The sequence below is a fragment of the Micromonospora sp. CPM1 genome (assembly GCF_023896895.1).
In the GTDB taxonomy this organism is placed as follows: domain Bacteria; phylum Actinomycetota; class Actinomycetes; order Mycobacteriales; family Micromonosporaceae; genus Micromonospora; species Micromonospora tulbaghiae.
The window spans coordinates 1-54,570 of sequence record NZ_JAMHIU010000022.1 but is presented as its reverse complement, the minus strand read 5'-3'; the positions used below and the strand labels follow the sequence as shown (position 1 = coordinate 54,570).

60 protein-coding genes and 1 riboswitch (1 of these 61 only partly in view) are annotated in these 54,570 nt (G+C 73.3%); of the genes, 26 read left to right on the top strand and 34 right to left on the bottom strand.

Annotated features, from left to right (window positions below):
* A protein-coding gene (locus M8C11_RS24090; protein WP_252453359.1) for a globin domain-containing protein crosses the window boundary here: on the top strand, positions 1–171 show its 3' portion. 1,005 nt of this gene lie to the left of the window's left edge; only the last 171 of its 1,176 coding nucleotides appear in the window; its start codon lies off the left edge, out of view; its stop codon occupies positions 169–171.
* Entirely contained in the window at positions 168–845 is a 678-nt protein-coding gene (locus M8C11_RS24085) for a DivIVA domain-containing protein (protein ID WP_091426887.1), read from the top strand. The genes M8C11_RS24090 and M8C11_RS24085 overlap by 4 nt, the downstream gene beginning before the upstream one ends.
* A 50-nt stretch (positions 846–895) precedes the next feature.
* On the opposite strand, the gene M8C11_RS24080 is transcribed toward M8C11_RS24085, so the two are convergent.
* Positions 896–1,552, bottom strand: a complete 657-nt coding sequence (locus M8C11_RS24080; protein ID WP_252453357.1) for an NAD(P)H-binding protein — start codon at positions 1,550–1,552, stop codon at positions 896–898.
* A 166-nt stretch (positions 1,553–1,718) separates the two neighbouring features.
* On the opposite strand from M8C11_RS24080, the gene M8C11_RS24075 reads away from it, so the two are divergent.
* Both M8C11_RS24075 and gcvP read left to right on the top strand, forming a co-directional pair.
* Positions 1,719–2,561 carry an NAD-dependent protein deacetylase gene (locus tag M8C11_RS24075; protein ID WP_252453355.1) on the top strand — a complete coding sequence of 281 codons (843 nt, stop codon included), beginning with the start codon at positions 1,719–1,721 and terminating at the stop codon, positions 2,559–2,561.
* Positions 2,562–2,618: 57 nt separating this feature from the next.
* A riboswitch (glycine riboswitch) is annotated at positions 2,619–2,709 on the top strand.
* Positions 2,710–2,782: 73 nt separating this feature from the next.
* Positions 2,783–5,605: an aminomethyl-transferring glycine dehydrogenase gene (gcvP, locus tag M8C11_RS24070; protein WP_252453353.1), complete on the top strand. Its 2,823-nt coding sequence runs from the start codon at positions 2,783–2,785 to the stop codon at positions 5,603–5,605.
* Positions 5,606–5,699: 94 nt separating this feature from the next.
* Here the strand turns inward: gcvP and M8C11_RS24065 are convergent, their stop codons facing one another.
* Entirely contained in the window at positions 5,700–5,900 is a 201-nt protein-coding gene (locus tag M8C11_RS24065; RefSeq protein WP_013286363.1) for a DUF5999 family protein, read from the bottom strand.
* A 123-nt stretch (positions 5,901–6,023) separates the two neighbouring features.
* Between M8C11_RS24065 and M8C11_RS24060 the strand changes: the two genes are divergently transcribed.
* Positions 6,024–7,217, top strand: coding sequence for a chorismate-binding protein (locus tag M8C11_RS24060; protein WP_252453351.1), 1,194 nt, complete (start codon positions 6,024–6,026; stop codon positions 7,215–7,217).
* 43 nt (positions 7,218–7,260) lie between these two features.
* On the opposite strand, the gene pip is transcribed toward M8C11_RS24060, so the two are convergent.
* Positions 7,261–8,226, bottom strand: a complete 966-nt coding sequence (gene pip, locus M8C11_RS24055) for a prolyl aminopeptidase (RefSeq protein WP_252453349.1) — start codon at positions 8,224–8,226, stop codon at positions 7,261–7,263.
* A 48-nt stretch (positions 8,227–8,274) separates the two neighbouring features.
* On the opposite strand from pip, the gene M8C11_RS24050 reads away from it, so the two are divergent.
* Positions 8,275–8,772 (top strand): MarR family winged helix-turn-helix transcriptional regulator, encoded by a 498-nt coding sequence (locus M8C11_RS24050; RefSeq protein WP_121684247.1) that lies wholly within the window; start codon positions 8,275–8,277, stop codon positions 8,770–8,772.
* Positions 8,773–8,793: 21 nt separating this feature from the next.
* Positions 8,794–9,303 (top strand): peptide deformylase, encoded by a 510-nt coding sequence (gene def / locus M8C11_RS24045; RefSeq protein WP_120569871.1) that lies wholly within the window; start codon positions 8,794–8,796, stop codon positions 9,301–9,303.
* Here def and M8C11_RS24040 read toward each other — a convergent pair.
* Both M8C11_RS24040 and M8C11_RS24035 read right to left on the bottom strand, forming a co-directional pair.
* Positions 9,283–10,086, bottom strand: coding sequence for a GNAT family N-acetyltransferase (locus M8C11_RS24040; RefSeq protein ID WP_252453346.1), 804 nt, complete (start codon positions 10,084–10,086; stop codon positions 9,283–9,285). The genes def and M8C11_RS24040 overlap by 21 nt on opposite strands.
* Positions 10,071–10,844 (bottom strand): TSUP family transporter, encoded by a 774-nt coding sequence (locus tag M8C11_RS24035; RefSeq protein ID WP_308212782.1) that lies wholly within the window; start codon positions 10,842–10,844, stop codon positions 10,071–10,073. The genes M8C11_RS24040 and M8C11_RS24035 overlap by 16 nt, the downstream gene beginning before the upstream one ends.
* 174 nt (positions 10,845–11,018) lie before the next feature.
* Between M8C11_RS24035 and M8C11_RS24030 the strand changes: the two genes are divergently transcribed.
* The gene (locus tag M8C11_RS24030) at positions 11,019–11,798 is read left to right on the top strand and encodes an endonuclease/exonuclease/phosphatase family protein (RefSeq protein WP_120569873.1); all 780 of its coding nucleotides are present in this window, start codon (positions 11,019–11,021) and stop codon (positions 11,796–11,798) included.
* A gap of 3 nt (positions 11,799–11,801) precedes the next feature.
* On the opposite strand, the gene M8C11_RS24025 is transcribed toward M8C11_RS24030, so the two are convergent.
* The 7 genes from M8C11_RS24025 to lanKC all read right to left on the bottom strand — a co-directional run bounded on the left by M8C11_RS24025 (position 11,802) and on the right by lanKC (position 20,475).
* On the bottom strand, positions 11,802–12,668 hold the full coding sequence (locus tag M8C11_RS24025; protein WP_120569874.1) for a bifunctional 5,10-methylenetetrahydrofolate dehydrogenase/5,10-methenyltetrahydrofolate cyclohydrolase: 867 nt from the start codon (positions 12,666–12,668) through the stop codon (positions 11,802–11,804).
* A 93-nt stretch (positions 12,669–12,761) separates the two neighbouring features.
* A complete protein-coding gene (locus M8C11_RS24020) occupies positions 12,762–13,682 on the bottom strand; it encodes a hypothetical protein (protein WP_252453431.1) in 921 nt (306 codons plus the stop codon).
* Positions 13,683–13,821: 139 nt separating this feature from the next.
* Entirely contained in the window at positions 13,822–14,820 is a 999-nt protein-coding gene (locus M8C11_RS24015; RefSeq protein WP_252453343.1) for a tyrosine-type recombinase/integrase, read from the bottom strand.
* Between the two features lie 8 nt (positions 14,821–14,828).
* Positions 14,829–14,981 (bottom strand): hypothetical protein, encoded by a 153-nt coding sequence (locus tag M8C11_RS24010; protein ID WP_252453340.1) that lies wholly within the window; start codon positions 14,979–14,981, stop codon positions 14,829–14,831.
* Positions 14,982–15,323: 342 nt separating this feature from the next.
* Positions 15,324–16,052, bottom strand: coding sequence for a hypothetical protein (locus M8C11_RS24005; protein WP_252453337.1), 729 nt, complete (start codon positions 16,050–16,052; stop codon positions 15,324–15,326).
* Between the two features lie 155 nt (positions 16,053–16,207).
* A complete protein-coding gene (locus M8C11_RS24000; protein WP_252453334.1) occupies positions 16,208–17,476 on the bottom strand; it encodes an MFS transporter in 1,269 nt (422 codons plus the stop codon).
* 353 nt (positions 17,477–17,829) lie between these two features.
* Positions 17,830–20,475, bottom strand: a complete 2,646-nt coding sequence (lanKC, locus tag M8C11_RS23995) for a class III lanthionine synthetase LanKC (RefSeq protein ID WP_252453331.1) — start codon at positions 20,473–20,475, stop codon at positions 17,830–17,832.
* A 441-nt stretch (positions 20,476–20,916) separates the two neighbouring features.
* On the opposite strand from lanKC, the gene M8C11_RS23990 reads away from it, so the two are divergent.
* The 3 genes from M8C11_RS23990 (at position 20,917) to M8C11_RS23980 (ending at position 23,408) form a co-directional block, all read left to right on the top strand.
* Positions 20,917–21,333 (top strand): hypothetical protein, encoded by a 417-nt coding sequence (locus M8C11_RS23990; RefSeq protein ID WP_252453328.1) that lies wholly within the window; start codon positions 20,917–20,919, stop codon positions 21,331–21,333.
* A gap of 6 nt (positions 21,334–21,339) precedes the next feature.
* The gene (locus M8C11_RS23985; RefSeq protein WP_252453325.1) at positions 21,340–22,602 is read left to right on the top strand and encodes a sensor histidine kinase; all 1,263 of its coding nucleotides are present in this window, start codon (positions 21,340–21,342) and stop codon (positions 22,600–22,602) included.
* 98 nt (positions 22,603–22,700) lie between these two features.
* A complete protein-coding gene (locus M8C11_RS23980; protein WP_252453322.1) occupies positions 22,701–23,408 on the top strand; it encodes a response regulator transcription factor in 708 nt (235 codons plus the stop codon).
* Positions 23,409–23,448: 40 nt separating this feature from the next.
* Here M8C11_RS23980 and M8C11_RS23975 read toward each other — a convergent pair whose 3' ends face one another.
* From M8C11_RS23975 to pdxY, 5 genes are all read right to left on the bottom strand, one after another.
* Entirely contained in the window at positions 23,449–25,824 is a 2,376-nt protein-coding gene (locus tag M8C11_RS23975) for an excinuclease ABC subunit UvrA (protein WP_252453319.1), read from the bottom strand.
* 26 nt (positions 25,825–25,850) lie between these two features.
* A complete protein-coding gene (locus M8C11_RS30435; protein WP_305884561.1) occupies positions 25,851–26,300 on the bottom strand; it encodes a pyridoxamine 5'-phosphate oxidase family protein in 450 nt (149 codons plus the stop codon).
* A gap of 8 nt (positions 26,301–26,308) precedes the next feature.
* A complete protein-coding gene (locus M8C11_RS23965) occupies positions 26,309–26,719 on the bottom strand; it encodes a VOC family protein (RefSeq protein WP_252453316.1) in 411 nt (136 codons plus the stop codon).
* A 5-nt stretch (positions 26,720–26,724) separates the two neighbouring features.
* Entirely contained in the window at positions 26,725–27,189 is a 465-nt protein-coding gene (locus tag M8C11_RS23960) for a helix-turn-helix transcriptional regulator (RefSeq protein ID WP_252453313.1), read from the bottom strand.
* Between the two features lie 97 nt (positions 27,190–27,286).
* Positions 27,287–28,138 carry a pyridoxal kinase PdxY gene (pdxY, locus tag M8C11_RS23955; protein ID WP_252453310.1) on the bottom strand — a complete coding sequence of 284 codons (852 nt, stop codon included), beginning with the start codon at positions 28,136–28,138 and terminating at the stop codon, positions 27,287–27,289.
* Between the two features lie 179 nt (positions 28,139–28,317).
* Here pdxY and M8C11_RS23950 point away from each other — a divergent pair, with 179 nt between their 5' ends.
* Together M8C11_RS23950 and M8C11_RS30330 are read left to right on the top strand one after the other, a co-directional pair.
* Positions 28,318–29,736, top strand: a complete 1,419-nt coding sequence (locus M8C11_RS23950; protein ID WP_252453307.1) for an OFA family MFS transporter — start codon at positions 28,318–28,320, stop codon at positions 29,734–29,736.
* Entirely contained in the window at positions 29,733–29,858 is a 126-nt protein-coding gene (locus M8C11_RS30330) for a hypothetical protein (RefSeq protein WP_255419521.1), read from the top strand. The genes M8C11_RS23950 and M8C11_RS30330 overlap by 4 nt, the downstream gene beginning before the upstream one ends.
* A 50-nt stretch (positions 29,859–29,908) precedes the next feature.
* On the opposite strand, the gene M8C11_RS23945 is transcribed toward M8C11_RS30330, so the two are convergent.
* Positions 29,909–30,637, bottom strand: a complete 729-nt coding sequence (locus M8C11_RS23945; protein ID WP_252453304.1) for an SDR family NAD(P)-dependent oxidoreductase — start codon at positions 30,635–30,637, stop codon at positions 29,909–29,911.
* Positions 30,638–30,709: 72 nt separating this feature from the next.
* Between M8C11_RS23945 and M8C11_RS23940 the strand changes: the two genes are divergently transcribed.
* On the top strand, positions 30,710–31,543 hold the full coding sequence (locus M8C11_RS23940; protein ID WP_252453301.1) for a patatin-like phospholipase family protein: 834 nt from the start codon (positions 30,710–30,712) through the stop codon (positions 31,541–31,543).
* A gap of 18 nt (positions 31,544–31,561) precedes the next feature.
* Here M8C11_RS23940 and M8C11_RS23935 read toward each other — a convergent pair whose 3' ends face one another.
* The gene (locus tag M8C11_RS23935; protein ID WP_252453298.1) at positions 31,562–32,782 is read right to left on the bottom strand and encodes an RNA polymerase sigma factor; all 1,221 of its coding nucleotides are present in this window, start codon (positions 32,780–32,782) and stop codon (positions 31,562–31,564) included.
* Between the two features lie 19 nt (positions 32,783–32,801).
* On the bottom strand, positions 32,802–33,194 hold the full coding sequence (locus M8C11_RS23930; RefSeq protein ID WP_128136883.1) for a YciI family protein: 393 nt from the start codon (positions 33,192–33,194) through the stop codon (positions 32,802–32,804).
* Between the two features lie 90 nt (positions 33,195–33,284).
* Here M8C11_RS23930 and M8C11_RS23925 point away from each other — a divergent pair, with 90 nt between their 5' ends.
* Positions 33,285–33,749, top strand: a complete 465-nt coding sequence (locus tag M8C11_RS23925; protein ID WP_256487405.1) for a peroxiredoxin — start codon at positions 33,285–33,287, stop codon at positions 33,747–33,749.
* Positions 33,750–33,814: 65 nt separating this feature from the next.
* Positions 33,815–34,504 (top strand): hypothetical protein, encoded by a 690-nt coding sequence (locus M8C11_RS23920; protein ID WP_120569893.1) that lies wholly within the window; start codon positions 33,815–33,817, stop codon positions 34,502–34,504.
* Between the two features lie 71 nt (positions 34,505–34,575).
* Here the strand turns inward: M8C11_RS23920 and cydB are convergent, their stop codons facing one another.
* The gene (gene cydB / locus M8C11_RS23915) at positions 34,576–35,574 is read right to left on the bottom strand and encodes a cytochrome d ubiquinol oxidase subunit II (protein ID WP_121684271.1); all 999 of its coding nucleotides are present in this window, start codon (positions 35,572–35,574) and stop codon (positions 34,576–34,578) included.
* Between the two features lie 17 nt (positions 35,575–35,591).
* On the bottom strand, positions 35,592–37,004 hold the full coding sequence (locus tag M8C11_RS23910) for a cytochrome ubiquinol oxidase subunit I (protein ID WP_252453295.1): 1,413 nt from the start codon (positions 37,002–37,004) through the stop codon (positions 35,592–35,594).
* A 175-nt stretch (positions 37,005–37,179) separates the two neighbouring features.
* On the opposite strand from M8C11_RS23910, the gene M8C11_RS23905 reads away from it, so the two are divergent.
* On the top strand, positions 37,180–37,947 hold the full coding sequence (locus M8C11_RS23905) for a 1-acyl-sn-glycerol-3-phosphate acyltransferase (RefSeq protein WP_252453292.1): 768 nt from the start codon (positions 37,180–37,182) through the stop codon (positions 37,945–37,947).
* Positions 37,948–38,009: 62 nt separating this feature from the next.
* Positions 38,010–38,660: a flavodoxin family protein gene (locus M8C11_RS23900; RefSeq protein ID WP_121684273.1), complete on the top strand. Its 651-nt coding sequence runs from the start codon at positions 38,010–38,012 to the stop codon at positions 38,658–38,660.
* A 158-nt stretch (positions 38,661–38,818) separates the two neighbouring features.
* Here M8C11_RS23900 and M8C11_RS23895 read toward each other — a convergent pair whose 3' ends face one another.
* Positions 38,819–39,187 carry a DUF4180 domain-containing protein gene (locus M8C11_RS23895; RefSeq protein ID WP_252453289.1) on the bottom strand — a complete coding sequence of 123 codons (369 nt, stop codon included), beginning with the start codon at positions 39,185–39,187 and terminating at the stop codon, positions 38,819–38,821.
* Entirely contained in the window at positions 39,180–39,626 is a 447-nt protein-coding gene (locus M8C11_RS23890) for a helix-turn-helix domain-containing protein (protein ID WP_252453287.1), read from the bottom strand. The genes M8C11_RS23895 and M8C11_RS23890 overlap by 8 nt, the downstream gene beginning before the upstream one ends.
* An 88-nt stretch (positions 39,627–39,714) precedes the next feature.
* On the opposite strand from M8C11_RS23890, the gene M8C11_RS23885 reads away from it, so the two are divergent.
* From M8C11_RS23885 to M8C11_RS23875, 3 genes are all read left to right on the top strand, one after another.
* On the top strand, positions 39,715–40,482 hold the full coding sequence (locus tag M8C11_RS23885; protein ID WP_252453284.1) for a glycerophosphodiester phosphodiesterase family protein: 768 nt from the start codon (positions 39,715–39,717) through the stop codon (positions 40,480–40,482).
* 20 nt (positions 40,483–40,502) lie between these two features.
* On the top strand, positions 40,503–41,894 hold the full coding sequence (locus M8C11_RS23880) for an MFS transporter (RefSeq protein ID WP_120569901.1): 1,392 nt from the start codon (positions 40,503–40,505) through the stop codon (positions 41,892–41,894).
* Positions 41,895–41,991: 97 nt separating this feature from the next.
* Positions 41,992–42,678 (top strand): thymidine kinase, encoded by a 687-nt coding sequence (locus M8C11_RS23875; protein WP_374669042.1) that lies wholly within the window; start codon positions 41,992–41,994, stop codon positions 42,676–42,678.
* Positions 42,679–42,681: 3 nt separating this feature from the next.
* On the opposite strand, the gene M8C11_RS23870 is transcribed toward M8C11_RS23875, so the two are convergent.
* Positions 42,682–43,140, bottom strand: a complete 459-nt coding sequence (locus tag M8C11_RS23870) for a hypothetical protein (RefSeq protein ID WP_120569903.1) — start codon at positions 43,138–43,140, stop codon at positions 42,682–42,684.
* Between the two features lie 99 nt (positions 43,141–43,239).
* Here M8C11_RS23870 and M8C11_RS23865 point away from each other — a divergent pair, with 99 nt between their 5' ends.
* Complete coding sequence (locus tag M8C11_RS23865) at positions 43,240–43,611, top strand: VOC family protein (protein WP_120569904.1); 372 nt, start codon at positions 43,240–43,242, stop codon at positions 43,609–43,611.
* Between the two features lie 4 nt (positions 43,612–43,615).
* On the opposite strand, the gene M8C11_RS23860 is transcribed toward M8C11_RS23865, so the two are convergent.
* The 7 genes from M8C11_RS23860 to M8C11_RS23830 form a co-directional block, all read right to left on the bottom strand.
* Positions 43,616–44,461 (bottom strand): LLM class flavin-dependent oxidoreductase, encoded by an 846-nt coding sequence (locus M8C11_RS23860; RefSeq protein ID WP_252453282.1) that lies wholly within the window; start codon positions 44,459–44,461, stop codon positions 43,616–43,618.
* A gap of 30 nt (positions 44,462–44,491) precedes the next feature.
* Positions 44,492–45,481, bottom strand: a complete 990-nt coding sequence (locus M8C11_RS23855; RefSeq protein ID WP_252453280.1) for a tyrosine-type recombinase/integrase — start codon at positions 45,479–45,481, stop codon at positions 44,492–44,494.
* Between the two features lie 116 nt (positions 45,482–45,597).
* Entirely contained in the window at positions 45,598–46,032 is a 435-nt protein-coding gene (locus M8C11_RS23850) for an Hsp20/alpha crystallin family protein (RefSeq protein WP_121683763.1), read from the bottom strand.
* 74 nt (positions 46,033–46,106) lie between these two features.
* Positions 46,107–46,616 carry a GNAT family N-acetyltransferase gene (locus tag M8C11_RS23845; protein WP_252453278.1) on the bottom strand — a complete coding sequence of 170 codons (510 nt, stop codon included), beginning with the start codon at positions 46,614–46,616 and terminating at the stop codon, positions 46,107–46,109.
* Positions 46,613–47,140 carry a DUF2087 domain-containing protein gene (locus tag M8C11_RS23840; RefSeq protein ID WP_252453276.1) on the bottom strand — a complete coding sequence of 176 codons (528 nt, stop codon included), beginning with the start codon at positions 47,138–47,140 and terminating at the stop codon, positions 46,613–46,615. Before M8C11_RS23840 ends, M8C11_RS23845 begins: the two co-directional genes overlap by 4 nt.
* Before the next feature lie 150 nt (positions 47,141–47,290).
* The gene (locus M8C11_RS23835; protein ID WP_252453274.1) at positions 47,291–47,845 is read right to left on the bottom strand and encodes an isochorismatase family protein; all 555 of its coding nucleotides are present in this window, start codon (positions 47,843–47,845) and stop codon (positions 47,291–47,293) included.
* Positions 47,846–47,912: 67 nt separating this feature from the next.
* The gene (locus M8C11_RS23830) at positions 47,913–48,401 is read right to left on the bottom strand and encodes a GNAT family N-acetyltransferase (protein WP_252453272.1); all 489 of its coding nucleotides are present in this window, start codon (positions 48,399–48,401) and stop codon (positions 47,913–47,915) included.
* A gap of 108 nt (positions 48,402–48,509) precedes the next feature.
* Between M8C11_RS23830 and M8C11_RS23825 the strand changes: the two genes are divergently transcribed.
* From M8C11_RS23825 to M8C11_RS23815, 3 genes are all read left to right on the top strand, one after another.
* Positions 48,510–50,051 (top strand): glycosyltransferase family 39 protein, encoded by a 1,542-nt coding sequence (locus M8C11_RS23825; RefSeq protein ID WP_252453270.1) that lies wholly within the window; start codon positions 48,510–48,512, stop codon positions 50,049–50,051.
* Positions 50,052–50,064: 13 nt separating this feature from the next.
* Positions 50,065–50,883 (top strand): TIGR04222 domain-containing membrane protein, encoded by an 819-nt coding sequence (locus M8C11_RS23820; RefSeq protein ID WP_252453268.1) that lies wholly within the window; start codon positions 50,065–50,067, stop codon positions 50,881–50,883.
* Positions 50,884–51,029: 146 nt separating this feature from the next.
* Positions 51,030–51,338, top strand: a complete 309-nt coding sequence (locus M8C11_RS23815) for a hypothetical protein (RefSeq protein WP_252453266.1) — start codon at positions 51,030–51,032, stop codon at positions 51,336–51,338.
* 64 nt (positions 51,339–51,402) lie between these two features.
* Here M8C11_RS23815 and M8C11_RS23810 read toward each other — a convergent pair whose 3' ends face one another.
* Complete coding sequence (locus M8C11_RS23810; RefSeq protein ID WP_252453264.1) at positions 51,403–52,971, bottom strand: MDR family MFS transporter; 1,569 nt, start codon at positions 52,969–52,971, stop codon at positions 51,403–51,405.
* A gap of 69 nt (positions 52,972–53,040) precedes the next feature.
* Complete coding sequence (locus M8C11_RS23805) at positions 53,041–53,649, bottom strand: TetR family transcriptional regulator (protein WP_252453262.1); 609 nt, start codon at positions 53,647–53,649, stop codon at positions 53,041–53,043.
* A gap of 329 nt (positions 53,650–53,978) precedes the next feature.
* Between M8C11_RS23805 and M8C11_RS23800 the strand changes: the two genes are divergently transcribed.
* The gene (locus tag M8C11_RS23800; protein WP_252453260.1) at positions 53,979–54,515 is read left to right on the top strand and encodes a DUF1062 domain-containing protein; all 537 of its coding nucleotides are present in this window, start codon (positions 53,979–53,981) and stop codon (positions 54,513–54,515) included.
* Positions 54,516–54,570: the final 55 nt, after the last annotated feature.

Genomic DNA, 54,570 nt, shown 5'->3' with positions numbered 1-54,570 from the left:
TACGTGTGCGGCTCCGACGAGATGGTGGGTCAGTCGGTGGCGGCGTTGACCGGTGCCGGTTACCAGCCGGGTCAGGTGCATCACGAGGGTTACGGCAAGCACTGGTACGGCCCGGCGTGGCGGACGATGACCGGCGCGGACGGGTCGGCAACAACGGAGGTGAGCCGGTGAGCGCGGGTCCGATCAGCAGTTACGACGCGCAGCAGGTGTCCGGTCCGGTGCAGGTGCGGTTGACCTCGGACCGGGTCCGGCGGTGGGAGTTCGGGTCGGCGGCGTTCACCCGGCGCGGCTACGACCAGACCGATGTGGACCGGTTCCGGTTGCAGGTGGCCGACGAGCTGGATCTGCTGGCGGCGCAGGTGGCGAACCTGCGGGCGGAGAACGAGCGGCTCAACGACCATCTGGAGCTGCACCGGCACGGGGTGATCCCGAGTACCGAGGCGGTGACGCCGGCGGCGAAGGAGGTCAACCTGTTGTCGGCGGCGCAGCGGGAGGCCGAGCAGATCATCGCGCAGGCCCACGACTACGCGCGCCGGGTCGCCGAGTACGCCCGTACCCAGTACGAGAGTTACATGCGGGCGGCGGCGGAGGAGGCGAAGCGGGAGGCCGAGCGGGCGGTGACGGAGTACCGCAGCGCGGCCGGGAGCGGCTTCGACGACTCGGTGGCCACGCGCGAGGCGTTGCGGATCTTCGGCGAGATGATGATCTCGCACATGCAGGCGGCGGCCCGGCACCTCGACGACGGCAGTGAGCAGTTGTCGCGCACGATGGAGCGGATCGCCCGGGAGCTGCCGCAGGGCGGCGGTGGCTCGCCGCAGCCGGCGTTGTCCCGCCACCAGCGTTGACCGGCGTCCCGGTCCGCCGCGGCGGGGCGGGCCGGGACGTGCACGGTGGGTCAGGCGGTGACGGCGTCGATCGCCTCGGCGATGGGGCTGTCTCCGCCGACGAGTTCCAGGGTGTGCCCGGCGGTGGCCGGGGCGTACAGCAGGGCGAGCAGGACCCGGGCCACGTCGGCGCGGCTGATCGCGCCGGGTTCGGCGTGCCGGGCCAGGGTGATCCGGCCTTCGGGTTCGTCGTCGGTGAGGCGGCCGGGCCGCAGCACCGTCACGTCGAGGTCCCGTGCGGCGACGTCGTCCTCGGCGGCCTTCTTGGCCCGCAGGTACGCCGCCCACATGTCGTCGGTGCCGTCGGCGGGCGCGGCGTCCACGCCCATGGAGGAGACCAGCAGGTAGCGGCGTACGCCGGCCTGGACGGCGGCGTCGGCGAGGAGCACGGCGGCGCCCCGGTCGACGGTGTCCTTGCGGGCGGCGCCGCTGCCGGGTCCGGCGCCGGCGGCGAACACGACCGCGTCGGCGCCGGCGAGGTGGGCGGCGAGGGTGTCGACGTCGGTGTGTTCCAGGTCGCACACGACGGGTTCGGCGCCGGCGGCGCGCAGGGCGGCGGCGTGGTCGGGGTTGCGGATCAGTCCGAGCGCGGTGTCTCCGCGTCCGGCCAGTTCCCGCTCCAGCAGTTTGGCGATCTTTCCGTGCCCTCCGGCGATGACGACGCGCATGCGCTCAACCTAGCCCGCCACACCGCCCGCCGCCGGGCGACCAGCCTCGTCGATCATGAGGTTGGCGGCCCGGCACGCCGGTCCGGACCACCGCCAACCTCATGATCAACCGGGTGAGGCGGGTGGGGGAGGGGCGGCGGGCGGCGCGGCGAGGGACGATGGACGGGTGAGTGAGGCGTTCGAGGAACTGGCGCGGCTGGTGGCCGCCGGGGACGTGGTGGTGCTCAGCGGCGCGGGCCTGTCCACCGAGTCGGGCATTCCGGACTACCGGGGGCCCAGCGGCGCGGCGCGCCGGCACACCCCGATGACGTACCAGGAGTTCACCCGGGATCCGCTGGCGCGGCGGCGGTACTGGGCGCGCAGCCATCTGGGCTGGCAGATGATTGCCCGGGCGGCGCCCAACGACGGGCACCGGGCGGTGGCCCGGTTGCAGGACGCCGGGCTGCTCGGCGGGATCATCACCCAGAACGTCGACGGGCTGCACACCGCCGCCGGCGCCACCGGCGTGATCGAGCTGCACGGCCGCCTCGACGAGGTGACGTGCCTGGACTGCGGCAATGCCACCGGCCGTGAGGAGCTGCATCTGCGCCTGTCGGAGGCGAATCCGGGCTTCGACGCGCGGGTGGCGCGCGTCAACCCCGACGGCGACGTGGACCTGCCCGACGAGGCGGTGACCGGGTTCCGCACCGTCGACTGCGGGGTCTGCGGCGCCGGCATGCTGAAACCGGACGTGGTGTTCTTCGGTGAGACGGTCCCCGCCCCGCGGGTCGCGGACTGTTTCGCGCTCGTCGAGCGGGCCCGGGCGCTGCTGGTGCTCGGGTCGTCGTTGACGGTGATGTCGGGGCGGCGGTTCGTGCTGCGGGCGGCCCGCCACGGCATCCCGGTGGCGATCGTCAACCAGGGCGTCACCCGCGGTGACACCTACGCGGCGCTGCGGCTGGACGCCCCGCTGGGCGCCACCCTGTGCGCGCTGGCCGACCGGGTGGCGGCGGCGCCGGCGCCGGTGTGATCAACCCCCGGGACATGAGCCGGAAACACGCCCGCTGGTAGCGTTGGGGGTGCCGGTACCACCCACGTGGGAGAGACCGTCTACCCGACGGCGCCGAAGGGGCAGATTCTCCCCGGAACCTCTCAGGCAAAAGGACCACGTGGGCAGGCGCTGTGGAGCGCGTCAGCGCGACTCAGGGGGAGGCCGACCCGTCGACCTCGCCCCACCAAGGAGCGCAGCGCATGACCGCAGAGCAGTTCGCCGACCGGCACATCGGTCCCGGCCGCGACGACGAGCGCCGGATGCTGGACACCGTCGGTTACAGCTCCGTCGACGAGCTGATGGACGCCGCGATCCCCGAGGTGATCCGCTGGCACGGCACCCTGGACCTGCCCGCCCCGGCGAGCGAGCGGGAGGCGATCGCCGAGCTGCGCGCCCTGGCGTCGCGTAACACAGTCGCCGTGTCCATGATCGGCCTGGGTTACCACGGAACGCACACCCCGGCGGTGATCCGCCGCAACGTGCTGGAGAACCCGGCCTGGTACACCGCGTACACGCCGTACCAGCCGGAGATCAGCCAGGGCCGGCTGGAGGCGCTGCTGAACTTCCAGACCATGGTCACCGACCTGACCGGTCTGGCCACCGCGAACGCCTCGATGCTCGACGAGGGCACCGCCGCGGCCGAGGCGATGACGCTCGCCCGCCGCGCGTCCAAGAGCAAGAGCCCGGTGTACGTGGTGGACGCCGACGCGCTGCCGCAGACCGTCGCGGTGATCGCCAGCCGCGCCGAGCCGCTCGGCATCGAGGTGCGCGTGGTCGACGTCGAGCGCGACGAGCTGCCGGCGGAGTTCTTCGGCCTGCACCTGCAGTACCCGGGCGCCTCCGGCGCGGTCCGGGACCACCGCGCCCTGGTCGAGGCGGCGCACGGGGTGGGCGCGCTGGTGACGGTGGCGGCGGACCTGCTGGCGTTGACGCTGCTGCGCCCGCCGGGCGAGATCGGCGCCGACATCGCCGCGGGCACCACCCAGCGCTTCGGCGTGCCGATGGGCTTCGGCGGGCCGCACGCCGGTTACCTGGCGGTGCGTTCGGGCCTGGAGCGGATGCTGCCGGGCCGGCTGGTCGGGGTGTCCCGCGACGCCGACGGCAACCCGGCGTACCGGCTGGCGTTGCAGACCCGCGAGCAGCACATCCGGCGGGAGAAGGCGACCAGCAACATCTGCACCGCGCAGGTGCTCCTCGCGGTGATGGCCGGCATGTACGCCGTCTACCACGGCCCGGACGGCCTGCGGGCCATCGCCCGGCGTACCCACGAGGCGGCGGCGCGGCTCGCGGCCGGGCTGCGCGCCGGCGGCGTCGAGGTCGCGGACGTCGCGTTCTTCGACACCGTCACCGCGATCGTGCCGGGCCGCGCCGCCGACGTGGTGGCCGCGGCGGCGGCGCGCAACGTGAACCTGCGGCTGGTCGACGCCGACCGGGTCGGCGTCTCCTGCGACGAGACCACCACGCCCGCGCACCTCGCCGCGGTGTGGGCGGCGTTCGGCGTCGACGGGTTCGACGGCGACGCCGACGCGGCGCTGCCGGACGGGCTGGCCCGCACGTCGGGGTTCCTCACCCACCCGGTGTTCCACAGCCACCACTCGGAGACGGCGATGCTGCGGTACCTGCGCCGCCTGGCCGACTTCGACTACGCGCTGGACCGGGGCATGATCCCGCTGGGGTCGTGCACCATGAAGCTCAACGCCACCACCGAGATGGAGCCGATCACCTGGCCGGAGTTCGCGCATCTGCACCCGTTCGCGCCGGACGAGCAGACCGCCGGGTACCGGGAGCTGATCGCGCAGCTGGAGGGCTGGCTGGCCGAGGTGACCGGCTACGACGCGGTCAGCGTGCAGCCCAACGCCGGGTCGCAGGGTGAGCTGGCCGGGCTGCTGGCGATCCGCGCCTACCACCGGGAGCGCGGCGAGGGTCACCGTGACGTGTGCCTGATCCCGTCGTCGGCGCACGGCACCAACGCCGCGTCGGCGGTGATGGCCGGCATGCGGGTGGTGGTGGTCGGCTGCGACGCCGACGGCAACGTCGACCTGGTCGACCTCGACGCGAAGATCGACAAGCACCGGGAGGCGCTCGCCGCGATCATGGTGACGTACCCGTCGACGCACGGCGTGTACGAGACCGGCATCGCCCAGTTGTGCGCGAAGGTCCACGACGCGGGCGGTCAGGTGTACGTCGACGGCGCGAACCTCAACGCGCTGGTCGGGTTCGCCAAGCCGGGCCGGTTCGGGGCGGACGTGTCGCACCTGAACCTGCACAAGACGTTCTGCATTCCGCACGGCGGCGGCGGTCCGGGCGTCGGGCCGGTGGCGGTGCGGTCGCATCTGGCGCCGTTCCTGCCCGGTGACCCCCTCGGTGCGCGCGCCGACGGGCGGCCGGCGATCTCGGCGGCGAACCACGGGTCGGCGGGGATCCTGCCGATCCCGTGGGCGTACCTGCGGATGATGGGCGCCGACGGGCTGGCCCGCGCCACCGGCGTGGCGGTGCTGGCGGCGAACTACGTGGCGGCGCGGCTGCGCAACCACTTCCCGGTGCTGTACGCCGGCAACAAGGGCCTGGTCGCGCACGAGTGCATCCTGGACCTGCGGCCGCTGACCAAGGCGACCGGTGTGAGCGTGGACGACGTGGCGAAGCGGCTGATCGACTACGGCTTCCACGCGCCGACGATGTCGTTCCCGGTGGCCGGGACGCTGATGGTGGAGCCGACCGAGAGCGAGGACCTGGCCGAGCTGGACCGCTTCTGCGACGCGATGATCGCGATCCGGGCGGAGATCGACAAGGTCGGCTCGGGGGAGTGGCCGGCGGGGGACAACCCGCTGTCCAACGCGCCGCACACCGCGGCGATGGTGTCCGCCGACGAGTGGCCGCACCCGTACCCGCGGTCGGTGGGCGCCTACCCGGCGGGTGTGGACCGGGCGGGCCGGTACTGGCCTCCGGTGCGGCGCATCGACGGCGCGTACGGCGACCGGAACCTGGTGTGCTCGTGCCCCGCGCCGGAGGCGTTCGAGGACTGAGCGGCTGACGCCGGGGCGGTGGGCTGTCGCCGCCCCGGCCGGTGCGCCGGACGGTCATGACCGGCGCGTACGCTCACTGACGCTGCGTGATCGCTCAGGCGACGAGGGCGTGGCGGGCCGGACCCCGGTGCGGGGCGATGGTGCGCCCGTCGGGGAGCAGCTCACCGGTGTCCTCGAAGACGATGACACCGTTGCAGAGCAGGCTCCAGCCCTGCTCAGGGAAGCAGGCAAGGACGCGGGCGGCCTCGCGGTCGGTCGCGTCGGCGGAGGGACAGGTGGGCTGGTGCTGACACATCGGGTTCTCCGGACTGTGGGGGCACTGTGTCATGGTTCACATGACCAGTGACGCACAGTACCAAGGAAAACTGAGCGGCAACGAGCAAGGATGCGTCATGTTCACCCAGAATGGGCTGAACGGATGACCCGTAACGGCCCGGACGTCGTGGAAGCGCTCCCACAGGTGGAGGTCGATGTTCCCGGCGCGCCGCCCGGATGCCGCCGCCGGATCGTCGAGACCGCCCGCCTGCACTGGTCGATCGGCGACGGCGGCGACCCCGCCGACCTGGCACAACGCTTCCTCGCCGCGCACGGCATCGCCCGCGACGACCTGTCCCGCCCCGGCCGCCACGACCCCGGCGCCGGGGTGTGCGGCGCCGCGCTGTACCTGTCCGCCGCCGCCGGCGCGTACGCCATCGGCGTGTCGCCCGGCGCGCCGAGCCCCGCGCCGGCGCTGCCCGACCTGGTGGTGGTCGTCTACCACCACACCGACCGCCCGGCGCCGCCCCGGCCGCCGGCCCCCGCGCCGTGGCGGCTCGGAGGCTGGCGGGACAGCTGGACCCCGGCCGCGCACGCCGCCGCCGTCGGCGCGGTCCGCGAGGCCATCGCCCGCGGCGACGTCTACCAGGTCAACGTCGTCGGCCACGCCGCCGCCCCGTACGCCGGTGACCCGCTGCCCGCGCTGGCCCGCCTCGCCGCGCTACCCGGCGCCCGCTACGGCGGCACCCTGCACGGCCCCGGCTGGGCGCTGGGCTGCGCCTCCCCGGAGACCCTCGTCGCGGTCGAGCGCGGCCGGCTGGTCACCCGCCCGATCAAGGGCACCCGCCCGGCCACCCCCGCCGGACGCCGCGACCTGCTCGCCTCGGCCAAGGAACGCGCCGAACACGTCATGATCGTCGACCTGGAACGCAACGACCTGGCCCGGGTCGCCCGCACCGGCTCGGTGCGCGTCGACGAGTTGTTCGCCGTACGCCGGTGGTGTGACCTGTGGCAGGCGGAGTCCACGGTGTCGGCGGCGCCCGCCGACGGTCTGGGCCTGGCCGACCTGCTGCGCGCGGTGTGCCCCGGCGGGTCGGTCACCGGCGCACCCAAACACGCCGCCCTGGCGGAGATCGCCGCGCTGGAGCCGGTCGGACGCGGCGCGGGCATGGGCGCGCTCGGCTGGGTCGGGCCCGACCGGCTCGACCTGGGCCTGACCATCCGCACCGCCGCCGCCGACGGGGACCTGCTGCACCTGTGGGCCGGGGGCGGCATCACCTGGGACAGCGATCCCGCCGCGGAGGTCGCGGAGGCAGCCGCCAAGGCGGCCCCGATCCGCGCCCTGCTCGCCGGCTGACGGGCTGTCCGCCGCCCCGGCTGCCCGGCCTCGCGCGGCGGCTCTAGCTGGCAGCGGGGCTCCGGCCGGCGGCGAACGCGTCCAGCGCGGCGACCACCCGCTCGCCGATGCCGTGCCCGCCGCCGTGGCCGCCGGACTCCACGATCTCCAGCCGCGCGTCCGGCCAGTCCCGGGTCAGCTGCCAGGCGATGTCCGGCGGGCCGCTGACGTCCAGCCGGCCCTGCACCAGCACCCCCGGAATGCCGGCGAGGCGGCCCGCGTCGCGCAGCAGCTGCCCGTCGGGCAGGAAACCCCGGTTGGCGAAGTAGTGCGTCACCAGCCGGGTGAACCCGTACCGGAACACCGGGTCGGCGTACCGGGGACTCGGCGCGTACCCGCCGGCCAGGGACACGTGCACGTCCTCCCAGTCGCACCAGTCCCGCGCCGCCTTGTCCCGCACCGCCGGGTCCGGGTCGGCGACCAGCCGGGCGTACGCGGCCGACAGGTCACCGTCGCGGTCGGCCTCGGGCACCCCGTCGCGGAACCGCGCCCACTCCTGCGGGAAGACCCGGCCCATGTCCCGGGTCAGCCACTCGATCTCGCGGCTGGTGTTGGCGACCACGCTGAACAGCACCAGCGCGCTCACCCGAGCCGGGTGCCGTTGCGCGTACGCCAGGGCCAGCGACGACCCCCACGACGCGCCGCACAGCAGCCACCTGTCGATCCCCAGGTGCGCGCGCAGCGCCTCCATGTCGGCCAGCAGATGCCCGGTGGTGTTCACCGACAGGTCGGTCGCCGGATCCGACGCCGGGGGAGTGCTGCGCCCGCAGCCACGCTGGTCGAACAGCACGATCCGGTACGCGGCCGGGTCGAACAGCCGCCGCCAGGACGCGCCCGCGCCCGACCCCGGTCCACCGTGCACCACGAGCGCCGGCAGCCCGTCCGGGTTGCCGCACGTCTCCCAGTACACGCGCTGCCCGTCCCCGACGTCCAGCATGCCGTGGGCGTACGGCTCGATCGGTGGATACATGTGCGGCCTCCCCGGGTCAGATACAACAGCACTGTTACATTAGTGGACGTGACCGCCCCCCACCGCGACGCCCTCGGCACCCTGCTACGCCACGTCCTGGACGTCCTCGACGGCGACGTCGCCGCCGTCCACCAGCGGCTCGGCCTCACCGACTACCGGCCCCGCTACTCACCGGTCGTCCGCGCGCTCGTCGCCGACGGCCCACTGCCCATCCGCGACCTCGCCGCCCGCGTCGGCGTCACCCACTCCGCCGCCAGCCAGACCGTCGCCCAGATGCGCCGCGCCGGCCTCGTCGACCTGAGCCCCGGCGCCGACGCCCGCCACCGCATCGTCACCCTCACCGACCGCGCCCGCGCCCTGCTGCCCGCCGTCGAAGCCGAATGGGCCGCCACCACCACCGCCGTACGCCACCTCGACACCGAACTGCCGGTACCACTCGCCGACGAGCTCTACGCGGTCCTCGCCGCCCTGCGCCGCCGGCCCCTGCGCGACCGCATCGCCGACACCGGCCTGCTGGACACCCCACCGGACACCCGCGAACGGTAAGCAACGGATAGCCTTCCGGACATGACTATGCGCCCCATCCGGATCATCGGCGACCCCGTGCTGCGCACCCCCAGCGAACCCGTCACCAGCTTCGACGCCGAACTGCGCGCCCTCGTCACCGACCTGATGGACACGCTGCTCGGCGCACCCGGCCGCGCCGGCGTCGCCGCACCCCAGATCGGCGTCAACGCCCAGGTGTTCGTCTACGACGCCGACGGCCACCGCGGCCACATGGTCAACCCCACCCTGGAGGTGTCCGACGAACTCCAGGACGACGAGGAAGGCTGCCTGTCCATCCCCGGCCTGTACTTCCCGACCCCCCGCGCCATGCACGCCACCGCACACGGCTACGACCAGCACGGCGAACCGCTCACCATCACCGGCAGCGGCTTCCTCGCCCGCGCCCTGCAACACGAGACCGACCACCTGCGCGGCCGCCTCTACGTCGACACGCTGCGCGGCGACACCCGCCGCCGCGCCCTGCGCGAGATCCGCGCCGGCCGGTTCGACTCACCCAGCCGCGGCCGCTGACGTCAACGCGCACTCGGTGAACCCGGCCACCCGGGAGAACCCCAGCCGCTCGTACAACCGCACCGCCGCGGCGTTGTCCGCCCGCACGTTCAACGTCACGTGATCCACCGACGCGCGCAGCCGGGCGCACAACGCCGCCACCACACCCGCACCCAGACCACGACCCCGCACGTCCGGATGCGTCGTCACGTTCCCCAGCGCCGCCACCCGCCACCGCGGCGAGAACACGTGCACCCCCGCCACCGCCACCAGCCGGCCACGCTCCCGAACACCCACGTACTGGCCCGTCTCCAGCATCCGCGCGTCGAACCAGTTCCCCGGATACGCCACCGCGTACAACCCGGAAAGCTCCGCCGCGTCCGCCGGCCCCAACGGCTCACCCACCGCCGGCACCGCCGCCAGCCGGCCCGGATCCGTCAACGCCATCCGGTGATGCGCCGCCGCCTCCGACACCACGAACCAGCGCGACACCACCGCCTCCAGACCGGGGGACAGGTGCGCCCACATCCGCGCCGGCAACACCGGCGCCGCCTCCGCCACCAACCCGGCCAGATCCGCCACCCGACCCGGCGCCGCGAACGCCAGCAACGTCGGCAACTCCACCCCGTGATACAGCAACACCACCTGGTCGCCACGCCGGAACCACGACGTGTACGGCCAGAAGAAATCGTCCAGATCACCCAACTGGTACGCGTGCAACACCGGATCCCCGCCCAGCAGACCCGCCAGCACCGCCCGGTCGTGCTCCGCCCGCACCGCCACCGCGATCAGCCCGCCATCCACTGGTCGTAACCCAACCGGGCCACCAGCGCCAGCACCACCACCAACAGCACCACCCGCACGAACCCCGCACCACGCCGCAACGCCATCCGCGCGCCCACCGCAGCCCCCACCACGTTGCACACCGCCATCGCCGCACCGAGCGCCCACCACACGTGCCCGGTCAACCCGAACACCACCAGCGCACCCAGATTCGTGCCCGCGTTCACGACCTTCGCCATCGCCGACGCGTGCACGAAATCCGAACCCAGAATCGCCGTGAACGCCAGCACCAGGAACGTCCCCGTACCCGGCCCGATCAACCCGTCGTACAGGGCGATACCCAGACCGGCCACCGCCACCGCCACCACCACCCGCGCCGGAGTGCGCCGCTGCGGCGACGCCACCACACCCAGCGACGGCCGCGCCAGCACGAACACCGCCACCGCCACCAGCACCACCAGCACCACCGGCCGGTACGCGCTACCCGGCACCGCACCCGCCAACGCCGCACCCAACCCCGCCGTCAGCACCGCCAACCCGGCCGCCGGACCCGCCACCGCCCAGTCCAGCTTCGTCCGCCGCGCGTACGTCACCGCCGCCGTCGACGTACCGAAGATCGCCGCCAGCTTGTTCGTGCCCAACGCCGTCGCCACCGGCACACCCGGCGCCGCCACCAGCAACGCCGGCAACAACAACAGACCGCCGCCACCCACCACCGCGTCCACCCACCCGGCCAGAAGGGCAGCGGTCAGCAACGTCGTCAACGACAGGGCATCCACCGCCGCATTCTGCCCACGCCGCCACCAGCGGCGAGGCCACCTGTGGCCAGCCTCACCGCCCCCGGCGACGCCGCAACCACACCCCGACCGACCCCACCGCCACGAACACCAGCATCGAACAGCACAACAGTTTCAGCACCCGGCAAGACTCCCACGACGACGTAGGGTGTCCAGGTGCGCCTGGCCACCTTCAACCTGCTGCACGGCCGCTCCCTCACCGACGGGCTCGTCGACCCCGACCGGCTCACCGCCGCCGTCACCGACCTCGACGCCGACGTCCTCGCCCTCCAGGAAGTCGACCGCGACCAGACCCGCAGCGGCAAACTCGACCTCACCGCAGTCGCCGCCCGCGCCCTGCACGCCGACCACCACCGCTTCGCCGCCGCCGTCGTCGGCACCCCCGGCGAACAGTTCCGCCCCCTCACCCACGACGACGACGGCCACGGCGAACCCCTCTACGGCATCGGCCTGATCAGCCGCCACCCCGTCCGCTCCTGGCAGGTCACCCGCCTGCGCGCCGCACCCGTCCGCTCACCCATCTACGCACCCGGCCCCGGCGGCGGACTCGTCCTGCTCCGCGACGAACCCCGCGTCGTGCTCGCCGCCGTCCTCGACACCCCCCACGGCCCCCTCACCGTCGCCGCCACCCACCTGTCCTTCGTCCCCGGCTGGAACGTCTGGCAACTACGCCGCGTCGTCCGCGTCCTGCGCACCCTGCCCGCACCCCGGATCCTGCTCGGCGACCTCAACCTGCCCGCCGGACCCGCCGCCGCGCTCACCCGCTGGCAGCCCCTGGCCCGCCGCCCCACCTACCCGGCCGGGCAACCCCGCGTCCAACTCGACCACATCCTCGCCGACCGGCACGGCCTCGACCGGCTCCCACCCGTCACCGCCGTCCACACCCCGCTGGCCACCATCTCCGACCACCGGCCCCTCGTCGTCGACCTCGGCTGACGCTCACCCCAGACCGCTCTGCCGCCGCGCCGCCTCCACCGCGTTGCGGAACAACATCGCCACGGTCGTCGGACCCACCCCGCCCACACGCGGCGTGATCGCACCCGCCACCTCGGCACACGACTCGTCCACGTCCGGCAGCAACCGCCGCCCCTCGTACCGGACACCACCACCGACCACCACCGCACCCGGACGCACATGCTCCGGCCGCACGATCCCCGGCACCCCCGCCGCCGCGATCAGGATCTCCGCCCGCCGCGTGTACCGCGGCCAGTCCGCCACCCCCGTGTGCACCACAGTCACCGCCGCGTTCGCCGTCGGCCGCTTCTGCGCCAGCAACATCGCCAACGGCCGGCCCAACGTCGCACCCCGGCCCAGGATCACCACCTCACGGCCCGCCACCGGCACACCGTGGAACGCCAGCAACGCCTCGATCCCCGCCGGCGTACACGGCAACGGACCCGGCAACCCCAACGCCAGCCGGCCCATGTTCACCGGATGCATCCCGTCCACGTCCTTGTCCGGATCCAGCACCGCCAACGCCCGGTCGTAATCCAGGTGACCCGGAATCGGGTACTGCACCAGCACCCCGTGCACCGTGGTGTCCGCGTTGAAATCCGCCAGCACCGCGTGCAGATCCGCCTGCGACGCCGACGCCGGCAGATGCACGTGCGGCGACACGAAACCCAGCTCCGCCGCCTGCCGTTGCTTGATCCGGATATAACCCGCGCTCGCGTCGTCGTCACCCACCAGCACCGTCGCCAGCGCCGGCGTCACCCCCGCCGCACGCAGCTCCGCCACCGACGCGGCGACCTCCGACAACACCCGCTCCGCCACCGGACCACCCGGCAACAACCGCGCAGAAGACATACGACACCTCGCCCGCGGAGGCCCAGGCGGTCGACCCCCACGACGAGCTCCCCGATGGTTCACCCATCCCCGTGCCGCCAGTCGCGTTCCCCCTCAGCCTGCCACAGCCTCCGCCGCCACCGCATCCACCACCGCCTGCCACCCCGGCAACGCCCCCAGCAGACCGTCCGCCCGCCGCCGCCGATCCGCCGCCGACACCACCCCCAGATCCGCCAGCACCGCCCCGAACGCCCGCTCCCGCTCCGGCGCCACCGGACCCGACACCACATGACACCGCGCGTACGTCACCAGCACCCAGAACATCGCCTCCCGATGCCGGCCCGCCTCGATCAGCTCAGCCGCACCGTCGAACACCACCGGACGCCCCGCCGCACCCAGATCCGCCCCGAACGCGAACCCCTCCCGCGGCAACCGGGCCACCTCGTCGAACACCACCGCCAACCCGGCCAGATGCTCCCGCACCCGCGCCGCGTCCACACCCGCCCCGCCGCCGTCGAGCGTGTCCAGCAGCTCCGGATACCGATCCGCGAACCCGAACCGCGACAACACCCCCTCCGCCCGCACGTACCGCCGCCGCACAGTCGGATCCGCCAACCCCGCCACCGCCGGCCACACCGCCAGCAACGACGTCGGAAACACCCACGCCAGCACCTGCTCCGCCACCGGCGCCGAACCGCCGACCGCCCGCAACCCGGCCTCGATCCGCCGCCGCACGCCCGCGCACCGCGCCCGCACCCACACCGGATCCGCGAACCCCGCCGCCACCCGCTCCCGTACCGCGGCCAGCCGGCCCGACGGATCCGCGATCACCCCATCGGTACGGAACATCGGCGCGAACACCCACGACCCCAGCACGTCCTCCGGGCCACCCAACTCCTCCCACGTGACAGTGCTGACCTCCAGCAGCACCCCCCGGTGCACGAACTTGCCCACCTTCGCGCCGGGCTCACGGCGCACCAGCAACACGTCCACGTCCGACGACACCGGCAGCACCGCGTCGTCCGGCAACCCCACAGTCGACCCGCTGAAAAACGCCCCCTCAATCAACGGATCGACGCGCATCCGCTCCCGCACCCACCCGACCGCCACCGCCCGTGCCGCACCAACTCGCATCCCGCCGATCCTGCCAGCAGGTCGGACCCCCGCACGCCCGTCACCGCGGCGGCGTCAACCCCGACAACGCCCGGTTGGTACGGTTCGCCGCCACCGCCGCCCGCTGCTGACCCGCCGTCACCTCGATGTACGTCTGCGACGACGCCAACGACGCGTGCCCCAGCAACCGCATGATCTCCGCCGCGCTCGCCCCGTCCTCCGCCAGCCGCGTCGCGAACGTGTGCCGCAACGCGTGCAACCGGGCGCCCCGAGGCACCCGGTCACCGATGCCCGCCCGCCGGTAACACGACTCCACCAGGTACTGCAGACCACCCCGCCGCAACGGCTCACCCTGACGGTCCACCAGGAACGGCGCGTCCGGCCGCACGCTGCGCGACCCGAACCGGTGCCGCCGGCTGTCCAGATAACCGGTCAGCACCCGGTCCACGGCGTCCTCGATCGGCACCGTACGCGGCCGCCCGCCCTTGCCCGCCACGTCCACCCGCCGCTCGCCGGCGCGCCCGGCCACCGACGACACCCGCAGCGCCAGCAGTTCCGACAGCCGCAACCCCGCGCACAACGCCAGTGCCAGCACCGCCAGGTCGCGCTCCGGCCACGGATCACGCTGCCGGCCCTCCGCGCGCGCCACCGCCGCCAGCAGTTCCTCCGGGGTGTCCTCGCCCCGCAGCGGCTTGGGCCGGGGGAGAGGCGTGCGGGGCCGGCCCACCGCAGGCATCGGATTTCCCGGTACGACGCCCTCGGCGACCAGGAACGTGAAGAAGCTGTTCCACGTCGACCAGGCGCGATGGACCGACGCGGCGGCGCGGGGAGCGGCGAACCGCGCGAACGCCGCGCGCATCACGCGGGGGGAGAGGGCGCTGACCGCCAGCCGGTCCAGGGGGAGGGGAGTGGCGTCACCGTCCGCCGCCACCAGCTCGGCCACTGTGGTCAGATCCCTCCGGTACGCGGCCAGGGTGTGCGGTGAGGGCTTACGGGTGGCCCGGGCGGTGAGGAACTCCTCGATGAGAGCCTTCACCGTTTCGTCCGGTTTGTCATGCATAAGGGATATTATGCATGATTCTCGCGTTCCCGCCACGAGGCCCGCTTCGGGGGAGCGCGGACGATCGAGGCGATGATCAACTCCACCTCGCCGAGGCGGCGGTAACCGCAGTCCTCCGATGCAGCCACCTCGGCGAACTGGCGGCAGCTCCGAGCGATCATGAGGTTGACCGGAAGTGCTGTCCAATTTGTCGCCGCCAACTTCATGATCGGCGGACGGTGGGTGGAGCGAGGTGGGGTTCAGACGATTGCGTGCCTGCCTGCGGGCAACGCCGGTGACATCGTGTCTGTCGGTGCGAGGCGGCTGGCGGCGGACGGCGAGCTCACTGTCGGTGCCAACGCTCGCCAGGTCGAGCACGCGGCACGACGGGGGGGTGACTGCTTGACCCGCCGGCACCCCGAAGGCCTGGCGAAGCGGTCACCTGCCTCGCGCGGGCGCTCGGGGAGGTCCCGTCTCCGGGTTACTTGACATAATGTACATTATCGAATCCGGCGACGGGGTGCTCAGGCAGGCTTTATGTCCTCCGCGCCGAGCGCGTCCGACATCGCCTTCAGAACCTTGTCCATCCGTGGCTGGCCGTTCCCCGGCGGCTCCTCGGACAGCTGTGCGAGCGCCGCATCGACCTCTGCCTTGAGTGCCTGCCGTTGCGACGCGTCGCCCGAGTCGAGCGCCTTCTGGACTCGCGGCGTCAGGTCCGACAACCAGCTCAGTGCGTCCAGGTCCGGCAGGGCGCCCGACCGTTGCGGAGCCCGCTGCCGGGCGTCGGTGAAGCGGCTTTGCCCGAAGTGGGCCAGTGCGGCCGCCACCTCACCCGGCGGCTGTCGCACCTGGTCGAGGTCGAGCAGCACCAGGGCCGGCCGGCCGTCGACCGGGCTGCGGCCGGTGAGCCGACGATCGATCGTCGAGGCGGTGGCCGGCACCAGCAACACCGATGCGGCTCTCTGCTTCCGGCCGCCCGACGGCAGCGGCTGGTCGAGGACGACAGACTCGATCTCGGCCCACGCCACCAGCCGGTCGATCCCGGCGACCCGCAGGTCCAGCCCGTCGGCGCCGATGCGGAACCGGAACGGCCTGAGCTGGTAGGCGACGAACACGCCGGCCGCCAGCAGCCAGAGGCCGACGAGAGCCCACCTGACGGTTGACGAGGGCGTGAGGTAGAGCAGCGGAGCCACGCCGACGACGAAGATCGCGAGGCCGCTCCACAGCGTCTGCCGGCTTCTGCGCAGCTCCATGGCGGCACGTCGTCCCTTGTGGCCTGTCCCGGAAGGCTCTCCATGGTGGCACGGACGATGCGCTCTCGTGATCATCCGAATGTCCCGGCGCGGTCGTGCGGAGCGGGGCCGTCGACCGGCGCCTCTCCCCCGCGCCGGCCGGCGCGACGGTCGGCTCAGACCGGCTGTGGGTCGCGGTGCTCGGCGTCGCCCGCCTCCCGGGCGTCCTCCTCGACGGACCGCAGATCGGGCATGGCGCGCACAGCGGGCGCGAGGGCGGCGACGACGGCGAGCGCCAGCATGACGGCTGCGAAGCTGCCGAACACCATCGGGGCCGGTACCCGGTCGATCAGCAGACCGGACAGCGCCGGGCCGAACGGCGCGACGATCAGCGCGATGAAGCTGGTGGCGGCGTTCGCCCTGCCCTGGAGGTCGCCGGGGGTCAGCAGCGTCTGCAGGGTCAGCATGCTGATGTTGGCCGCCGGTACGACGAGGACGCAGGCGCCGGCCAGCGCGCCGAGGACCAGTCCGTTGTCGGTGGTGGCCATGGCGGCGGTCAGGACGCCGCAGGCCCAGATGACCGCGAGGATCAGCCAGCGGGTGGGTATCCGGGCGGTCAGCCAGGACGCGACGAGTGACCCGGCGACGGCGCCGAGCCCGACGCACGCCATGACGGTTCCGGCGGACAGGCCGGAGGCGCCGTTGCGGACCGGCACGACGATGATCGCCAGCAGCACGCCGGCGAACGCGAAGTTCAGGACGGCGCCGCTGAGCAGCGTGAACCGCAGTGAGGGGTGGCGCCACAGGAAGCGGACACCGGCGACCGCCTGCCGGGGCAGGGACTCCCCCGGCTCGGTCAGGGACCGGCCGAGCGGGCCGCGCAGCAGGGCCACGGCGACGAGGGAGACGGCGTAGGAGATCGCGTCGATGAGGAACGGCAGTGCCGGGGCGAGGCCGAACAGGAAGCCGCCGAGCGGTGGGCCGGCCAGGTGTACGACGCCGTTGCGGGTCTCGTTGAACACGGTCGCCGTACGCAGGTCGCGGGCCGGGACGACGGCGCGGGTCGCCGCCGCGGCGGCGGGTTGCAGCGCGGCGCCGAGACCGGCGGTGGCGGCGGCGAGGACGGCGATCAGCAGGACTGGTGCGTCTCCGACGAGGGCGAGGACGATGACTCCGGTGACGGCGAGCAGGGCGCCGCCGTCGCAGCAGAGCATGAGGATGCGCCGGTCGCGGCGGTCGGCGAGCAGGCCGGCGGGCAGGAGTACGAGGACGAGGGCCATGCCCTCGGCGAAGGCGACGAGGCCGGCGTCGGTGGCGGAGCCGGTCATCATCAGGACGAGCAGCGGTGTGGCGACGGCGGTGACCTGGGTGCCGAGTTTGGAGGCGGTCCGGGCGACGGTGATCAGGAGGAAGTCGCGGTTGTGTCGCAGGCCGGTGGGCGGCATGGGGGCTCCGTTGGCGTGGTGGCGGGCGGGAGGTCGGCTCCACCGGCTGTGGGGCGGGTTGACGACGGACCCGGGCGGGCGGGGGGCCGCCCGCCCGGGTCGCCAGGCGGATCAGGTGTGGCCGGGGCCGGTGGCCCTGTCGCCACTGCCGTCTCAGCCGTTGCAGCAGGCGATGCTGATGCTGCTGGACTGCGGCGGGACCGCGTGGCGGGTGCCGTTCTGCGTGGCCATGGCCTGCAGGTTGAGGAGCTTCGTCATGGGGGTTCACCTCCTTCGTGGGTGTGGTGGTCGGGCCTCCGGTGTCGCCCGGAGGGCCGTCGGTGGTCCGACGGGGTCTGTGGGTGCCGGCTGGTTCAGCTCGCGGCGAGGAGGTGGTCGGTGGACGCGACGTGGGTGGGCGCGTCGAGGAAGGGCAGGGTGACTCCGGTGCGGTGCAGTGCGGCGTGCATCGCGGACAGGATTCCGGCGCCGCCGGCGGCCAGGTCGGTCGAGATCCGCAGCAGGGTGTCGCCGGGGAACGCGAGGCGGCCGTCGAGGGCGTACGCGTGCCAGGCGAGCCGGGTCAGGTGTGGCGGGTGGGGGCGGGCCGCGCCGTCGCGGACGAGTGCGACGGGGCGCGTGGCGCGCGGCCGGTGCGGTGGTGGGTCGTCGGCGAGCAGGGCGGCGGTGGCGAGCAGTCCGGCGCGGCCGTGGAAGAGGCCGGGCAGCAGGACGAACTCGACGTCGACGGTCCGGCGGACGGTGGTGACGACGTCGCGCAGCCAGGGGCGTTCGCCGTGGTGGAGCAGCGTGTGTGCGGCGACGGCGATGCCGGCGCTGCCTTCGTCGAGGTAGAACAGTCGTCGTGCGCCGTCGCGTACGTGCAGGTTGCCTTTGTCGTCGCGGACGGTGTGTTCGAGGTCGCGGCGGACGGCGGTGCGGGCGGCGCGCAGCCAGGCGGGGTCGCCGGTGGCTTCGTGGAGCCGGGTGAGGAAGACGGCCGGGCCGGACCAGCCGCGCAGCAGGCCGGGGCGGGCGGGTTCGGGTACGGGCTGTTTCGTGTCGCCGGTGAGGGTGCGGGCGAGCCGGTCGCCGATGCGCAGGGCGTCGTCGGGGACGGGCCGGCCGGTGCGGAGCAGGGCGAGTCCGATGCCGGCGAGGCCGCTGTGCAGGCCGGGGCCGTACCGGTCGTGGAGGCCGGTGCGACATCGGTCGAGCAGTTCCGCGGCGTCGTCGTGGCGTCCGGTGCGGTCCAGCAGCGCGGCGATGCCGGCGAGGCCGTCGTAGAGGCCGAGGTGCGTGGTGGGTAGGCGCCGTGCGGCGCGGACGAGCCAGTCGAGGTGTTCGTCGCGTTCGGGGTAGTCGGCGCCGGTGGTGACGAGGGCCCAGATGACGCCGGCGGCGCCGTGCGCGAGTGTGGCGCCGCCGTGCGGGAACTGTCCGGGGTCGCCGGGGAAGAGCCGGTCGGTGCGGTGCGGTGTGGCGGTGGCGCGGATTCCGGCGGCGAGTGATTCGAGCAGCGGGGTGTGGTCGGCGGTCTGGGCGGTGGGCCAGGGGAAGCGGGTGACGCGGCTGCGGTCGGGTGCCGTGGTGGCGGCGCCGTCGGTGGTGGGCGCGGTGCGTGCGGTGTGCAGGTCGTCCCGGATGCGCTGGAGGTAGCCGGCCGGCAGGGGGAACCGTCGGGCCGCGGTCGTCAGGTCGTGGAACTTCTCGTCGGTCAGGGCGGTGAGCTGGGTGATCGGTAGGAAGACGGCGAGCCGGAGGCAGGCCAGCGCGTACCTGTCGACGGCCGGGCCGCGGCGTATCCGCGGGGTGGCGAAGCCGGGGTCGCCCAGTGACGGGGTGAAGTCCTCGTCGACCAGGTACGCCTGTTCGAAGTCGACGAGCACGATCCGGCCGTCGGGTCGGATCATGACGTTTGCGGTGTGCAGGTCGCCGAAGACCACTCCCCTGGCGTGTACCTGGGACAGTGCGGTCTCGACCCGGTCGATGACGTCGAGGGCCCAGGCGGTGTAGTCGGCCAGGTCCTGGTCGGTGGGGTCGGGGTGGATCAGGGGGTGCCGCATGGCGAGGTGGTGTTGCAGGGTGTCCCCCTCGACGAACTCCTCGACCAGGAATTCGTGTTCCCACCAGGTGAGGCGGTCGAGCAGTCGTGGTACGCAATCGAGGCCGGCGAGGCGCCGCAGCATGTCCTCCTCGCGGCGCAGGCGGGTGAGCGCGTCTGTGCCGGCTCCGTCGAGACCGGCCAGTGGCCGGGCTTCGCGGAGGACGACGGTGCGGCCGTCGCGCAGGTCGGTGGCGCGGTAGACGCCGCCGGCGTTGGAGTGGTGCAGGGCCTCGTCGATGCGGTAGGGCGGGTCGTCGTGGGTTTCGGCGGCCACCGCCGCGATGCGTTCGGCGACGAAGTCGGGTACGGGGGCCCAGTCGGGCACGGTGAAGACGGGTTCGCGCCGGTCGGGGACGAGGGCTCCGTCGGGGCGTACGACGGCGGGGACGGGTTCGTCGCCGTCGACGCACCAGAGTTCGGCGAATCCGCCGTAGCGCAGGTAGAGCGGGCCGTCGTGCCAGCGCAGGTCGCTGAGGACGTACGGGCCGCGGTAGCCGGCGAGCCGGGCGCCGAGGTCGTCGAGGATGCGGCGCAGGGCGGTGTCGTCGGCCGGGTACAGGGCGGCGAGTTTGCCGCTGCCGGCCCGGTGGGCGTACTTCTCGTTGTTGACCAGGGCGAGCCGGCGGCTGCGCTGGAACTTGAAGGCGACGTGGTGGCGGACGCAGTGGTCGCGTACCAGGTCGAGCACGTCGGCGGCGTCGTCGAGGCCCACTGACACGTGCACCTTCCAGCCCTGTTGCGGCAGCTGCGCCTGGGTGGGGTGCCACATGACCCAGCCGCCGTGCTCGGCGACGCGCCAGCCGGCGGGCGGGGTCTGGTCGGCCAGCGGGAACCGGCTCGCCGTGTCGGCGACGTACGCCGGTAAGTCGACGTGGACCGGGTCGGCGATCAGGAACGCACCGGGCGTGGGCATGGCAAACCTCGCGGCCGTGACGGATGGGATGGGTGTCCGGGGCGTTCGGTGTGTCGCTGCCGTCGTCCGGACTGGTTCCATCGTGGTCGTAGCCGGCCGGTCCTGGCGTCCGGCCGTGGGGCGAGGTTCGGGGTCCTCCCCGGCCCGGTGCCGGGCGCCGGGGGTCCGTCTGGAAGGTGACACCGGATGTCACCCGGTACGGGGACGTCCGCGGGGCCCGGTGTCGGCCAGAATTCGTCGCGTACGCGGGCTGTGCGCCCGCCTTTCCCTGTTCTCTGGAGGTCCGTGATGAAGACCGAGGTCCAGTCGCCGCCGACGGTTGTGCTCCTGCAGGCGCAGCGGCCGGCCGGGTGGGTGACTGTCGCGCGTGGGGTCGCGTTGGACGGCCGGCGTTGTCTGCTGAGGACGGTGGGTGCCGGGCGGCCGCGGTCCGGTGACGCGGTGCGTCTGGTCGGGGTCAGCGGCGCGGAGGTGCGACCGCTCACTGTCGCCGAGGTGTCGGTGCTGCACCGTGACCCGGCGGACCTGCTGATGGTGTCGATCGCCGGCGAGGTGGTTCCCGGTGGGTACGGCACCGACGCGTCGGCGGTGCGCCGGGTGCTGGCGCTGCTCGCCGACGACACGGACCGGCGGTGGCGGGTGGCCGCGGACGCCGCCGGTGACGTCGTACCGTCGGTGGTGCTGGTGGGGGCGGGCCGGCCGGGTGTGCCGGGCCGGCCGGCGGCGCCGGTGACGACGCACCGGGTGAGCGCGGCGACGCCGCCGCCGGACGGTGACGGCGGCGGTGACGACGACGGCTCCCCGCTGTCCTGGACCTGCCGGTTGTTCGGGATCGGCTGCCCGGCCGAAGACTCCTAGCCGCCGATGACCACGGTGACCGGTGCGGTGGCGCCGTCCGGCGCGGCGCGGGCTGCGAGATGGTGGCGTCACGATCTTCTGCTGCTGCCGGTGCTGTGCCTGCTCGACCTGTTCACGGCCTCGTCGGTGGTGATCCAGAGCGAGCCGGTCGGCCCGGCCCGGCAGTGGCTGCAGGTGCTCGCCGCGGTGCTGTCGATCGGCGCCCTGTGGTGGCGGGCCCGCGCGCCGGTCGCCGTCTTCGTGTTCGAGTGCGCCCACGGCGTGGCGATGTGGTTCCTGGTGCACGACTACCGGCCGTGGGTGGGCCTGATCGTCGCCCTGTACACGGTGGCGGCGTTGCGGCCGTTCGTGGTGTCGGCGGTGGCGTACGCGGCGGCGTGCGCGCGTAGCCTGCTCAGCGCGCTCGATTCGTTCCGGGTGGAACCGAACCCGGGCGCGCGGGCCGGGGAGTTCGTGGTCACCGCGTTGATGTTCGCGCTCATCTACGCTGCCGCGTGGGCGGCCGGTTCGGTGGTGCGGCGGCACCGGCGGCGGGTGGCCCAGCTGGAACGGGAGCGGCGGCTGGCCCGGGCCGAGGCGGTGGCGTTGGAGCGTCGCCGGATCGCCGCCGAACTGCACGACGTGGTGTCCCACTCGGTGACCGTGATGGTTCTGCAGGCCGCCGGTGCCGCCCGGATCAGCGCCTCCGACCCGGAGCGGACCCGGGAGGCGCTGCTGCACATCCAGCAGGCCGGGCAGCAGGCGATGGCGGAGCTGCGCCGGCTGCTGGCGGTGATGCGGGCCGAGTCGGGTCCGGCGGGCGACGGTGAGCCGGGCCCGCAGCCGCGGCTGGACGACATCGAGGTGCTCCTGACGTCGATGCGGTGCGCGGGGCTGACGGTGACGATGTCCGTGTCCGGCAGTCCCCGGCCGCTGGATCCGAGTATCGAGCTGGCGGCGTACCGGACGGTGCAGGAGAGCCTGACGAACACGCTGAAGCACGTCGGGCGGCGTGCCTGCGCGACTGTGCATTTCGCGTGGCAGGAGCGGGTGGTGTTGCTGCGTGTCGACGACGACGGCACGGGCCGCGACCCGGGCGGTACGGCGGCGGGGCTGTCGACCGGCAACGGGCTGGCCAGTCTGGCCGAGCGGCTGGAACGCGTCGGTGGTCGCCTGGTCGCCGGGCCGCGTCCGGAGGGCGGGTTCCGGGTGAGCGCGACGCTGCCGGTCGCGCAGCGCGGCGATCTCGTGGCGGCGCCGGGTGACGGCGGGGTGTCCGCTGTCGGGTGAACGCGTGTCCGCTGTGCGACATCCGGCTAGCCGCCGACGCCGGCACCGATGATCATGTGGTGGGGCCGCGGTCACGGCCGCCGAGGACGGGAGCCTTCATGATCCGGGTGCTGCTCGCCGACGACCAGCCGCTCGTACGGGCGGGACTCGCGATGCTCCTGACGAACGAGCCGGACATCGAGGTCGTCGGCGAGGCCGACGACGGGGCGCAGGCCGTGGAACTCGGTCGCCGCCTGCGCCCGAACGTGGTGCTCATGGACGTGCGGATGCCCGGCACCGACGGTCTGGCCGCCACCAGGTCGATGGCCGAGGAGAAGCTCATCGACGACGCCGACCGGCCGGTACGGATCATCATGCTGACCACCTACCACGTGGACGAGGCGGTGCACGCCGCGCTGCGGGCGGGCGCCTCCGGTTTCGTGCTCAAGGACGCCGCGCCCGAGGAACTGGTGTCGGCCATCCGCGCGGTGGCCGCCGGGGAGGCGTGGCTGGATCCCGCCGTCGCCCGGCGGCTGCTCGACGACCTCGCCTCCCGGCCCGACCCGGGGCTGCCCACACCGGTCCAGATGCGCGGGCTCACGCCGAGGGAACGCGAGGTCCTGGTGCTCATGGCGTACGGGATGTCGAACCGGGAGATCGCCGAGCACCTCGTGCTCGGCGACGCGACGGTCAAGACCCACGTCAGCCGGGTCCTGACGAAGCTGGGGATGCGTGACCGGACGCATGCGGTGGTGGCCGCGTACCAGTGCGGCCTGGTGGAACCCGGCACGGCGCCGCCGGCCCGGATGGCCGGCCTGTCCCGCTGAGGCCCGTGGCGCGGCCGGGGGCCTCAGCGGGGTACGGCGGTCAGGCGCCGACGTAGTCGGCGAGGTGTTCGCCGGTGAGTGTGGACCGGGCGGCCACGAGATCGGCCGGGGTGCCCTCGTAGACGATCCGGCCGCCGTCGTGACCGGCGCCCGGGCCGAGGTCGATGATCCAGTCGGCGTGCGCCATGACGGCCTGGTGGTGCTCGATCACGATGACGGACTTCCCGGCGTCGACGAGCCGGTCGAGCAGTCCGAGCAGCTGGGCGACGTCGGCCAGGTGCAGGCCGGTGGTCGGTTCGTCCAGGACGTACACGCCGCCCTTGTCCCCCATCCGGGTGGCGAGCTTGAGCCGCTGCCGCTCCCCTCCGGACAGGGTGGTGAGGGGCTGACCGAGCGTGAGGTAGCCGAGGCCGACGTCGGCGAGCCGGTCGAGGATGGTGTGGGCGGCCGGGGTGCGGGCCTCGCCTTCGCTGAAGAACGTCTCGGCCTCGTCGACGGACATGGCGAGGACCTCGCTGATGTCGCGGCCGCCGAGGTGGTAGTCGAGGACGGCCGGCTGGAACCGCTTGCCTTCGCAGTCCTCGCAGGTGCTGGCGACGCCGGCCATCATGCCGAGGTCGGTGTAGATGACGCCGGCGCCGTTGCAGGTCGGGCAGGCGCCTTCGGAGTTGGCGCTGAACAGGGCGGGTTTGACGCCGTTGGCCTTGGCGAAGGCCTTGCGGATGGGGTCGAGCAGGCCGGTGTAGGTGGCCGGGTTGCTGCGGCGGGAGCCGCGGATGGCGGTCTGGTCGACGCTGACGACGTCCTCGCGTTTGGCCAGGGAGCCGTGGATGAGGCTGCTCTTGCCGGAGCCGGCGACGCCGGTGACCACGACCAGGACGCCGAGGGGGATGTCCACGTCGACGTCGCGCAGGTTGTGGGTGCGGGCGCCGCGGACGGGCAGCGCGCCGGTGGGCGTACGCGGCTTGTCCTTGAGGGTGGCGCGGTCGTCGAGGTGGCGGCCGGTGGTGGTGTCGCTGGCGCGCAGGCCGGCGACGGTGCCCTCGTAGCAGATGGTGCCGCCGGCGGTGCCGGCGCCGGGACCGAGGTCGACGACGTGGTCGGCGATGGCGATGGTCTCGGGTTTGTGTTCGACGACCAGGACGGTGTTGCCCTTGTCGCGCAGTTGCAGCAGGAGGTTGTTCATGCGGGCGATGTCGTGCGGGTGCAGGCCGATGGTGGGTTCGTCGAAGACGTAGGTGACGTCGGTGAGGGACGAGCCGAGGTGGCGGATCATCTTGGTGCGCTGGGCCTCGCCGCCGGAGAGGGTGCCGGCGGGCCGGTCGAGGCTGAGGTAGCCGAGGCCGATCTCGACGAACGAGTCGAGGGTGTCCCCCAGGGCTTTGAGCAGCGGGCCGACGGAGGGTTCGCGCAGGTCGCGTACCCAGGTGGCGAGGTCGCTGATCTGCATGGCGCAGGCGTCGGCGATGTTGATGCCGTTGATCTTCGAGGAGCGCGCTTCGGGGGCCAGCCGGGTGCCGTCGCAGTCGGGGCAGGTGGTGAACGTGACGGCGCGTTCGACGAAGGCGCGGATGTGCGGCTGCATGGCGTCGACGTCCTTGGCGAGCATCGACTTCTGGATGGCCGGGATGAGGCCGGTGTAGGTGACGTTGATGCCGTCGACCTTGACCTTGGTGGGCTCCTTGTGGAGCAGGTCGTCCAGTTCCCGCTTCGTGTAGTCGCGGATGGGCTTGTCGGGGTCGAACAGGCCGCTGGAGCGGAAGATGCGGCCGTACCAGCCGTCCATGGTGTAGCCGGGGATGGTGATGGCGCCCTCGTTGAGGGACAGCTTCTCGTCGTAGAGGACGGTGAGGTCGAAGTCGGTGACGGCGCCGCGGCCCTCGCAGCGGGGGCACATGCCGCCGAGGCGGTTGAAGGTGCCCTTCTTGGTCTGGGTCTTGCCGGGGCCGCGGTCGACGGTGATGGCGCCGGCGGCGCGTACGGAGGGCACGTTGAAGGAGTAGGCGTTGGGTGGGCCGATGTGGGGGTCGCCGAGGCGGCTGAACAGGATGCGCAGCATGGCGTTGACGTCGGTGGCGGTGCCGACGGTGGAGCGGGGGTCGGCGCCCATGCGTTCCTGGTCGACGATGATGGCGGTGGTGAGGCCTTCGAGGATGTCGACCTCGGGGCGGGACAGGGTGGGCATGAAGCCCTGGACGAAGGCGCTGTAGGTCTCGTTGATGAGGCGCTGGGACTCGGCGGCGATGGTGCCGAACACCAGTGAGCTCTTGCCGGAGCCGGAGACGCCGGTGAAGACGGTGAGGCGGCGTTTGGGTATCTCGACGTCGACGTTGCGCAGGTTGTTCTCGCGGGCGCCGTGGACGCGGATGATGTCGTGGCTGTCGGCGTGGTGCAGGCCGGTGGTGGCCTTGCTCATGGTGTCTCCGTCCGGTGTTGCGGGTGTCAGTCGAGCCAGCTGCCGTCGCGCATCAGGGTGCGGCCGGGCAGCTCGTCGGCTTCGCGCCAGGCCTGGATGCGGCGTGGCGTGATGCGGTACCAGCGGTAGGGCGTGGTCAGGGTACGGGGGTCGAAGCCGGTTCGGGTGGCGAAGCGGTCCCCGCGGTCGGTGGGCAGGGCGTCGATGGCGAGGCTCTCCACGTCGCCGTCGATCATGGTGACGTCGCGGGTGGGGCCGAGGCCGACGCGGGCGCGGCCGGTGGCGAGGTTGCGGCCGGTGGGGCTGCCGGCCGGGGTGGCGACGAGCAGCGTGTGGCCGTCCCAGTCGAAGGACAGGGGCACGAGGTACGGGGCGCCGTCGGGGTCGGCGGTGGCGACCCAGCAGTCGACGTCGTGGTCGAGGCGGTGGGTGGTGTCGTGGCGGCGGCGGGCGCGGGTGCGTGGCGCGTCGGTCATGGGTGCGGTCAGCGCCGCTCGTTGATGCGGATCAGGTTGCCGGTGGGGTCGCGGAAGGCGCAGTCGCGTACGCCGTAGGGCTGTTCGGTGGGTTCCTGGACGACGTCGGCGCCGCTGGCCTGGAGGCGGTCGAACAGGCCGTCGAGGTCGTCGGTGGCGAGGGTGAGCGCGCCGTAGCTGCCCTTGGCGATGAGTTCGAGGACGGTGCGGCGTTCGTCGTCGGTGATGCCGGGGTCGGCGGCCGGCGGGTGCAGGACGATGCCGGTCTCGGGCTGGTTCGGCGGGCCGACGGTGAGCCAGCGCATGTCCTGGTAGCCGACGTCGTTGCGCAGTTCGAAGCCGAGGGTGTCGCGGTAGAAGGCGAGCGCGGCGTCGGCGTCGGTGTGGGGCAGGAACGCGTAGTGAATGGTGATCGTCATGGTGGTCACGCTAGTGGTGGCCGGCCGGTGCGGGCTTCTCGATTCCTGATCGGTCGGGTCGCTTGTTTGGTCAGGCACGGGGGTGGTTCGGCGGTGTCGGGTGCGTGGCGGGCGCGGTAGGCGCTGGGTGGTTCGCCGACGAGTTCGGTGAATCGGGTGCTGAAGGTGCCCAGGGACTGGCAGCCGACGGCGAAGCAGACATCGGTGACGCTGAGGTCGCCGCGGCGCAGCAGGGCCATGGCGCGTTCGATGCGGCGGGTCATCAGGTACGCGTACGGGGATTCGCCGTAGGTCTGGCGGAACTGGCGGCTGAGGTGGCCGGCGGACATGTGCTCGCCACGGGCGAGGGCTTCGACGTCGAGGGGTTTGGCGTACTCGCGGTCGATGCGGTCGCGGACGCGGCGCAGCCGGGTCAGGTCGCGCAGTCGTTGGGCGAACGCGGGGTCGTCGTTGGCCGGGTGCGGTGGCACGTCCGCATCCTGCCTGCTGGGCGGTGGTGTCGTCCACCTGTTCGAGCGGCGAGTCGCCGCCGGGTGCACCCGCGGCCCGGGCGCACCCGGGCGGCGGTCAGCGCAGCCGGCGGGCGGTGAAGCGGGTGGGTGGGTCGGCGATGGCGTCCTGGGTGGCGACGAGTTGCAGTTCCCGGGTGCCGGCTTCGAGGGTCGCCTCGAGTACCGCGTAGATCGAGTTGGTGGTGCGTTCCAGCGCGGTCTGCGGTGAGCCGGTGGTGGCGAGGTGGGCGAGGTAGAGGGCGGCGGTGACGTCGCCGCCGCCGTTGGGGGCGATCGGCAGCAGCGGGGTGGTGACGGCCCAGGCGCCGTCGTCGGAGACGGCGACGACCTCCAGGTGGCCGGCGGGCAGGTCGCCGTGCAGGACGCTGGTGACCAGGACGTGCCGGGGGCCGGTGGCGCGGACGGCGTCGACGGCGGCGAGCAGGTCGTCGAGGGTGTCGGTGGTGCGGCCGGCGAGGAATTCCAGCTCGAACTGGTTGGGGGTGACGATGTCGGCGCGGGGGACGACGGTGTCGCGCAGGTATTCGGGGATGCCGGGGCGGACGAACATGCCGCGGCCGACGTCGCCCATGACCGGGTCGCAGCAGTACAGGGCGGCCGGGTTGGCGGCCTTGACGCGGGCGACGGCGTCGAGGATGACCGCGCCGACGGCGGGGTCGCCCTGGTAGCCGGAGAGGACGGCGTCGGCGGTGCCGAGCACGCCGCGGTCCTCGATCCCGGCGATGACGTCGGCGACGTCGGCGGGGGCGAGCAGCGGGCCTCGCCAGGCCCCGTAGCCGGTGTGGTTGGAGAAGTGCACGGTCAGGACCGGCCAGACCTCGTGTCGGAGGCGTTGCAGTGGGAACACGGCGGCGGAGTTGCCGACGTGGCCGTAGGCGACCGACGACTGGATGGACAGGATCTTCACCTGCTCATGGTCGCATCCCGGGCCGGGTGTGACAGGTGGTGGTGGCGTGATGACGGGTGGCTGCGGCGGTGACCGTTCGGCTCGGCGTTTCGACCGCCGGGCGCGGGGCGGGTTTGGGCGCAGCGTGCGGTGGGGGCATGAAGCCGGGTGTTCTCGCCATCTGGACGGAGGAAGCAACGATGCTTTCCGCACTCGATCGTCGGCACACCGTCGCGCCGCCGGGGTACAGCCGCTGGCTGATCCCTCCGGCGGCGCTGGCGATCCATCTGTGCATCGGGCAGGTGTACGCCACGAGCGTGTACAAGAACTCCCTGATCGCGCACTTCGACACGGGGCAGACGGCGATCGGGGTGATCTTCAGCATCGCGATCGTGATGCTGGGGTTGTCGGCCGCGGTGGCCGGTACGTGGGTGGAGGCGAACGGGCCGCGTAAGGCGATGTTCGTCTCGGCGTGTTTCTGGGCCGCGGGGTTCCTGGTCGGGGCGCTGGGCATCGCGACCGGGCAGCTGTGGCTGCTGTATCTGGGGTACGGGGTGCTGGGCGGCATCGGTCTGGGGATCGGGTACATCTCCCCCGTCTCCACGTTGATCAAGTGGTTCCCGGACCGTCCGGGTCTGGCGACCGGGTTGGCGATCATGGGGTTCGGTGGTGGGGCGATGGTGGCCTCTCCCCTGTCCCGGCAGCTGCTGTCGTTCTACGACGCCGGTTACGACCCGTCCGACAGTGGTTCCACCGCGTCGGGGTCGGCGCTGGTGTGGTTGTTCGTGACGCTCGGCGTCGGCTACTTCGTGATCATGATGTTCGGGGTGTTCAACGTGCGGGTGCCGGCGCCCGACTGGCGCCCGGCCGGGTTCGACCCGGCCCAGGTGGCCGAGAAGCCGCTGGTGACCACCGCGAACGTGTCGGCGGCCAACGCGGTCAGGACACGGTCGTTCTGGCTGCTGTGGGTGGTGCTGTTCTGCAACGTGACCGCGGGGATCGGGATCCTGGAGCAGGCCAGCCCGATGATCCAGGACTTCTTCCGCGAGGGCGGCACGTCGGCGGTGTCGGTGGCTGCGGCCGGCGGGTTCGTGGGACTGCTGTCGCTGTTCAACATGGCGGGCCGGTTCGTGTGGTCGTCCACGTCGGATGTGATCGGCCGCAAGCCGATCTACGTGGTGTACCTGGGCGTGGGCATGGTGCTGTACCTGGTGCTGGCGCTGGTGGGGCAGACCTCGACGGCGTTGTTCGTGCTGCTGGCGTCCGTGATCCTGTCGTTCTACGGTGGCGGGTTCGCGACCATTCCGGCGTACCTGCGGGACCTGTTCGGCACGTTCGAGGTGGGCGCGATCCACGGCCGCCTGCTGACCGCGTGGTCGGCGGCGGGCGTGGCCGGGCCGCTGATCGTCAACGGGTTCCTCGACGCGCAGGGCGAGCCGGGCACGTTGACCGCGGCGGCGTACCGGCCGGCGCTGTTCACGATGGTCGGCCTGCTGGCGGTGGGGCTGGTGGCGAACCTGCTGGTACGGCCGGTGCCGCAGCGTTACCACGAGCCCGCGTCCGGGCGGGGCGAGACGGAGCAGGGACAGCCGGGGGCGACGGAGAGGAGCGGATCATGAACGAGCACAGCGGTGGCGGCCAGCTGGTTCGCCTGGTGGTGTCGTGGCTGGTGGTGTCGGCGCTGCTGGGCTACGGCGTGGTGCAGACCGTGATCACGGCGGCGAAGCTGTTCACCCAGTAGGAGACGCGACGCGGCGGCCCGGGGGCGGCAACCCCCGGGCCGCCGCCGGGTCAGAGACCGCCGCCGACGCGCAGGACCGCGCCAGTGGTGTACGAGGCGTCCGCGCCGAGCAGGTGCGCGATCGCGCCGGCGACCTCCTCGGGTTCCCCCGCCCGGCCCATCGGGATCCGCCCGGCGGCGGTGTCGGGACGGTCGGGCACGCCGGAGCGGGCGTGGATCGTGGTGCGGATGATGCCGGGGGCGACGGCGTTGACGCGGATGCCGTGCGGCGCCAGTTCCTTCGCGAGCCCGACGGTGAGGGTGTCGGTGGCGGCCTTGACGGCGGCGTAGTGGATGTACTCCCCGGGTGAGCCGAGCGTCGCGGCCACGGAGGAGACGTTGACGATGGCCCCGCCGCGGGTGAGCCGCCGGGCCGCCTGCTGGGCGCACAGGACGTACCCGATGAGGTTGACGTCGACGACCTCGCGCAGGTCGTCGACGCGCAGGTCGGTGAACGGGCCGATCGGGCTGGTGACCCCGGCGTTGTTGACCAGGCCGGTGAGCGGGCCGAGCCGGTCGGCGGCGTCGAAGATCCGGCGTATCTCGTCGGGGTCGGTGGTGTCGGCGGCGACGGTGACCGCGCGGCGGCCGGCGGCGCGCACGTCGGCGGCCACCGCCTCGGCGGCCGCGTGGTCGGCGCGGTAGCCGATGACCAGGTCGTGGCCCTCGGTGGCGAGCCGGCGGGCGGTGGCCGCGCCGATGCCGCGCCCTCCCCCGGTGATGATGGTGATGGAGGTCAATGCCCTTCTCCCCTGTGCGGTGGGGGCGACGTTACCGTGGGCGGGACCATCCGGGGTGGAGAGGACTGTCACATGGGGCGCGCGTTGGTGCTGGGTGGCGGCGGGGTGACCGGGGTGGCCTGGGAGCTGGGTCTGCTGGCCGGGCTGGCCGGGCACGGCCTGCGGCTGGACGAGGCTGACCTGGTGGTGGGCACGTCGGCCGGGTCGGTGGTCGGGGCGCAGGTGCGCTCGGGTACGCCGCCGGCGCAGTTGTACGAGGCGCAGTTGCGGCCGCCCCGCGACGAGGTGCCGGCCCGGCTCGGGACGGGGGTGCTGTTGCGCTGGGCGTGGGCGGGCGGTCGGGGCCGGGACGCGGCGCGGGCCCGCGCGCGTATCGGCGCGATGGCGTTGTCGGCGCGTACCCCGTCGGAGCAGTCGCGGCGGGCGGTGATCGCGGCCCGGCTGCCGTCACCGGACTGGCCGGCGGCGCGGCTGCTGGTCACCGCCGTGGACGCGGCCTCCGGCGAGTTCGTGGTGTTCGACGCGGACAGCGGGGTGCCGCTGGTGGACGCGGTCGGCGCCAGTTGCGCGGTGCCGGGGGTGTGGCCGCCGGTCACAGTCGGCGGCCGGCGCTTCGTCGACGGCGGGGTCCGCTCGCCGGTGAACGCGGATCTGGCGGCCGGCTGCGATCGGGTGGTGGTCCTGGCGCCGACGCGCGCCGCGGTGGGCCCGATGCCGCGGCTGTCGGCGCAGGTGGCGGCGTTGCGGGAGGCGGGTGCGCGGGTGGCTGTGGTGTCGCCGGACCGGGCGGCGCGGACGGCGATCGGCCGCAACGTGCTGGACCCGGCGCGGCGGGCGGCGTCGGCGCGGGCCGGGTTCGCGCAGGCCGAGGCGGTGGCCGGCGAGGTGGCCGGGGTGTGGCGGTGACCGCAGCCGCCGGACGGATCAGGAGTCGCTGGTCAGGCGCGCCAGCCGCCGGTTGAGGTAGCGCTGTTCGGGCAGGCTGCCGGTGAGGCGGGCGGCCAGCATGTAGTGCTCGGCGGCGGCGTGCGCGTCGCCGTCGAGTTCGAGCAGGTGGGCGCGGACGGCGTGCAGCCGGTGGTGGCCGCGCATCGCCGGGTCGGCCAGCAGCGGGTCGAGCAGGGCCAGCCCGACGGCGGGGCCGTGCGCCATGGCCACGGCGACCGCCTGGTTGAGCGTGACGAACGGGCTGGGGGCGACCCGGCTCAGCATGTCGTAGAGGACGCTGATCTGGAGCCAGTCGGTGTCCGGGAAGGCCGGCGCCTCGGCGTGGACGGCGGCGATGGCCGCCTGGAGCTGGTAGCGGCCCACCGGGCCGTGGGGCAGGGCCCGGCCGAGCAGCGTGACGCCCTCGTCGATGAGGTCGCGTCGCCAGCGGGAGCGGTCCTGGTCGGCCAGCGGCACGAGGTCACCGGCGGCGTCGGTGCGGGCGGGCGACCGGGCGTGGGTGAGCAGCATCAGCGCCAGCGCGCCGGTGACCTCGTGGTGGCCGGGCAGCGCGGCGTGGACCTGCCGGGTGAGCCGGATCGCCTCCTCGGCGAGTTCGACGTCGACGAGCTGGTCACCGGAGGTGCGGGTGTAGCCCTCGCTGAACACCAGGTGGCACACGTCGAGCACGGCGGCCACCCGGTCGGGCAGCGCGTCCGGTGGCGGCATCGTGAACCGGGCGCCGGCCTCGCGCAGGGTCGCGCGGGCCCGGCTCAGCCGCTGGGTCATGGTCCGGGCCGGCACCAGGTAGGCGGCGGCGATCTGTTCCACCCGCAGTCCCGCCACCGCGCGCAGGGTCAGCGCGACCTGTGAGGGGCGGCTCAGCGCCGGGTGGCAGCACAGGAACAGCAGCCGCAACGTGTCGTCGGCGCCGGTCACCGGCGTGTCGTCGACGGGCGGTACGACGCCGGCGCCGGGTTGCCGGGCCGCGTCGAGCCGCTCACGGCGGGTGCGGGCCTCCTCGGCGCGCATCCGGTCGATCAGCCGCCGCGAGGCGACCCGGATGAGCCAGGCGCGGGGTTCGTCGGGGACGCCGGTGAGCGGCCACCGGGCGGCTGCGACCTCCGCCGCGTCCTGGAGGGCGTCCTCGCAGGCGTCGGGGTGCCCGTAGCGGCGCAGCAGAGCGGCGCGGACGTGCGGCGCCTCCCGGCGCCACACGTCCGCGAGCGGCGTGGTGTTACTGATCGGAGCCGCCCGGCCACATCGAGGGCCGCAGCTCGACGGTCTCCCCGGGGCCGGCGAACTTCGCGGCGACGGCCTCGGCGCGGGCCTGGTCCTCGACGTCGATGAGGAAGAAGCCGGCGAGGTGTTCCTTGGCCTCGGAGTACGGGCCGTCGGTCGCCAGCGGCGCGCCGTCGCTCCACCGGTAGAGCCGGGCGGTGCGGGGGTCGGCGAGCGCCTCGCCGACGACCAGCTCACCGTTGGCGTGCAGCTCGGTCATCACCTGCTCGAAGTCGGCGTTGAGCCGTTCGCGTACCTCGGCCGGCAGCTCCTGGTGGGCGGCGAGGTATTCCGAGGTGGGGTGCCCCCACGGCTCCGGGTTGGAGTGGATCATGATCACGTACTTCACTGTCTGTCCTTCGCGTCGTGCGGCGGTGTCTCCCCGCCGCTCGCCCGGTACGACGGAGCGGGATCGCCGATGTCTACATATCCTCGCGTCATGAGTGACGCGGTGGGTGTCGGTGACCTGGTCGAGGATTTCACGCTGCCGGACGAGACGGGCACGCCACGGCGCCTGTCGGAGTTCCTGGCCGCCGGTCCGGTGGTGCTGTTCTTCTACCCCGCGGCGATGACGCGGGGCTGCACGGCGGAGAGCTGCCACTTCCGGGACCTGGCGGCGGAGTTCGCGGCGGTCGGAGCGCAGCGGGTGGGGATCAGCCGGGACCCGGTGCAGCGGCAGGCGGAGTTCTCCCGCCGGCACGGGCTCGGCTATCCGCTGCTGTCCGACGCCGACGGCGAGGTGGCGCGGGCGTTCGGGGTGCGACGGCGGCTGCCGCTGGGCGCGCTGAGCACCCGGCGGATGACGTTCGTGATCGGCACCGACCGGCGGGTGCTCGCCGTGGTGCACAGCGAGCTGAGCATGAACGAGCACGCCGACGCGGCGCTGCGGGCCCTCGGGGGCTGATCATCGCGGTGTCGCAGCCGGCTGGTATCAAGGCTGCGTCAAACAGGTGTACGGAAGAGGGCGTGATGGCGGGTCAGGGTTTGTCCACTGACGAGGTTCAGGGAATCCGGGAGGCTCTTGCGGCGGGCCGCAAGCCCCGGGTGGTGTTCACCGAGGCGGCCGGGCAGATGGCCGGGCAGCTCGGGCAGGTGGTGGAGCTGACCGACCCGGCGGCGTCGGAGGAGTTCGTGGTGGTGCGGTTCGGCCGCGACGAGCTGCCCTTCTCCCCCGCCGACGTGGCGATCGCCCCCAAGGGCGCCGGGCGGCGTCCGGCGGCCGAGGCGAAGCCGGAACCGGAGCAGGCGCCGGCCGCGCCGCCGGAGCCCGCGTTCGTGCTGGACACGCCGCGGGTGCCCGCGCCGCGACGGGAGGAGCCGAAGACCGAGCAGCCGCCGGCGGAGCCGAAGCCGGCGAAGCGAGCGGTGAAGGCCGCCAAGCCGAAGACCCCGCCGGGGCTGACCGTGACGCTCGCCTACGCCGAGGGCGAGTGGACGGTGGCCGCGCAGCAGGGCACGAAGGCGCTGGCCCGGCCGTACGTGGTGAAGCCGGCCGAGGCGCTGCGGATGGTGGCGCTGGTCGACGTGCCCGGCGTGCAGGAGGCGGTGGAGCAGATCCTGGCCGCCGAGCGGGCCGAGGCCGAGCAGCAGGCGGAGAAGCTGCGCGCCGAGCTGGCCGAGATCGAGGCGCGGCTGGCGGAGCTGCGCGAGGCGCGCTGACCCCGTGACGCCCCGCGGGGCCGGTGCGACCCCCTCGCACCGGCCCCGCGTCCCCTGCGCCCACAGGTCGATCAGTGTTGCGGAATGTTCTGTACCCCGATCCGGCGGCGGAACACCCAGTACGTCCAACCCTGGTAGGCCAGCACGATCGGCGTGAACACCACGGCCACCCAGGTCATGATCTTCAAGGTGTACGGGGTGGACGCGGCGTTGGTGGCCGTCAGCGTGCCGGCCGCGTCCAGGGTGGACGGCATCACGTTCGGGAACAGTGCGGCGAACAGCGTCGCCACGGCCAGCGCGATGGCCACCGCCGTACCGGTGAACGCCCAGCCCTCCCGGCGTACCCTGGCCGCGGCCAGACCGCCGAGCAGGGCGAGGGCGGCGCCGACGGCGAGCACGACGGCGGCGGCGCTGGAACGGATGGTCAGCGTCCAGCTCAGGAACGCCACGGCGGCCACGGCGGTGCCGACGCCGAGCTTGACGGCGAGTGCGCCGGCGCGCTCGCGGATGTCACCGGTGGTCTTCAGCGCCAGGAACACCGCGCCGTGGGTGAGGAACAGCCCCAGCGTGGTCAGGCCGCCGAGCAGCGCGTACGGGTTGAGCAGGTCGAACAGGCCGCCGACGTACTCGTGGTCGGCATCCAGCGGCACGCCGCGGAAGATGTTGGCGAACGCCACGCCCCACAGCACGGCCGGGATCGCCGAGCCCCAGAAGATGGCCTGGTCCCAGCGGCGCTTCCAGGACGCCTCGGGCCGCTTGTGGCGGTACTCGAAGGCGACGCCGCGGGCGATCAGGGCCAGCAGGATGAGCAGCAGCGGCAGGTAGAAGCCGGAGAACAGGGTGGCGTACCACTCGGGGAAGGCGGCGAACATGGCGCCGCCGGCGGTGATCAGCCACACCTCGTTGCCGTCCCAGACCGGGCCGATGGTGTTGATCAGGACGCGGCGCTGCCGGTCGTCGCGGCCGAGCACCGGCAGCAGCATCCCGACGCCGAAGTCGAAGCCTTCGAGGATGAAGTAGCCGGTGAAGAGCACTGCTACGAGGAGAAACCAGACGGTCGTCAGTTCCACGGTTGGGCTCCGGGGTGTCAGTAGGCGAACGCCAGCGGGCGCTCGGCGTCGTCGGTGTCGTCGTCGTCGGTCTGCGGGGTGACGTCCGGTACGCCGGCGCGGGCGTAGCGGACCAGCAGTTTGAACTCGACCACCGCGAGGACGGCGTAGATGAGCGTGAACGCGGTGAAGGAGGTGAGCACCTCGGTCAGGGAGACGCTGCGGGACACGCCGTCACGGGTGAGCATCTCGCCGAAGACGATCCACGGCTGGCGGCCCATCTCGGTGAAGATCCAGCCGAAGGAGTTGGCCAGCAGCGGCAGCACGGGCATGACCAGGCCGGCGCGCAGCAGCCACTTGCTGGTGGGGGTGCGGCCCTTGCGCTGGCTCCACAGCACCAGCAGCGCGATCGCGGCGGCGGCCAGCCCGAAGGCGATCATGAACCGGAAGCTCCAGTAGGTGACCGGGATGATCGGGGCGTAGTTGCCGGGGCCGTACTGGCTGGCGTACTGGGCCTGGAGGTCGTTGATGCCCTGGACGGTGCCGTTGGGGTCGCCGGTGCCGAGGAACGACAGCAGGTACGGGATCTTGATGGCGAACAGCTCACGGCTGCCGTCGAGGCTGCCGACCGTGAGCACGGAGAACGAGGCGGGGCTCTCGGTGGTGTAGAGGCCCTCGGCGGCGGCCATCTTCATCGGCTGCACGTCGGTCATGATCTTGCCCTGGATGTCGCCGGTGAGGACGACCAGCGCCGAGGAGAACAGGACGACCCAGGAGCCGAGCTTGGTGGCGAAGCGGTACGCGCCGGTGTCGGCGCTGTCGCGGTTGCGCATCACGTGCCACAGGCCGACGGTCACCATCAGCGACCCGGCGACCAGGAACGCGCCGGCCAAGGTGTGCGGGAAGGTGACCAGGGCGACCTTGTTGGTGAGCACGGCGACGAAGTCGGTCAGCTCGGCGCGGCCGCTCTCCGGGTTGATCCGGAAGCCGACCGGGTTCTGCATGAACGAGTTCGCGGCGAGGATGAAGTACGCCGACAGGTTGGTGCCGATCGCGGCGGCCCAGATCGCGGCCAGGTGCAGGCGCTTGGGCAGCCGGTCCCAGCCGAAGATCCACAGGCCGATGAAGGTGGATTCGAGGAAGAACGCGACCAGGGCCTCGATGGCCAGCGGCGCGCCGAAGATGTCGCCGACGAAGCGGGAGTAGTCGCTCCAGTTCATGCCGAACTGGAACTCCTGCACGATGCCGGTGACCACACCCATCGCGAAGTTGATCAGGAAGAGCTTGCCGTAGAACTTGGTGAGTTTGAGGTACCGCTCGTTGCCGGTGCGGTGCCACATGGTCTGGAGGATCGCCACCAGCACGGACAGGCCGATGGTCAACGGCACGAACAAGAAGTGGTAGACGGTGGTGACACCGAACTGCCAGCGGGCGACGTCCAACGCGTCCACCAGAAAACCCCCAGCTGTGCATACTACGAGACGTAGTAGATACTACTCGTCGTCGTAGAGAAAACAGCAGGGCCGCAGGGCCCCACCCGGCCCGGGACCAATGACCCTGATCACCCTTGCCGGAGGACCTGCCGGGTCCCGGGGTCGCCCCGGCTCGTGCGACGATCCAGCACTGATGAACAGCACCCCCTGGCGCGCGCCGCTGCTGTGGCGGGGCGCGCAGACGCTCGCCCGCGCGGTCGTCGGGCTGGTCGGCCGGCTGGAGGTCACCGGCGACGTGCCCGACGCGCTGCGCCACGGCCCGCTGGTCCTGGCCGCGAACCACATCAGCCCGTTCGACCCGGTGGTGCTCGCCGCCGCCTGCCGGGTCCGGCGCGTCGCGCCCCGGATCATGGCGACCGGCGGGCTGTTCCGCGCCCCGGTGATCGGGGCGCTGATGCGCCGCGCCGGGCACATCCGCGTCGACCGGGGCACCGCAGCGGTGCACCGCTCGCTGGAGGTCGCCGCCCGGGCCGTGGCCGGCGGGTCGGTGGTGCTGGTCTACCCGGAGGGACGCATCGGGCTCGACCCGGGCATGTGGCCCGAGCGGGGCAAGACCGGCGCGGCCCGGCTCGCGTTCGCCAGCGGCGCCGCCGTCGTACCGGTGGCCCAGTGGGGCTCGCACGAGGTGCTGCCCTACCGGGCGCCCAGGGGAATGCTGGGCGCGGTGGCGCGGGCGGTCGCCCGCCGGCCCGTCATCCGGGTGCACTTCGGCGCCCCGGTGCCGCTGGACGACCTGCGGTCGGACTCCCCCGGCGCGGCCCGGCAGGCCACCGACCGGATCATCGACGCGATCACCGGGGATCTCGTGCCGCTGCGCCCCGACGAGCCCGATCGGCCCCGGCACGTCGACCCCGGCCGCCCGGTGGACGACAGTCGCGCGCACCGCCGCCGTACCGGCTGACGCATCCCGCGCCCGGTGGCGGGTATCAAGCCGCGCATCCCGTACGCGGAGAGGACCCGGCCATGACCGCTGTTCGAGCACTCGTTCTCAACTGCACCCTGAAGCGCTCCCCGGCGACGTCCAGTTCGCAGGTGCTCGGCCAGGAGGTGCTCGACGCGCTGGCCGATCAGGGTGTCGACGGCGAGATCGTCCGGGTGGTCGACCACGACGTGCGCTTCGGGGTCTCCGTCGACGAGGGCGACGGCGACGGCTGGCCCGGCATCCGCGCCAAGCTGCTCGCCGCCCAGATCCTGATCATCGCCACGCCGATCTGGCTCGGTCAGCCCTCGTCGGTGACCAAGATGGTCCTCGAACGGTTGGACGCCGAGCTGTCCGAGACCGACGAGCAGGGCCGCCTGCGCACCTACGGCAAGGTCGGCGGCGTGGCAGTGGTCGGCAACGAGGACGGCGCGCACCACACCATCGCCGAGGTGCAGCAGGCGCTCAACGAGGTGGGGTTCACCTGCCCGGCCGCCGGGGCCACGTACTGGGTCGGGGAGGCACTGCACAAGACCGACTACGTCGACGCCCGCCCCAAGCCCGACACGACCGGCCGCACCACCGCCGCGCTGGCGCTCAACAGCGCCCACCTGGCCCGGCTGCTCGCGGAGCGGCCCTACCCGCCGCCCGGAACCCGCGACGCGGGCGTCGGCCCCAGCACTCAGCCCGGCTGACCCGGCCCCGACCCCGACCGCGCTGGCCGCCTGCGCGCACCGCCGTCGATCTTGCAGCTGGTGCCCGGGCAAACCCGGCCAACCGCCCCCGACGAGGGCCGCAACCGCAAGATCGACGAGGCGAAGGCGAGGCGAGGGCGGGGCGGGGCGGGGGCGGGTCAGGGGGTGGCGCGCAGGCGGTCGTCGAGGGCGGTCAGGTCCGGGACGAACCACACCTGGTCGTGCCGGTTCGACTCGGCCACCAGGGCGCGCAGCGCGCCGCTGCGCTCCAGATGCGCGGAGATGTCGCCGACGATCGCCAGGCGCAGCCGGTAGTTGACGAACTTCTGCATCACCTCACCGGCGAAGCGGGTGCCGAGCGTGAAGAAGTCGGGGTCGAGCCGGTCGGCCGGCACCGCCACCACTGTCGCGCCGAGGAACGCCGCGCCGATCAGGTCCAGCGCGTCGCGTTCGGTGGCGATCGGCGGGCCGTCCGGGTCGCAGACCAGCACCGGCACGCCGGCGCGCTCCTGCATCAGGTCAGCCACGGCCACGCTCCCCGCCGAGCAGGCCGTTGCCGCCGTCGAGCACCCCGTCGAGCAGGCGCAGCAGGTCGGCGGTGGCGGTGAGGTCGCCCAGGATCACGATGGTCATGCGGTGCCGCTCCTCGTCGTGGACCGTCTGCACGCGCAGCGGACGGTCCGGGTCGTGGTGGGTGTTCACACCGGCCAGCACCAGCGTGCCGAGCCGGTCGGCGGCGGCCCGGTCGACGCCGTCGAGGCGCACGACGCTCGACACCTCCGCCCCCGGCGCCGAGGGCGACGCGGGCCGGCCGGTCAGCGTGTCCAGGTCCGCGCGGGCGATCCGGTACTGCTTGCCGATCCGCGTGGCCCGCAGCCGGCCGGAGCGGATGTAGCCGCGCACGGTGCGCACGTGCAGGCCGAGCAGGTCCGCGACCTGCTCCACCGAGTACATGTCGTTACTCATCGCACCCTATCCTAGCGATCTCAGGGAACGATAGGTAATTTCACCGCCCGGCCATGTGCGCGCCATCCACGCCGGGCATACTGCCCGCGTGCAGCCCCGTCACGGCTACCTCGACGCGCCCGCGCCGCTGGCGTTCGCCCACCGCGGCGGCGCGGCCGACGGCGACGAGAACACCGCCGCCGCGTTCGCCCGTGCCGTCGCCCTCGGCTACCGGTACGTGGAGACCGACGTGCACGCCACCGCCGACGGGGTACCGGTGGTCTTCCACGACCCGACGCTGCGCCGGGTCACCGGCGAGCCGGGCCGCATCGCGGACCTGCGGTGGGCCGACCTGTCCTCGGTACGCGTCGGCGGCGCCGCGCTGGTCCCCCGCCTGGACGAGGTGCTCGGCGCCTGGCCGCAGGTGCGGTTCAACATCGACGTGAAGTCCGACGGCGGCGTGGAACCCACAGTCGCCACTGTCACCCGGACCGGCGCGGGTGAGCGGGTGCTGCTCGCCTCGTTCAGCGACGCCCGGCTGGCCCGGCTGCGGGCACTGGCCGGGCCGAAGGCCGCCACCAGCCTCGGCATGCGCGGCGTGGCCCGGCTGCGGCTGGCCTCGCTGCACGGACGGCCGCTGCGGCTGCCCCCGTCAGTGGTCGCCGCACAGGTGCCGGTCTCCTTCGGCCGGGTGCCGGTGGTGGACCGGCGGTTCCTCGCGTACTGCCACCGGATCGGGTTGCAGGTGCACGTCTGGACGATCGACGAACCCGCCCAGATGCACCACTTACTTGATCTTGGTGTGGATGGCATCATGACCGATCACGTCAGCGTGCTCCGTGACGTCTATCGCAGTCGCGGCCACTGGGCCGCCTGAGCCCCCGAGGACGACCCCCGATGGCCGATACGGTCACCCCCGCCGTCGCCGACCCCGCCGGACCGGGCAGCACCCGCCGCGAGCGCACCGGCTGGTACTTCTACGACTGGGCGAACTCCGCGTTCCAGACCACGGTCATCACGGTCTTCCTCGGGCCGTTCCTGACCACCGTCACCGAACTCGCCGCCGGCTGCGAACTGGGCGCGGACAGCTGCGACGGGGCCGTGTACCCGCTGGGCATCAAGGTCGCCGCCGGGTCGTTCTACCCGTACCTGATCTCGCTGTCGGTCTTCCTCACCGTGTTCGTGCTGCCGGTGATCGGCGCGATCGCCGACCGGTCGGCGCACAAGAAGCGGCTGCTCGCCGGCGCCGCGTTCACCGGCGCCGGCGCGACCATCGCGTTCGCGTTCGTCACCGGCGAGCGCTACCTGCTCGGCGGCGCGCTGTTCCTGATCGCGAACATCTCCTTCGGCGCCGCCGTGGTCGTCTACAACTCGTTCCTGCCGCAACTCGGCGGCCCGGACGAACGCGACGGCATCTCCAGCCGCGGCTGGGCCATCGGCTACCTCGGCGGCGGTCTGCTGCTCGCGCTGAACCTGGTCGCGGTCACCATGCTCAGCGAGGAGGGCAACGCCCAGCGCACGCTGGACCTGGCCCGCTGGTCGATCGTGTCGGCCGGCGTGTGGTGGGCCGCGTTCACCCTGGTCCCGCTGCGCTGGCTGCGCGAACACCCCACCGCCGCGGCCCTGCAGGCGGGCGGCAACGTGCTCACCGACGGGTTCCGGCAGCTCGGGCGCACCCTGCGCGAGATCAAGGCGTACCCGCTGACGCTGTACTTCCTGCTCGCGTTCCTGGTCTTCAACGACGGCATCCAGACCGTCATCACCCTGGCCAGCCAGTACGGCACCGAGGAACTGCGGCTGGAGCAGAGCACGCTGATCGTGACCATCCTGCTGGTGCAGTTCCTCGCCTTCGGCGGCGCGCTCGCCCTCGGCGCGCTCGCCAAGCGCATCGGCGCCTGGAAGACCGTGCTGCTGTCCCTGGTGCTCTGGACCGGTGTGATCATCGCCGCGTTCCGGCTGCCGGCCGAGGCGCCCGTGCCGTTCATGATCCTCGGCGGCTGCATCGGCCTGGTCCTCGGCGGAAGCCAGGCGCTGAGCCGGTCGCTGTTCAGCCAGCTCATCCCCGCCGGCAAGGAGGGCGAGTACTACGGCTTCTACGAGATCAGCGACAAGGGCACCAGTTGGCTAGGCCCGCTGGCGTTCGGCCTGGTCTTCCAGCTGACCTCGTCGTACCGGGTGGGCCTGGTGTCGCTGCTGATCTTCTTCGTGGTCGGCTTCGCGCTGCTGGCCGCCGTGCCGATGCGCCGGGCCATCATCGCCGCCGGCAACACCCCGCCCCGGGTGCTCTGACCCCCGCTCCCCGACCTGTGGATCATCGCGGGCCGGATCAGGCGGCGTCGATGGACTAGGCTGCCCCGACGTGACCGACGACGCCGCCCCGACCTGCCTGGCCCGCCCCCTGCCGGGGCCCGGCGACGACCGAGCCTCCGGCTGCGCCGCCGCCCGCGGCGTCGACGGCCGGCCGCTGCACGCCGCCGCGCTCAAGTTCTTCTGGGGGCCGATGGACTGCGGCAAGTCCACCATGGCGTTGCAGATGAACCACAACCACGCCCGGCAGGGCCGCCGCGGCCTGGTCACCACCCGCATCGACCGCTCGCTGGGCCCGCAGGTCACCACCCGCATCGGCCTGGCCCACGAGGCCGTCGAGGTCACCGACGACCTCGACCTGCGAGTCCTGGTCCGCGACGCGTGGGCCGAGGGGGTACGGGTGGACTACCTGATCTGCGACGAGGCCTCGTTCTACAACCTCGAACACATCGAGCAGATGGCGGAGCTGGTCGACCGGTTCGACGTCGACGTCTACGCCTTCGGCCTGGCCACCGACTTCCGCTCCTGCCTGTTCCCGGCCGCGCAGAGGCTGTTCGAGCTGGCCGACGAGGTGGCCCGCATCCAGGTCGAGGTGCTGTGCTGGTGCGGCCGGGAAGGGCTGCTCAACGCCCGTGTGGTCGGCGGCCGGGTGGTCCGCGAGGGCGCGCAGGTCGTCATCGGCGACACCGTGGACACCGCCGACGTGCGCTACCAGGTGCTGTGCCGGCGCCACTACCGCTCGGGCGACCTCGGCCCGCGTGCCTGAGCCTCAGAAGGGATCCCCGCACACCCGCCACGACCCGCCCTCCGGCACGACCGGCAACTCACGTTCCTCGCTGCCACCGCCGTCGCGGTTGATCCGCACGATCACCGTCCCCGTCGGCTTACCGGACCGGGTCGCCACCGACACGTCGACGATCTCGTAGCCGCTCACCTGGGGCGGGGTCCGCACCCAGCTCCCGAAGCCGGTACGGCTCCACTTGCCGCGGGCCTCGGCGCACAGCCGCTCGTACGCCGCGTCGGTGTCGCCGGCCGCGACGTCGCGGAAGAACCCGTCGGCGGTCTCCCGCACGGGCCCGTCGGCCTGGAGCACCACCTGCGCGTTCCACGCCGCCAGCCCGGCCACCCCGATCAGGCAGGTGCCCACGCCGAGACCGGCGATCAGCACGCCCGCGCGTAGCGGCCGGCGACGCCGGGCCGTGTGGTGCCACTCCCGCTGCCTGCCCATCAGTGTCGACGGTAGGCAACCGGACGGTGACGCGCAGCCGGTTGCGACGCGCGCTCGTACCGGACAGCAAATGGCGGGCATCGGCGGCAGACTGTCCGTATGACAGCTCACGCCGACATCGCCATGATCAGTATCGACAGCTCCGACCCGGCCGCGCACGCCGCCTTCTACGCCAAGGCGCTGGGGTGGGAGATAACCCACAGCGAGGCCGAGTACGCCATGATCGTCAAGGACGGTCCGGCGATCGGGTTCGGCCTGGTGCCCGGGTACACGCCGCCGGCGTGGCCGGACGAGAGCGGCGACAAGCGTTATCACCTCGACCTCTACGTCGACGACGTGGCGGTCGCGGAGAAGGACCTGGTGGCGGCCGGCGCGACCCGGCCCGAGTTCCAGCCCGGCGGCGAGCGGTGGACCGTGCTGATCGACCCGATCGGGCAGCCGTTCTGCCTCTGCCCCCGCCCGCAGGGCTGACCGGTCAGCGCAGCGGGCCGCGGAGCACCGCGGCCCGCATCGCTGCCGGATCAGCGGCCGGGACGTACTCCAGCCACCAGGTGGCGCCGGCCGCCGCCAGTTGTGCCAGGTAGGCCCGCTCGGCGCGCTCGTCGGGACGTCGCCGCCGGCCCCCGACGGCCACGTCGAACGGTTGCCCGTCCGCGCGGCGGGCCGGCAACGCGGCGACCAGGCCGGCCACCTCGTCGGGTGTGAAGTCGGACCAGCCGTGGGTGTCGGTCAGCTTGTAGGGCACGATCCCGTCCGCCCGGGCGGCACGCCGCAGCACCGCCTTCGCCTGGGTGCTGCCGCCCACCCAGACCGGCACCCGGGGTGACTGCACGGGCGGGGGACGCAGCGCCACGCCCTCGGCGCGGTAGTGGACGCCGTGGTGCGTGACCGGGTCGCCGCCGAGCAGTCCCACCAGCAGGTCGAGGCCCTCGTCGAGCATCGCGGCGCGGGTCCTGAGGTCGGTGGGCTCGCCGAATGCGGCCAGGCCACGGTCGGCGGGGTCGCCGACTCCGACCGCGACGCCGGCCCGTCCCCCGGACAGGTGGTCGAGGGTGAGCACCTCCCGCGCCAGCTTGGCCGGTCGGCGCCGGGGCAGCGCGGTCACCGTGGTCCCGAACCGCACCCGCTCGGTGCGCCCGGCGATCGCCGCCAGCACCAGCCACGGATCCCACGTCGGTGGGTCGTCTCCGGCGTGGTGGACGAGGTAGTCCTCCAGGAACACCCCGTCCCAGCCGGCCCGCTCGGCCAGCTCACCGAGCGCCACGAGTTCGGCCACCGGCAAGGTGCCGCCACCGCAGGCGATCTCCAGTCCGTGTCGCACGCCGGCACCCTACGGCGCGGGTGCGACAGGTCAGCCGCGGCGGCGGGCCCGGGCCGCCCAGATCGCGTACGCCGGATCGCGGTCCAGGTTGTGCCGGTCCCGGTCGTAGCGGCGGGTGGTACGCGGATCGGCGTGGCCCATCGCGTCCTGCACGTCCTCCAGCGGCACCCCCTCCGAGCGCGCCGTGGTGGCGAACGCGTGGCGCAGCGAGTGCGGCGACAACTTCGCCCACGCGGCGATCCCGGCCCGCTGCGCGAGGCGGCGTACCAGCCGGAACACGGCGTGCCGGTCCATCCGGCCGCCGGTGGCGGTGACCAGCAGCGGACCGGTCAGCTCCGGCACGGTGACACCCTGCGCGGCGGCCCGGGCGGCCAGGTAGGCGTCGACCGCGTACGCGGTGCCCGGGGTGAGCGCGCGCCGGCGTACCTTGCCGCCCTTGCCGACGAAGCGGACGCTGCGGTGACCGCGTTCCGTGCCCAGGTCGGACACGTCGAGCGCGACCAGTTCCCCGACCCGCAGCCCCAGGTCGGCCAGCAGCGCGACGGCGGCCCGGTTGCGGGCGGCGGCCGGGCCGGTGTCGGCCTCGGCGGCGGCGATCAGCGCGTCGACCTCGTCGGGGGTGAGGCCGACGGTGGCGGAGTGGTCCCGGTCGACGCGCGGCCGGTCCGCCGCCGACACCGGGTTGGCGGGCACCGCGCCCAGCTTGACCAGGAAGTCGTACCAGCTCGACAGCGCGGACAGCCGGCGCGCGACGGTGGCCGGGGTGAGCGGGCGGCCGGCGCGGCCGCGGGGTGTGGACTCCAGTTCGCGGCCGTAGGTGTTGACGTCGAGGAAGGTGGCCCGCAGCGGGTCGACGGCGTGCTCGGCGCACCAGGTCAGCCAGCCGGTGACGTCGCGGCGGTACGCGTCGCGGGTGTGCTCGGACAGCCGCCGGTTGCGCAGCCACGCCTCGGTGACGTCGGCCGGGCCGGCGGGCAGGGCGGCGGGGCGGGCGCGGGGCAGCACCTCGGGGCGAAGCATGTGAGAAAGGTTCTCAGCCGGCGGGGGGGTTTGGCGACGAGGCGCGCTGATCCGCCGGTACGACGACGCGGGGTCGGCCGGTGGCCCGGCCTCCCCCGCGCGTCGGTGTGACGTGCTCAGGCGGTGGTGAGCTGACGCCGGCCGTTGCCCTCGGCGGGCGTGCTCACGGTGATCCGGCGCGGCTTGGCGCGCTCGGCGATCGGGATGCGCAGCGTCAGCACCCCGTTGTCGTAGCCGGCCTCCAGCCGGTCGGTGTCGAGCGTGTCGCCCAGGAACAGCTGCCGGGTGAACGTGCCCATCGGACGCTCGGCGGCGACCAGCTCGACGTTCTCACCGGTGGGACGGCGGCGCTCGGCGCGGACGGTCAGCACGTTGCGCTCGACGGTGCAGTCGATGCTGTCCGGGTCCACACCGGGCAGGTCGAACGCCGCGTAGAAGTGGTCACCGTCGCGGTACGCGTCCAGGTGCATCACGGCGGGCCGGGCGGTGGTGCCGAAGAACTGCTCGGCGATCCGGTCGATCTCGCGGAACGGGTCGGTACGCATCAACATGGCTCTTGCCTCCTCGGTTCTCCTGGCCCAAGGTCTCAAGTTGAGTCCGGGTGACTCAAGTTCCTGGTTCTGTTTTAGCGCGCCTCCGCCGCGTCGTCAACTCGGCCCGCGAGCGCCTTCTCGAACCAGTGCTGCGCGTACGGACCGCTGCTGAAGGCGGGGATCTCCCGGTAGCCGTGCCGGGCGTACAGGGCACGCGCCTCGACCAGGTCGGAGCGGGTGTCCAGCCGGATCCGCGTCGCCCCGCCGCCGGCCGCGTACGCCTCGATCGCCGCGATCAGCGCCGCCCCACCCCCGGCACCCCGGTGCTCTGGGCGCACGTACACCCGGGTCAGTTCGGCCCAGCCCGGCTGCCACCTGAGCCCGGCGCACCCGGCGAGCCGGCCGTCGCGGCGGGCCAGCACCAGCAGCCCGGTCGGCGGGGCCAGGTCGTCGCTCGGGTCCTCGGCCAGCGCGGCGTCCACCTCGCCGGGCCGCTCCGGACGGCCGTACCAGCGGCGCACCATCTCCGCCATGTACTCGCGCAACATCAGCGTCGCGTCCGGCTCGTCCGGGCGCGCGGCCAGCGTGCTCCAGCCGGTCACGGGCCGGTCCGCCAGTAGACGCCCTGCTCGCGGGTGAGCAGCATGTCGTCGATCAGGTAGCGGCGCAGCGTCACGTGGTCTGCCTCGCCGCCCTCGCACCACCGGCGCAGCGCATCGTTCACCTCCCGCTCCGGGTAGCGCCGCCCGGGTTCGAAGGTGCGTTCGGTGATGTGCTCCAGCAGCACCCGGCGGCGCCCCCGCTGCGCGGGCAGCCGGGTCAGCGTGCCGTCGCGCAGGAACGTGCGCAGGATCGCCTCGCGCGGGTTCGCGGCCGGGACCGCCGGGGACGCCGCACCGGCCCGGGCGAACTCGCGCAGCCGCTCGGCGTCGACCCGCAGCCCGCCCTCGTCGTCGGCGAGCACCCCGGCGTCGGTGAGACGGCGGACGGCCACGGCGGCGTCGCGGGCGGGCAGGCCGGTGCGGGCCACCACGGCCGGCACGTCCCGGGCGCCGAGCACGATCGCGGCGAACACGGTCCGGCGGCGCTCGTCGGCGAGCGCCCCGGCGAGGGCATGAGCGGTCATGGCGGGCAGCCTGTCAGCAACCCGCCGGATCCGGCCAGGCGTTTTCGTGCCGCGCCCGGACCGCGCCGACGGCCGTGCGGTTCGCGGCGCCGCCCCGCGCGGGCTCCGACGCCGAGCAACGCCGACCGGCGAGCTCTCAGGTCAGGCGGGTCAGGCGGCGAAGTCCACGTCGGCGGCGTCGACGGTGCCGGCGGTGCGCCCCGGGGCGGTCTGGAAACGCCAGTAGAGGTTGGTGTGGGCGATCACCTGCGCGGGCGGCGGCGCGCCGTAGGCGGACAGGTCCTCGGTGGTGTGCGCGTCGGCGACGAGCGTGGCGTCGTAGCCGCGGGTGAACGCGCCGTGCAGCGTCGAGCGGACGCACGCGTCGGTCTGCGCGCCGGTCACGACCAGCCGGCCCACCCGCGCGGCGGCGAGCACCGGCTCCAGTTCGGTGTCCTCGAAGGAGTCGCCGTAGGTCTTGTGCACCAGCGGCTCGTCGTCGCGTGGCGTCAACTCGGGCACGATCCGCCACTGCTCGCTGTCGGCCGGCAGGTCGTCGCTGCGGTGCTGCACCCACACCACCGGAACGTCGGCGGCGCGGGCCCGGTCGACCAGGCCGGCGATGGTGGCGACGACCCGGTCGCGGTCGTGGGCGCCGCGCACCACGCCGTTCTGCACGTCGATGACGAGCAGCGCGGTGCGCGGGCGGTCGGTGAGCGTGGTCATGGCGGCTCCTCGGGTGGTGACGGTCCAGGTCAACCTAGCCCCGGCCCCCGACAGTTCCGGCCCGCGCTCACACCCGCCGGTGCATGACGTGCAGCCCCACCCGTCCCCGCGCCGGGTGCGCGAACGACTCCGGCACCGTGCCGATCACGCTGAAGCCGAGCCGCCGGTACAGCTCCACGGCCGCCGTGTTGGTCTCCACCACGGCGTTGAACTGCATCGCGGCGAAACCCTGCCGGCGGGCCCAGTCCAGCGCCTCCTCGCACAGCGCCCGGCCCACACCCCGGCCGCGGGCGTGGGCCGCGACCATGAAACTGGCCGTCGCCACGTGCGACCCCGGCCCGGGCCGGTTCGGGCCCATCTTCGCGGTGCCGCGCACCGCGCCGTCGTGGTCCACCGCGACCGAGGTACGCCCCGGCGGGCGCTCCACCCACACCTCCCGCAACGTCTCCGGCGGCCAGTCCGGGTCGTACGGGAACGTGTCGGCGGCGGCGACGACGTCGGCGAGGATCGGCCCGACCTGGTCCCAGTCGGCGTCGGTGTAGTCACGAATCAGCATCGGCGCGCACGCTAGCCGCCGCCCCGGCCGTCCGGCCACCGGTTTCCGTCCACCCGGCCGAGGGCGGCGGGGCATCGGCGGACCACCGGCCGGGGCCATCATGGGCAGGTGGCCGAAACAGTCGCCGACATCGATCGGAGCGAGGCCGCCGCGCCCGGTGGCCCGCCGCCCGCCGGTCCGCGTACCGCAGTGCCCCTGGCGGTCGGCGCGGTCCTCACCGCCGTGCTGCTGTCGCTCGCCGGCCGCTACGGCTACCACCGCGACGAGCTGTACTTCCTGCTGTGCGGGCGGCATCTCGACTGGGGCTACGTCGACCAGGGGCCGCTCGTGCCGGCGCTGGCGCGGCTGGCCGACACGATCGCGCCGGGCAGCCTGGTGGTGCTGCGTACCCCGTCGGCGTTCATCGGCGGCGCGGCGGTGGTCCTGGTCGCCGCGATCGCCCGGCAGTTCGGCGTCGGCCGCGTCGCCCAGACGGCCGCGGCGGTGCTCGCCGCCGCCTCGGGCATCGTCCTGGCCGGGGGCCACCTGCTCAGCACCACGAGCGTCGACCTGCTGGTGTGGCTGGCCGCCGCGCTCTGCGTGGTACGGATGCTGCGCACCGGCGACACCCGGTGGGCGCTCGGTGCCGGGCTGGCGCTCGGCATCGGCCTGCTCAACAAGCCGCTGCCCGCCCTGCTCGGCGTGGGCCTGGTCGCCGGTGTGCTGATCGCCGGGCCGCGCCGGCTGCTGCGCGACCGGTGGGTGCTCGCCGGCGCGGGCGTCGCCCTGCTGCTCGCCGTGCCGTACGCGGCGTGGCAGGCAGCGCACGGCTTCCCGCAGCTCGACGTCGCCGCGTCGATCGCCGACGGCGACAGCTCCTACAGCGGCCGGATCGACGCGGTGGTGCTCCAGTTCCTGATCATCAGCCCGTTCGCGGTTCCGGTGTGGATCACCGGGCTGGTCGCGCTGCTGCGCCGGCCGTCCTGGGCGGCGTACCGGTCGCTGGCCTGGGCATGGCTGGTGGTGGTCGCGATCGTGGTGGTGGCCGGCGGCAAGGGCTACTACGACGCGCCGCTGCTGCTGGTGCTCACCGCCGCCGGGGTGGTGCCGGCCGTCGAGTGGGCGCGGCGTGGCGCGGCCCGGGCCCGGCAGGCGTTGCTGGTCGCCGCCGTCGCGCTGATGGCCGCGAGCAGCGCGGTGCTGCTGCTGCCCACGCTGCCGGCCGACCGGCTGCCCGGGTTCGTGGTCGCGGCAAACTACGACGCGGGCGAGACCATCGGCTGGCCCGAGTTCGCCGACTCGGTCGCCGCCGTGCACCGTGCCCTGCCCGCGGCCGAGCGCGACCGGGCGGTGGTGCTGACCGGCAACTACGGCGAGGCCGGCGCGCTGGCCCGGTACGGGCCGCAGCGGGGCCTGCCGCGCGCGTACTCCGGGCACAACAGCATGGCCACGTTCGACCGGCCGCCGGACGACGCCGACGTGGTGATCGTCGTCGGCTGGTCCCGCCCGGAGCCGCTGCGTGCCTGGTTCACCGAGGTCACCGAGGCGGGCCGGGTCGACCAGCGGGTCGACGTCGACAACGACGAGAACGGCGAGCCGATCTTCGTCGCGCGGGGGCTGCGGCGTCCGTGGTCACAGATCTGGGACACCGAGGTACGCCACGGCTCCTGAGATACTTGCCGCCATGCTCTGGGGAGTCAGCGGGCCGGTCTTCCTCCTCGACTACCTCGGCGCGGTCGCCGTGGCAGTCGTGATCGCCCTGGCGGTACGCGAACTGACCGGCCGCCGTACCCGGGGTGCGACACCCGACCGGGTCGAGCTGGCGTACCTGACCGACCGGGCGCTGCTGGCCTGCCAGGTCGGGGTGGCGGCGCTGCGCCGCGCGGGCGGGGTCGACGTCGGCGAACTCGCCACCCTGCACGCGCAGGGGCCGCCGCCGCCCGGATCACCCCCGCTGGTGCGCGCCCTGCACACCGCGCTGCGCCGCCCGCAGACCTGGGCGGCGGTGCTCGCCGATCCGGCCGTGGGCCGGGCGCTGCGCCGTACCGTCGGGCGGCTGGTCCGCGACGGGTGGCTGCTCACCCGCGCGCAGCGGCGGCGGATCGCGCTGGGCACGGTGCCGCTGTTCGCGGTCGCCGCGGTCGGGCTGACCCGGCTCGTGGACAGCGCGGTCGAGGGGCGCTCCGCCGGCGGTCCGGCCTCGGTCGCCGGGCTGCTGCTGTGCTGCCTGGCCACCGCGCTGGGCGCCTGGTGGCTGACCGAGGTGCCGGAGACCGGCGCCGCCGCCCGCCGGCTGCTGCGACGGCTGCGCCGCGAGCACGCCGACCTGGACCCGGAGCGCCGCCCGGTCTGGCAGGGCCGCGACACCGACACGCTGCTGACCGGGATGGCGCTGTTCGGCCCCCGGCCCCTGCTGGCCGTCGACCCGGCCTTCGCCGTGCAGGTGGGCGTCGACCCGGAACGGGACCGCCCGCGCCCCGACCGCAAACCCGCCCGCCGCTGACCGAACCTCTCATCTCGCGTCGATCATGAGGTTGACGGCGTTCCGTGTCCGGTTTGCCCGGTCCAACTTCATGATCGACAGCTCGGGGCGGGCAGGCCGCCGGCGCGAGCCGGTTTCCTTGTCTTGCGGGCCGGGAAGGCTCGGGCATGGCCGAGACATTCGTGAGCGAAGACCTGAAGACACTGCAGGCGATTGCGCGCGGGGCCGGCATACAGGAGGTCGACCGCCTGTCGCCGGACCAGCTGGTCGAGGCGCTGCGCCGCGCCGGGGCGACCGACGGTACGCAGGACCAGTGGCCGCCCCAGCCGATCGAGGACCCGGCACACCTGGCCGGGCTGCCCCGCAGCTCGCTGACGCAGGGCGACGAGAGCACCGGCGGCCGGGCCGCCGAGGAGTCGATCGGCGCCATGCCCGGCGAGTCCGGCACCGAGATCAACGACCGCACCGAACGCTGACCGTACGCACGAAGGGGCCGCCCCCGGTGCTCCCGGGGGCGGCCCCACGCCCGGTCGGACGCGGTCAGTGCATGCCGGCGGCGGCCGCCTCCTCGCGGGCCCGGCGCTCGTCACCGCTGAGCGTGTTCAGCGGCTTCTCCTTGATGAACAGCACGACGATCAGGGCGAGCAGCGCGAAGGGCGCACCGATGAGGAACATCTCCGACGTGGCGATGCCGTAGACGTCCTGCACGACCCGCAGCACCGGCTCCGGCAGGGCGGACAGGTCCGGCACCTCGGCCGATCCGCCGCCGGCCGCGATCGGCCCCAGCCGTTCGACGGTCAGTGAGGTCACCCGGTTCGCCAGGACGGCACCGAGCGCGCTGACGCCGACCGCGCCGCCCATGCTGCGGAAGAACGTCAGCACCGAGGTGGCCGCGCCGAGTTCGGCGGCCGGCACGTCGTTCTGCGCGGCCAGCACGAGGTTCTGCAGGAGCATGCCCACGCCGACGCCCAGCACCGCCATGTACACCGACAGCACCGGCACGCTGGTGGTCGCGTTGATGGTGCTCAGCAGCAGCATGCCGACCGTCATCACCGCGGCGCCGGCGACCAGGAACATCTTCCACCGGCCGTACTTGGTGATCAGCTGGCCCGCCACCGTCGAGGAGACCAACAGGCCGAGGACCATCGGCAGGCTCATCAGACCGGCGGCTGTCGGCGACTTGCCCAGCGAGGTCTGGAAATACTGCGACAGGAACACGGTGCCGCCGAACATCGCCACGCCGACCAGGATGCTGGCCACGGTGGTGAGGCTGACCGTGCGGTTGCGGAAGATCCCGAGCGGGATGATCGGCTCCTCGGTGCGGGCCTCGACGAACACGGCGAGCGCGAGCAGCGCCAGGCCGCCGCCGACCAGCAGCGCCGTCCAGCCGGAGGCCCAGTCGAACTTGTTGCCGGCCAGCGACGACCAGATCAGCAGCGTGGACACGCCCGAGGTGATCAGCAGGGCGCCGAGCCAGTCGATGCGGACCTTGCGGCGCACCACCGGCAGGTGCAGCGTCTTCTGCAGCAGCGCGATGGACAGCAGGCTGAACGGCACACCGATCAGGAAGCACCAGCGCCAGCCGAGCCAGGACGTGTCGACCAGGACGCCGCCGATCAGCGGGCCGGCGATGGTGCCGACACCGAAGACGGCGCCGAAGATGCCGGCGTACCGGCCCAGCTCACGCGGCGGGATCATGGCCGCCATGACGATCGTGGCGAGCGCCGTCATACCGCCCGCGCCGATGCCCTGGATGACCCGGCTGAGCAACAGCACCTCGACGTTCGGGGTGAAACCGGCGACGAGTGAACCGGCCACGAACAGGCCGAGGGACAACTGGATCAGCAGCTTCTTGCTGTAGAGGTCGGCCATCTTGCCCCACAGCGGCACCGTCGCGGTCATGGCGAGCAGCTCGCTGGTGACGATCCAGGTGTAGACGGTCTGGCTGCCGTCCAGGTCGGCGATGATCCGGGGCAGCGCGTTCGCCACCACCGTCGAGGCGAGGATCGCCACGAACATGCCGACCATCAGGCCGGACAACGCCTGGAGGACCTCCCGGCGCGACATCCGCGTACCCGTCTCGGCGGGCGGAACAGTGGCGGTGGTCATCGAACTCCTTGTCGTGTGCACGTGCGAGTGGCCGCGCGCGAGGGCGGCGGCCGGTACGGATGGGAGGGGTCAGTGCGGATCGGGCAGGCCGGCGGCGACGGCGGCGAACGCCCCGGCGGTCAGCTCGCGCAGCGTCGTCGTGTCGGGTCGCTCGACCCACTGCATCAGGGCCGTGCGGAACACCGCACCGGCGACAGTGGTGACGAGCGTCGGATGCCCGTGGCACGGGTCGAGCCCCAGCCGGGCGGCCACCGCCGCGACGACCACCTGCTCGGTCTCGGCGTTGCCGCTGATCAGGCGCGGTAGCAGCGACGGGTTCGCCGCGATGACCCGCAGGCGCAGCAGCCACACCTCCCGATCGGCCTCGACGGCCTCGACCACGTCGTCGAAGGCCAGCCGCAGCGCGTCGAACGCGGACACCTCCGGTGGTGCGGCGACGATGCGGGCGGCGAGCACCTCGCGGTCCGTCGGCTGGTCGCCGAGCAGCGCCTCGTCCTTGCTGGGGAAGTAGTTGAAGAAAGTGCGGGCCGACACGTCGGCGGCCTCGCTGATCTCCTCCACCGTCACCTGGTCCAGGCCCCGCTCGGCGACCAGGCGCAGCGCTGCCGCGCTGAGGGCGGCGCGGGTCTGCCGCTTCTTGCGGTCACGCAGGCCGGGGCGGCTCTGATCCGAGGTCACGCCGCGACTCTACGAGCGATCTTGCAGAGAGTGCAAACTTTTAGTCAGTGAAGTGATGCGGGACGCAGCTGCGCCCGGAAAACGGGTTGAGCGCGGTTCCGGCGCTGCCGTACGGTCCCTGCACCTGTCGTCGCAGCGAAGAAGGACGATTCCGCGTGACCCCTCCTGCTCTCTAGAACCTGACACGTTCCCCACGCCTGTAGCCGACGCCTGCGCGCCGGCTCGCCGGGCTGCCCACGGGCGCCCGGCCACAGCGTCCGAGGCCGCGCGTAATCGGCCTCGCGTCAGGTCTTCAGAGATCAGGTCTCATGTCTTCCCAACCTCATATCGTGCTGCCCTGGGTCGTGCGCCGGACCCGCCTTCCGCTGCTGTCGCTGCGCTGCGTCACCTGCCGGGCGGAGTCGGCCACCGCCGCCCGGGGACGGTTTCGCGTCAACGCCAACGGCAAGCTGCTGGACGTGTGGCTGCTGGTGCACTGCGTGTCCTGCGACCGGACCGTCAAGCTCACCGTCCGCGAGCGGGCGACGGTCGGTTCGTTCGACCCCGTCGATCTGCACGGCCACCACCTCAACGATCCCGACCTGGTGGCGGCCACACTGCTGGACCCGGCGTTCGCCCGGCGCTGCCGCTTCACCCTGGACTGGACCGGCGCGTGGCGCCTGGACGCGCCGGTCGTGCCGCTCGACGGGTGGCCGGTCCAGGTGGACGTCACGTTCGACGACCCGGTGCCGGTACGCCCGGACCGGCTCATCGCGCACCGGTTCGGCCTCACCCGGTCCGAGGTGCTGCGCCGGGTCAAGTGCGACATCCCGCTGAAGCGTCCGACGAGCTCCGCCTTCACCTTCACCGTGCTGGCGGAGGACTGACCGGGGCGTGGGGGGGGGGGGGCCCCCGCCCCCCCCCCCCCCCCCACCCCCCCCC

Bases quoted from the DNA above. Each gene is read 5' to 3' on its own strand.
- M8C11_RS30330 (WP_255419521.1), top strand. From the start codon at position 29,733: ATGAACGAGCACAGCGGTGGCGGCCAGCTGGTTCGCCTGGTGGTGTCG.
- M8C11_RS24065 (WP_013286363.1), bottom strand. From the start codon at position 5,900: ATGTGTCAGCACCAGCCCACCTGTCCCTCCGCCGACGCGACCGACCGC.
- lanKC (WP_252453331.1), bottom strand. From the start codon at position 20,475: ATGCCCACGCCCGGTGCGTTCCTGATCGCCGACCCGGTCCACGTCGAC.
- M8C11_RS23850 (WP_121683763.1), bottom strand. From the start codon at position 46,032: ATGTTGATGCGTACCGACCCGTTCCGCGAGATCGACCGGATCGCCGAG.
- M8C11_RS23855 (WP_252453280.1), bottom strand. From the start codon at position 45,481: ATGCTTCGCCCCGAGGTGCTGCCCCGCGCCCGCCCCGCCGCCCTGCCC.
- M8C11_RS23900 (WP_121684273.1), top strand. From the start codon at position 38,010: ATGACCGCTGTTCGAGCACTCGTTCTCAACTGCACCCTGAAGCGCTCC.
- M8C11_RS24025 (WP_120569874.1), bottom strand. From the start codon at position 12,668: ATGTCTTCTGCGCGGTTGTTGCCGGGTGGTCCGGTGGCGGAGCGGGTG.
- M8C11_RS23865 (WP_120569904.1), top strand. From the start codon at position 43,240: ATGACAGCTCACGCCGACATCGCCATGATCAGTATCGACAGCTCCGAC.
- M8C11_RS23905 (WP_252453292.1), top strand. From the start codon at position 37,180: ATGAACAGCACCCCCTGGCGCGCGCCGCTGCTGTGGCGGGGCGCGCAG.
- M8C11_RS23925 (WP_256487405.1), top strand. From the start codon at position 33,285: ATGAGTGACGCGGTGGGTGTCGGTGACCTGGTCGAGGATTTCACGCTG.
- M8C11_RS23965 (WP_252453316.1), bottom strand. From the start codon at position 26,719: ATGACGATCACCATTCACTACGCGTTCCTGCCCCACACCGACGCCGAC.
- def (WP_120569871.1), top strand. From the start codon at position 8,794: ATGACTATGCGCCCCATCCGGATCATCGGCGACCCCGTGCTGCGCACC.
- M8C11_RS23815 (WP_252453266.1), top strand. From the start codon at position 51,030: ATGGCCGAGACATTCGTGAGCGAAGACCTGAAGACACTGCAGGCGATT.
- M8C11_RS23810 (WP_252453264.1), bottom strand. From the start codon at position 52,971: ATGACCACCGCCACTGTTCCGCCCGCCGAGACGGGTACGCGGATGTCG.
- M8C11_RS24000 (WP_252453334.1), bottom strand. From the start codon at position 17,476: ATGCCGCCCACCGGCCTGCGACACAACCGCGACTTCCTCCTGATCACC.
- M8C11_RS24060 (WP_252453351.1), top strand. From the start codon at position 6,024: ATGACCCGTAACGGCCCGGACGTCGTGGAAGCGCTCCCACAGGTGGAG.
- M8C11_RS23950 (WP_252453307.1), top strand. From the start codon at position 28,318: ATGCTTTCCGCACTCGATCGTCGGCACACCGTCGCGCCGCCGGGGTAC.
- pip (WP_252453349.1), bottom strand. From the start codon at position 8,226: ATGTATCCACCGATCGAGCCGTACGCCCACGGCATGCTGGACGTCGGG.
- M8C11_RS24015 (WP_252453343.1), bottom strand. From the start codon at position 14,820: ATGCATGACAAACCGGACGAAACGGTGAAGGCTCTCATCGAGGAGTTC.
- M8C11_RS24005 (WP_252453337.1), bottom strand. From the start codon at position 16,052: ATGGAGCTGCGCAGAAGCCGGCAGACGCTGTGGAGCGGCCTCGCGATC.
- M8C11_RS23870 (WP_120569903.1), bottom strand. From the start codon at position 43,140: ATGGGCAGGCAGCGGGAGTGGCACCACACGGCCCGGCGTCGCCGGCCG.
- M8C11_RS23890 (WP_252453287.1), bottom strand. From the start codon at position 39,626: ATGAGTAACGACATGTACTCGGTGGAGCAGGTCGCGGACCTGCTCGGC.
- M8C11_RS24080 (WP_252453357.1), bottom strand. From the start codon at position 1,552: ATGCGCGTCGTCATCGCCGGAGGGCACGGAAAGATCGCCAAACTGCTG.
- M8C11_RS23835 (WP_252453274.1), bottom strand. From the start codon at position 47,845: ATGACCACGCTCACCGACCGCCCGCGCACCGCGCTGCTCGTCATCGAC.
- M8C11_RS23940 (WP_252453301.1), top strand. From the start codon at position 30,710: ATGGGGCGCGCGTTGGTGCTGGGTGGCGGCGGGGTGACCGGGGTGGCC.
- M8C11_RS23830 (WP_252453272.1), bottom strand. From the start codon at position 48,401: ATGCTGATTCGTGACTACACCGACGCCGACTGGGACCAGGTCGGGCCG.
- M8C11_RS23980 (WP_252453322.1), top strand. From the start codon at position 22,701: ATGATCCGGGTGCTGCTCGCCGACGACCAGCCGCTCGTACGGGCGGGA.
- M8C11_RS24010 (WP_252453340.1), bottom strand. From the start codon at position 14,981: ATGATCGCTCGGAGCTGCCGCCAGTTCGCCGAGGTGGCTGCATCGGAG.
- M8C11_RS23880 (WP_120569901.1), top strand. From the start codon at position 40,503: ATGGCCGATACGGTCACCCCCGCCGTCGCCGACCCCGCCGGACCGGGC.
- M8C11_RS23920 (WP_120569893.1), top strand. From the start codon at position 33,815: ATGGCGGGTCAGGGTTTGTCCACTGACGAGGTTCAGGGAATCCGGGAG.
- M8C11_RS23975 (WP_252453319.1), bottom strand. From the start codon at position 25,824: ATGAGCAAGGCCACCACCGGCCTGCACCACGCCGACAGCCACGACATC.
- M8C11_RS23840 (WP_252453276.1), bottom strand. From the start codon at position 47,140: ATGACCGCTCATGCCCTCGCCGGGGCGCTCGCCGACGAGCGCCGCCGG.
- M8C11_RS23985 (WP_252453325.1), top strand. From the start codon at position 21,340: ATGACCACGGTGACCGGTGCGGTGGCGCCGTCCGGCGCGGCGCGGGCT.
- M8C11_RS30435 (WP_305884561.1), bottom strand. From the start codon at position 26,300: ATGACCGACGCGCCACGCACCCGCGCCCGCCGCCGCCACGACACCACC.
- M8C11_RS23820 (WP_252453268.1), top strand. From the start codon at position 50,065: ATGCTCTGGGGAGTCAGCGGGCCGGTCTTCCTCCTCGACTACCTCGGC.
- gcvP (WP_252453353.1), top strand. From the start codon at position 2,783: ATGACCGCAGAGCAGTTCGCCGACCGGCACATCGGTCCCGGCCGCGAC.